At 41.4% G+C, this 57,671-nt stretch carries 51 protein-coding genes, 2 tRNA genes, 2 rRNA genes and 1 other RNA gene (2 of these 56 cut by a window edge); 38 read left to right on the top strand and 18 right to left on the bottom strand.

Features of this window, described 5'->3' with window-relative positions:
- The 10 genes from A5886_RS11550 to A5886_RS11505 all read left to right on the top strand — a co-directional run.
- Positions 1-154: the 3' portion of a VOC family protein gene (locus tag A5886_RS11550; protein ID WP_086275270.1), read on the top strand. Its footprint begins 251 nt before the window's first position; only the last 154 of its 405 coding nucleotides appear in the window; its start codon lies beyond the left edge, outside the window; its stop codon occupies positions 152-154.
- Positions 155-285: 131 nt separating this feature from the next.
- The gene (locus tag A5886_RS11545) at positions 286-720 is read left to right on the top strand and encodes an Rrf2 family transcriptional regulator (protein ID WP_086275269.1); all 435 of its coding nucleotides are present in this window, start codon (positions 286-288) and stop codon (positions 718-720) included.
- A gap of 143 nt (positions 721-863) precedes the next feature.
- The gene (locus A5886_RS11540) at positions 864-1,502 is read left to right on the top strand and encodes an NAD(P)-dependent oxidoreductase (RefSeq protein WP_373404591.1); all 639 of its coding nucleotides are present in this window, start codon (positions 864-866) and stop codon (positions 1,500-1,502) included.
- A 103-nt stretch (positions 1,503-1,605) separates the two neighbouring features.
- Positions 1,606-2,067: a free L-methionine (R)-S-oxide reductase MsrC gene (gene msrC, locus A5886_RS11535; protein ID WP_086275267.1), complete on the top strand. Its 462-nt coding sequence runs from the start codon at positions 1,606-1,608 to the stop codon at positions 2,065-2,067.
- A gap of 150 nt (positions 2,068-2,217) precedes the next feature.
- The gene (locus A5886_RS11530; RefSeq protein ID WP_086275266.1) at positions 2,218-2,445 is read left to right on the top strand and encodes a hypothetical protein; all 228 of its coding nucleotides are present in this window, start codon (positions 2,218-2,220) and stop codon (positions 2,443-2,445) included.
- Positions 2,446-2,615: 170 nt separating this feature from the next.
- On the top strand, positions 2,616-3,380 hold the full coding sequence (locus A5886_RS11525; protein ID WP_086275265.1) for a hypothetical protein: 765 nt from the start codon (positions 2,616-2,618) through the stop codon (positions 3,378-3,380).
- Positions 3,381-4,083: 703 nt separating this feature from the next.
- Positions 4,084-5,742, top strand: a complete 1,659-nt coding sequence (locus tag A5886_RS11520; protein ID WP_086275264.1) for a peptide ABC transporter substrate-binding protein — start codon at positions 4,084-4,086, stop codon at positions 5,740-5,742.
- 103 nt (positions 5,743-5,845) lie between these two features.
- Positions 5,846-6,919, top strand: coding sequence for a dipeptide epimerase (locus tag A5886_RS11515; RefSeq protein ID WP_086275263.1), 1,074 nt, complete (start codon positions 5,846-5,848; stop codon positions 6,917-6,919).
- Between the two features lie 6 nt (positions 6,920-6,925).
- Complete coding sequence (locus tag A5886_RS11510) at positions 6,926-7,837, top strand: C40 family peptidase (protein ID WP_086275262.1); 912 nt, start codon at positions 6,926-6,928, stop codon at positions 7,835-7,837.
- Positions 7,838-7,877: 40 nt separating this feature from the next.
- The gene (locus tag A5886_RS11505; protein ID WP_086275261.1) at positions 7,878-8,666 is read left to right on the top strand and encodes a serine hydrolase; all 789 of its coding nucleotides are present in this window, start codon (positions 7,878-7,880) and stop codon (positions 8,664-8,666) included.
- Between the two features lie 79 nt (positions 8,667-8,745).
- On the opposite strand, the gene A5886_RS11500 is transcribed toward A5886_RS11505, so the two are convergent.
- Positions 8,746-9,447 carry a GntR family transcriptional regulator gene (locus A5886_RS11500; RefSeq protein ID WP_086276047.1) on the bottom strand — a complete coding sequence of 234 codons (702 nt, stop codon included), beginning with the start codon at positions 9,445-9,447 and terminating at the stop codon, positions 8,746-8,748.
- Positions 9,448-9,616: 169 nt separating this feature from the next.
- Between A5886_RS11500 and A5886_RS11495 the strand changes: the two genes are divergently transcribed.
- Positions 9,617-10,921, top strand: a complete 1,305-nt coding sequence (locus tag A5886_RS11495; protein ID WP_086275260.1) for a PTS sugar transporter subunit IIC — start codon at positions 9,617-9,619, stop codon at positions 10,919-10,921.
- Between the two features lie 18 nt (positions 10,922-10,939).
- Positions 10,940-12,352, top strand: coding sequence for a glycoside hydrolase family 1 protein (locus A5886_RS11490; RefSeq protein WP_086275259.1), 1,413 nt, complete (start codon positions 10,940-10,942; stop codon positions 12,350-12,352).
- Positions 12,353-12,399: 47 nt separating this feature from the next.
- Here A5886_RS11490 and A5886_RS11485 read toward each other — a convergent pair whose 3' ends face one another.
- From A5886_RS11485 to A5886_RS11465, 5 genes are all read right to left on the bottom strand, one after another.
- On the bottom strand, positions 12,400-13,500 hold the full coding sequence (locus A5886_RS11485) for a mandelate racemase/muconate lactonizing enzyme family protein (RefSeq protein WP_086275258.1): 1,101 nt from the start codon (positions 13,498-13,500) through the stop codon (positions 12,400-12,402).
- Between the two features lie 387 nt (positions 13,501-13,887).
- The gene (locus A5886_RS11480; protein ID WP_086275257.1) at positions 13,888-14,181 is read right to left on the bottom strand and encodes a hypothetical protein; all 294 of its coding nucleotides are present in this window, start codon (positions 14,179-14,181) and stop codon (positions 13,888-13,890) included.
- Entirely contained in the window at positions 14,174-14,428 is a 255-nt protein-coding gene (locus tag A5886_RS11475) for a prevent-host-death protein (protein ID WP_086275256.1), read from the bottom strand. The genes A5886_RS11480 and A5886_RS11475 overlap by 8 nt, the downstream gene beginning before the upstream one ends.
- A 1,124-nt stretch (positions 14,429-15,552) precedes the next feature.
- Positions 15,553-15,916, bottom strand: a transfer-messenger RNA (tmRNA) gene (gene ssrA, locus A5886_RS11470).
- 61 nt (positions 15,917-15,977) lie between these two features.
- Complete coding sequence (locus A5886_RS11465; protein WP_086275255.1) at positions 15,978-16,748, bottom strand: Cof-type HAD-IIB family hydrolase; 771 nt, start codon at positions 16,746-16,748, stop codon at positions 15,978-15,980.
- Between the two features lie 145 nt (positions 16,749-16,893).
- On the opposite strand from A5886_RS11465, the gene A5886_RS11460 reads away from it, so the two are divergent.
- Genes A5886_RS11460 through A5886_RS11450 form a run of 3 tightly spaced genes read left to right on the top strand, consistent with a single transcriptional unit; the run spans position 16,894 to position 19,398 of the window.
- A complete protein-coding gene (locus tag A5886_RS11460) occupies positions 16,894-17,244 on the top strand; it encodes an SdpI family protein (RefSeq protein WP_086275254.1) in 351 nt (116 codons plus the stop codon).
- Positions 17,225-17,938 (top strand): winged helix-turn-helix domain-containing protein, encoded by a 714-nt coding sequence (locus A5886_RS11455; protein ID WP_086275253.1) that lies wholly within the window; start codon positions 17,225-17,227, stop codon positions 17,936-17,938. The genes A5886_RS11460 and A5886_RS11455 overlap by 20 nt, the downstream gene beginning before the upstream one ends.
- The gene (locus A5886_RS11450) at positions 17,938-19,398 is read left to right on the top strand and encodes an ATP-binding protein (RefSeq protein ID WP_086275252.1); all 1,461 of its coding nucleotides are present in this window, start codon (positions 17,938-17,940) and stop codon (positions 19,396-19,398) included. Before A5886_RS11455 ends, A5886_RS11450 begins: the two co-directional genes overlap by 1 nt.
- Positions 19,399-19,500: 102 nt before the next feature.
- Here the strand turns inward: A5886_RS11450 and A5886_RS11445 are convergent, their stop codons facing one another.
- From A5886_RS11445 to A5886_RS11435, 3 genes are all read right to left on the bottom strand, one after another.
- Complete coding sequence (locus A5886_RS11445; protein WP_086275251.1) at positions 19,501-19,974, bottom strand: hypothetical protein; 474 nt, start codon at positions 19,972-19,974, stop codon at positions 19,501-19,503.
- Entirely contained in the window at positions 19,953-20,690 is a 738-nt protein-coding gene (locus A5886_RS11440; RefSeq protein WP_086275250.1) for a hypothetical protein, read from the bottom strand. Before A5886_RS11440 ends, A5886_RS11445 begins: the two co-directional genes overlap by 22 nt.
- A 146-nt stretch (positions 20,691-20,836) precedes the next feature.
- A complete protein-coding gene (locus A5886_RS11435; protein WP_506511089.1) occupies positions 20,837-22,966 on the bottom strand; it encodes an LTA synthase family protein in 2,130 nt (709 codons plus the stop codon).
- A 198-nt stretch (positions 22,967-23,164) separates the two neighbouring features.
- Here A5886_RS11435 and A5886_RS11430 point away from each other — a divergent pair, with 198 nt between their 5' ends.
- Genes A5886_RS11430 through ybaK form a run of 3 tightly spaced genes read left to right on the top strand, consistent with a single transcriptional unit; the run spans position 23,165 to position 25,602 of the window.
- Positions 23,165-24,334, top strand: a complete 1,170-nt coding sequence (locus A5886_RS11430; protein ID WP_306297900.1) for a class I SAM-dependent rRNA methyltransferase — start codon at positions 23,165-23,167, stop codon at positions 24,332-24,334.
- 5 nt (positions 24,335-24,339) lie between these two features.
- Complete coding sequence (gene aroD, locus A5886_RS11425; RefSeq protein ID WP_086275248.1) at positions 24,340-25,098, top strand: type I 3-dehydroquinate dehydratase; 759 nt, start codon at positions 24,340-24,342, stop codon at positions 25,096-25,098.
- A gap of 18 nt (positions 25,099-25,116) precedes the next feature.
- Entirely contained in the window at positions 25,117-25,602 is a 486-nt protein-coding gene (gene ybaK / locus A5886_RS11420; RefSeq protein ID WP_086275247.1) for a Cys-tRNA(Pro) deacylase, read from the top strand.
- 52 nt (positions 25,603-25,654) lie between these two features.
- Here the strand turns inward: ybaK and A5886_RS11415 are convergent, their stop codons facing one another.
- On the bottom strand, positions 25,655-26,692 hold the full coding sequence (locus A5886_RS11415; protein WP_086275246.1) for a tagatose 1,6-diphosphate aldolase: 1,038 nt from the start codon (positions 26,690-26,692) through the stop codon (positions 25,655-25,657).
- Between the two features lie 127 nt (positions 26,693-26,819).
- Complete coding sequence (locus tag A5886_RS11410) at positions 26,820-28,079, bottom strand: BaiN/RdsA family NAD(P)/FAD-dependent oxidoreductase (protein WP_086275245.1); 1,260 nt, start codon at positions 28,077-28,079, stop codon at positions 26,820-26,822.
- A 159-nt stretch (positions 28,080-28,238) separates the two neighbouring features.
- On the opposite strand from A5886_RS11410, the gene gdhA reads away from it, so the two are divergent.
- The 3 genes from gdhA to A5886_RS11395 all read left to right on the top strand — a co-directional run bounded on the left by gdhA (position 28,239) and on the right by A5886_RS11395 (position 31,604).
- Positions 28,239-29,588 (top strand): NADP-specific glutamate dehydrogenase, encoded by a 1,350-nt coding sequence (gene gdhA, locus A5886_RS11405; RefSeq protein WP_086275244.1) that lies wholly within the window; start codon positions 28,239-28,241, stop codon positions 29,586-29,588.
- Between the two features lie 102 nt (positions 29,589-29,690).
- Positions 29,691-31,037 (top strand): glucose-6-phosphate isomerase, encoded by a 1,347-nt coding sequence (locus A5886_RS11400; protein ID WP_086275243.1) that lies wholly within the window; start codon positions 29,691-29,693, stop codon positions 31,035-31,037.
- 357 nt (positions 31,038-31,394) lie between these two features.
- A complete protein-coding gene (locus A5886_RS11395) occupies positions 31,395-31,604 on the top strand; it encodes a hypothetical protein (RefSeq protein ID WP_086275242.1) in 210 nt (69 codons plus the stop codon).
- A gap of 41 nt (positions 31,605-31,645) precedes the next feature.
- Here A5886_RS11395 and A5886_RS11390 read toward each other — a convergent pair whose 3' ends face one another.
- From A5886_RS11390 to A5886_RS11375, 4 genes are all read right to left on the bottom strand, one after another.
- Complete coding sequence (locus A5886_RS11390; protein WP_086275241.1) at positions 31,646-33,448, bottom strand: glycerophosphoryl diester phosphodiesterase membrane domain-containing protein; 1,803 nt, start codon at positions 33,446-33,448, stop codon at positions 31,646-31,648.
- A gap of 149 nt (positions 33,449-33,597) precedes the next feature.
- Positions 33,598-34,197, bottom strand: coding sequence for a TVP38/TMEM64 family protein (locus tag A5886_RS11385; RefSeq protein WP_086275240.1), 600 nt, complete (start codon positions 34,195-34,197; stop codon positions 33,598-33,600).
- A gap of 213 nt (positions 34,198-34,410) precedes the next feature.
- Positions 34,411-34,860: a threonine/serine exporter family protein gene (locus tag A5886_RS11380; protein ID WP_086275239.1), complete on the bottom strand. Its 450-nt coding sequence runs from the start codon at positions 34,858-34,860 to the stop codon at positions 34,411-34,413.
- Positions 34,857-35,615, bottom strand: a complete 759-nt coding sequence (locus A5886_RS11375) for a threonine/serine exporter family protein (protein WP_086275238.1) — start codon at positions 35,613-35,615, stop codon at positions 34,857-34,859. Before A5886_RS11375 ends, A5886_RS11380 begins: the two co-directional genes overlap by 4 nt.
- A 270-nt stretch (positions 35,616-35,885) precedes the next feature.
- On the opposite strand from A5886_RS11375, the gene A5886_RS11370 reads away from it, so the two are divergent.
- The 3 genes from A5886_RS11370 (at position 35,886) to A5886_RS11360 (ending at position 37,145) form a co-directional block, all read left to right on the top strand.
- Positions 35,886-36,452 carry a TetR/AcrR family transcriptional regulator gene (locus A5886_RS11370; protein ID WP_086275237.1) on the top strand — a complete coding sequence of 189 codons (567 nt, stop codon included), beginning with the start codon at positions 35,886-35,888 and terminating at the stop codon, positions 36,450-36,452.
- 144 nt (positions 36,453-36,596) lie between these two features.
- A tRNA-Ser gene (locus tag A5886_RS11365) sits at positions 36,597-36,684 on the top strand.
- 269 nt (positions 36,685-36,953) lie between these two features.
- Entirely contained in the window at positions 36,954-37,145 is a 192-nt protein-coding gene (locus A5886_RS11360; RefSeq protein ID WP_086275236.1) for a hypothetical protein, read from the top strand.
- Between the two features lie 95 nt (positions 37,146-37,240).
- Here A5886_RS11360 and A5886_RS15890 read toward each other — a convergent pair whose 3' ends face one another.
- Positions 37,241-37,390: a hypothetical protein gene (locus tag A5886_RS15890; protein WP_162838221.1), complete on the bottom strand. Its 150-nt coding sequence runs from the start codon at positions 37,388-37,390 to the stop codon at positions 37,241-37,243.
- A 360-nt stretch (positions 37,391-37,750) separates the two neighbouring features.
- Between A5886_RS15890 and asnB the strand changes: the two genes are divergently transcribed.
- Complete coding sequence (asnB, locus tag A5886_RS11355) at positions 37,751-39,649, top strand: asparagine synthase (glutamine-hydrolyzing) (protein ID WP_086275235.1); 1,899 nt, start codon at positions 37,751-37,753, stop codon at positions 39,647-39,649.
- Between the two features lie 47 nt (positions 39,650-39,696).
- Here the strand turns inward: asnB and A5886_RS11350 are convergent, their stop codons facing one another.
- Positions 39,697-40,500: a Cof-type HAD-IIB family hydrolase gene (locus A5886_RS11350; protein WP_086275234.1), complete on the bottom strand. Its 804-nt coding sequence runs from the start codon at positions 40,498-40,500 to the stop codon at positions 39,697-39,699.
- A 265-nt stretch (positions 40,501-40,765) separates the two neighbouring features.
- Here A5886_RS11350 and A5886_RS11345 point away from each other — a divergent pair, with 265 nt between their 5' ends.
- Positions 40,766-42,205 (top strand): NCS2 family permease, encoded by a 1,440-nt coding sequence (locus A5886_RS11345; protein ID WP_086275233.1) that lies wholly within the window; start codon positions 40,766-40,768, stop codon positions 42,203-42,205.
- Between the two features lie 103 nt (positions 42,206-42,308).
- On the top strand, positions 42,309-43,514 hold the full coding sequence (locus A5886_RS11340; protein ID WP_086275232.1) for a multidrug efflux MFS transporter: 1,206 nt from the start codon (positions 42,309-42,311) through the stop codon (positions 43,512-43,514).
- A 98-nt stretch (positions 43,515-43,612) separates the two neighbouring features.
- Here A5886_RS11340 and A5886_RS11335 read toward each other — a convergent pair whose 3' ends face one another.
- The gene (locus tag A5886_RS11335; protein WP_086275231.1) at positions 43,613-43,798 is read right to left on the bottom strand and encodes a YjzD family protein; all 186 of its coding nucleotides are present in this window, start codon (positions 43,796-43,798) and stop codon (positions 43,613-43,615) included.
- A 147-nt stretch (positions 43,799-43,945) separates the two neighbouring features.
- Between A5886_RS11335 and dnaE the strand changes: the two genes are divergently transcribed.
- From dnaE to A5886_RS11280, 11 genes are all read left to right on the top strand, one after another.
- Positions 43,946-47,245, top strand: a complete 3,300-nt coding sequence (dnaE, locus tag A5886_RS11330; protein WP_086275230.1) for a DNA polymerase III subunit alpha — start codon at positions 43,946-43,948, stop codon at positions 47,243-47,245.
- Between the two features lie 160 nt (positions 47,246-47,405).
- On the top strand, positions 47,406-48,368 hold the full coding sequence (gene pfkA, locus A5886_RS11325; RefSeq protein ID WP_086275229.1) for a 6-phosphofructokinase: 963 nt from the start codon (positions 47,406-47,408) through the stop codon (positions 48,366-48,368).
- Positions 48,369-48,444: 76 nt separating this feature from the next.
- On the top strand, positions 48,445-50,229 hold the full coding sequence (gene pyk, locus A5886_RS11320; protein ID WP_086275228.1) for a pyruvate kinase: 1,785 nt from the start codon (positions 48,445-48,447) through the stop codon (positions 50,227-50,229).
- Between the two features lie 185 nt (positions 50,230-50,414).
- Positions 50,415-50,978: a YceD family protein gene (locus A5886_RS11315; protein ID WP_086275227.1), complete on the top strand. Its 564-nt coding sequence runs from the start codon at positions 50,415-50,417 to the stop codon at positions 50,976-50,978.
- A 56-nt stretch (positions 50,979-51,034) separates the two neighbouring features.
- On the top strand, positions 51,035-51,214 hold the full coding sequence (rpmF, locus tag A5886_RS11310) for a 50S ribosomal protein L32 (protein WP_054115330.1): 180 nt from the start codon (positions 51,035-51,037) through the stop codon (positions 51,212-51,214).
- Positions 51,215-51,395: 181 nt separating this feature from the next.
- On the top strand, positions 51,396-52,817 hold the full coding sequence (gene gnd, locus A5886_RS11305; RefSeq protein ID WP_086275226.1) for an NADP-dependent phosphogluconate dehydrogenase: 1,422 nt from the start codon (positions 51,396-51,398) through the stop codon (positions 52,815-52,817).
- 143 nt (positions 52,818-52,960) lie between these two features.
- Positions 52,961-53,647, top strand: coding sequence for a response regulator transcription factor (locus tag A5886_RS11300; RefSeq protein WP_086275225.1), 687 nt, complete (start codon positions 52,961-52,963; stop codon positions 53,645-53,647).
- Positions 53,648-53,661: 14 nt separating this feature from the next.
- Complete coding sequence (locus tag A5886_RS11295; RefSeq protein ID WP_086275224.1) at positions 53,662-55,167, top strand: HAMP domain-containing sensor histidine kinase; 1,506 nt, start codon at positions 53,662-53,664, stop codon at positions 55,165-55,167.
- Between the two features lie 616 nt (positions 55,168-55,783).
- Positions 55,784-57,343, top strand: a 16S ribosomal RNA gene (locus tag A5886_RS11290).
- Between the two features lie 76 nt (positions 57,344-57,419).
- Positions 57,420-57,492: transfer RNA gene (locus tag A5886_RS11285), tRNA-Ala, on the top strand.
- A gap of 178 nt (positions 57,493-57,670) precedes the next feature.
- A 23S ribosomal RNA gene (locus A5886_RS11280) occupies position 57,671 on the top strand (it continues 2,914 nt past the right edge of the window).
- Together the 16S and 23S rRNA genes with 1 tRNA gene alongside form the textbook arrangement of a ribosomal RNA operon.

The following is a 57,671-nucleotide window of genomic DNA, read 5'->3' as shown; positions in this document are numbered from 1 at the left end:
TGAAGCGGCGAAGCATTTTGCGGAAACCGCGAAAGCCAATGGCGGAGATTATTTTCAAGTAGATATGGGGATTCCAGAAGAGTTGATGGTTGGGTACGAAGTCATTGATTTGGATGGCAATCAACTGGAATCAGCGTGGACGAAAGGGTACTAAAAGCGCGTAGATGATACGCACGATTGATGACAATAGAGGAAGGGGAATGGCGTACAGACGATCAAACGCCATTCTCCTTTTGTCTAATTGATCAAAAAGAGGTATGATAACAGGATAGAAGGAGGGAGAGAATGAAATATTCAACCAAATATAGTGACGCCATTCATATCCTTGCTTATATCCATTTGTTTAAAGGATCCGATTTGTCCAGTGACCGAATTGCCCAAAGTGTTGAAACCAATCCAGCTTATGTGCGACGGATCATGAGTGACTTAAGAGTATCGGGGCTGCTCGCGAGTCAGCGTGGGAAACCGAATCCAACATTGACGAGAGAACCAAAGGATATTTCTTTGCTTGATATTTATGCCAGTGTCGAAAAAGAACATCAACTGTTGCATGTAGACAAGAAAACCAATCCAAATTGTATGATTGGCGGCAATATCCAAAACGTCCTGGAGACTACGTATGCGTCATTACAACAAAAAATAGAAGCTGAAATGGCAGCAATCTCGCTGCAATCGATCATCGAAGGGATCCAGCAATCAGCAAACAATGAAAGCGAATAGCCACGTGAATCATTATTTTTTGCCGGAAAACTTTGCCTTAATAGTCAAATCCTTGACAGTAGGCAAAGTTTCTTCTATACTTTTGTTGTAATTATTTAAGTAACAACTGATTGATCGGAAAAAGGCACGAGAGGATGAATGAAATGAGAATCGGTATTATTGGTGCAACAGGCAATGCAGGATCTGCTATTTTTAAAGAAGGACAACAACGAGGACACGACGTGGTGGCCATTGTCAGAAATGCAGCAAAAGCGAAAGAACAATTCGGTGAAAAGAGTTCAGTTATTGAAAAGGACGCTTTTTCATTGTCACACTCAGACTTGCAAGACTTTGATGTTATCGTTGACGCCTTTGCAACAAGTCCAGATCAAGCTTATTTGCATGTTGACTTGGCGGCGAAACTAGTGGCTTTTTTCCGTGAGCAAAGCACTAGACTCTTCTTCATATTAGGTGCGGGCAGCTTGTTGAACGAACAAGGAGAACGCAATATCAATGACTTGAAAAAAGCGCCTGATAGTGAAAGCTGGATTGCCATTCCAGAAAATCAATTAGATGAGTATGTATTCTTGCAAACAGTCAAAAATGTCGATTGGGTAGGTGTCTCACCAGGAAATCTCTTCCAAGAAGGTGCGGCCGTGCCAGCTATTTTGGGCAAAGATCATTTGTTGTTCAACGGACAAAACCAATCTGTCACGTCAAGCGGTACACTTGCCAAAGCCATTCTTGACGAGATCGAAACACCGCAACAGCACAATACACGTTTCACAGTGATTGATGCCTGAAAAACCACGTATCTTCTCAGTAGTCAATTTTGTTGAGAAAATTGTTTTTTTTTACAAGACAAATCACGTGGGAATGCTTATAATCAGAAGCAGAGGTGATGACATGGATAAAAAAAGCGAAATGTATGAATTAATGCTGCTTCAATTGAAGGGGCTTTTGGAAGCGGAAAGTAATTGGATCGCAAATTTAGCCAATTCTTCTGCTTTAATAAATGAAACGTTAGCAGATACTGTTTTTGCTGGCTATTATTTATATGAGGAAGGGGAACTGATTTTGGGTCCATTCCAAGGCCGGGTATCTTGTACACGCATCAAACTAGGCAAAGGGGTCTGTGGTGAATCTGCTGAAAAGAATCAAACACTGATCGTAGCGAATGTCAAAGAACATGAAAATTACATTTCTTGTGATTCTGCTGCCATGTCGGAAATCGTTGTACCGATGACAACGGATGGACAATTGATTGGGGTATTAGATTTGGACAGCAGCAAAGTTGGCAGTTATGATGCCATCGATCAAACATATCTTGAAGCCTTTGTTCAATTATTGTTGGAAAGTAAGAAGTAAAGATTATCATGTTTCTAGAAGCGCTATCCATTGTTGGAAGTGCTTTTTTTGTACTTATCTTTCATTTTCAAGGCATATCTCTTTGTTAAATTAGATTTCAATGATATTATGATAATGTAATTAGAAAAATGAAATTTTAAGGAGAGAATCATGAACGTAGAAACAGTTGTTTTAGGCAAAGCTTATGAATGTAAACCAGTCGGCATCCAACGCCGCATTATTGGAGAAGTAGTCAGTAAAATGGAAAAGTGTGTAGTACTGAACGTGATCCGTTATGACGGAGTAGATCATGAAGACATTGAAGAACGATGTGGACGTGTTGTAGCCAAATACGATGAAATCTACGGGCCTGCATTGGTTGATTGCTTCTTTAGTTGATTGAAGATAGGCATTGTGTAAACAGGAACCAATGTCTATGCAGATGAACAGAATCGGCAAGAACGAAAAGATGATCGGTGATCGATCATCTTTTTTTTTGAAACAATCTTTGCATAGCGTCTCTTTCAGAAATGGTATAATGCGCATGAATGATAAGGAGGGCACCAAAGATGAAGATAAAAGAAGCAGTGTATGACCAGCAACAATTATCGTTGGTATTACCAGATGAAGCGGGGCGATTGGCAATCATGGATGAGCCAACATCGATTCCAAAGAACAGCGTCATTCTTGTGATAGTGAGCAATCAAATCGTAGATGTCTTGGATGACCGTCAATTTGAAGCTGCAAAAGCAGCCACACGTGTGATTATCTTGACACCGAATTGGGATATGATGGCGGGTTATTTGGTTGAATATTACCGACAAAAATATCAACGCTCAGCAAATAAAGACCAAGTGATTCCTAGCGAACAGGTGAAGAATATTGCATCTTGTGCAGGTGCATTTGACCAATTGTTGGACTGGCTAGGTTACAGTCCCCGTAAGGAAGTGGAGGCTGTGAAAAAAGCGTCGAAACCAGGCAAGCCGCAACACAAATGGTCGAAAACGTTGGCGGAGCGTCCATTCTATGTGGACTATCAAGGAAGCAAAGCAACTGTCTATTGGCAAAAAAGGAATCAAGTACGGATCGAAAAAGGTGCAATATTGAGCCAAGAGCTTCCTTTGAACAAAGATGGATCCATTGGTTTTTCTGCTCGATTGGCCGAAAAAATTCGGCAAGACAACCAAACAGCAATCACCGGCAATCAAACAACGGAAGATGTTATCTTGAAAAGCGTCAATGAGATGGGGATGTTTCTCTATTATGGTAACACTAACGGCTGGTTGGTGCTGAAAGATGATGAGGACAAAACATTGAATGAATGGACTGTGTAGTCCTCATTTGGTTGATTCTATGATTAAGGAGAATTCTTGGCTAGTTTTAGATAACACGATGCGTGATTTTTCTCCTTCTTTTTGTGCGGGAAGGGTTTCGCGATGTTTTTGCAACTGTACCAGCCAATTTGATCATAGTAGGGAAATCTTTTTTCTTTGCCATTTAGATACTAGCTGGTAAGTCACGCTACGATAGCCTCATTTAAATGAGAGACGAATTGCTGCGAAACGGAAGTTTTTTCTTGAAGAATAAAAAAAAGTACGTATAATAGTTATACGTACCAACAATGCCGAAGAGTACTTGAGAAAATGGATACTTGGGGAAGTCTTTCGTTTTCTCGTGCATGGTACTCTTCGTTCGTTCAGTGTAACACTCTCATTTCGAAATAGATACGTTTTTCTTCATTTATTTGAAGATTTATTTTTTTGTCAGTATTTTCTTCATCTATTATTTTTTCGGCAGATTATTAAGCCTTTTTTTCGGTGTTTGCTATTGAAACAAATAATTTATCTCGTCAATCGTTAGCGATCTTTCATAGGAAAAGGTCGCTTTTTTTTGTGGGCTTCTTCTCTGTTCACATGCCCATGTAACCACTCTCTTTTTTGAGTCGATGGTATTGACAGTTCTTCAAATAAAGGGGTACACTTTTCCTAACATGCAGAATTGTTTGAATTATCTGAATGTTAGAAGGGGATGAAACAGATGGGGAAAAGAGCGAAAGGTACGATGTTGATAGTAACGAGCAGTCTTTTTTTAGCTGCTTGTCAGAGTAGTGCAAATGATCAAGACCAAGGAACATCAAGTGAAACAAGTGCCAAACAGGAGATCACGGTGCAATTCTCCGCAGAAATGGGTAGTGCAGATATTTCTTTGGCGACAGATTCTTATAGTTTTATTACTTTGAACAATGCATACGAAGGGCTTTATCGCTTAGATGAAAACAATGACCCTGTGATTGCTGGCGCCAGTGAAGATGCGACGGTCAGTGATGATGGGTTGACATATACAGTCAATTTGCGAGAAGATGCCAAATGGTCGAATGGTGATCCGGTGACAGCTGCAGACTATGTCTATAGTTGGCAGCGCACAGTCGATCCTGCTACGGGATCCAATTATGCCTATATGCTTGAACCAGTCAAAAATGCTGCTGCCATATCGGATGGTTCGGTAGATAAAAGTGAATTGGGTATAGCAACAGACGGTGATTACACAGTGACGATTACTTTAGAAAAACCGACACCTTATTTTCTTTCTTTGTTGGCTTTTCCGACCTTCTTCCCGCAAAATGAAGCAGCCGTTACGTCTTTTGGGGATCAATACGCGTTGACGAGTGAAGATGCTGTATACAATGGACCATTTGCTTTAACTGATTATGATGGACCTGGCACTGACATCGCATGGTCGCTAACCAAAAATGAAGACTATTGGGATGCGGATAATGTCCAGTTAACGAAAATCAATTTTGATGTGGTCAAAGATTCTTCAACAGCCTTTAATTTATATGAGAGTGGGCAAGCGGATGATATTACGTTGAGTGGTGAATTGGCGATGCAAAATGTCAATCATGATGATTACACCATACAGCCAAGTGCGACCACTCAATACTTAGAAATGAATCAAGCCAGCGAGGATTCTCCTTTTAGAAATGAAAACTTGCGGCAAGCCATTTCTTATAGTATCAATCGCCAGCAACTTGTAGAAAATATTTTGGGCAACGGATCAATTGCGGCTGTGGGCTTTGTGCCTTCTGATCTGGCCTACAATCCAGATACAAAAGCGGATTTCATTGAGGATGCCCAAACAACACTGGCATTTGATGAAGCGCAAGCCAAAGACTATTGGGAAAAGGCCAAGTCTGAATTAGGGATTGATCAACTGTCCTTTGAATTGCTGACGTCAGATACGGACCAATCCAAAAAGTTAGCAGAATATATTCAAGGTACGCTGCAGCAGACTTTGGAGGGCTTGACTGTTGAAGTCACCAATGTGCCGTTTTCGGTTCGCTTGGATCGTTCTAATAACGGCGATTTCGAGATGGTGATGAACAATTGGATTGGGGATTATGCAGACCCAATCAACTTCTTAGAGTTGTTCAAAAAAGACAGTTCATATAACCGTGGCAAATGGTTGAACGATGCATATGATACATTGATTGAGCAAGCATCAACTGAACATGCCAATGATCCAGCAGCCCGCTGGGAAGATATGGTGGATGCTGAGAAAATACTCAATGAAGATTTAGGTGTGATCCCATTGTTCCAAAGTGCCGAAGCACATTTACGTTCGCCAAATATACAAGGTTTGGTGATCCATAGTGTTGGTGCAGCGTATGACTATAAACAAGTGACCGTGACAGAATAAGAAGAACCAAACAGAGGGCTTTACTCATTCAGAGGGCATGGTTTCTTTGGCTGAGTAGTGTCCCTTTTATGCTATAGCAGTTGCGTTTAGTAAGGAGAAGAACATGATTATTGACAAGATTGAGATTCAAAAAATACCCATCAAATTAAATGCGCCTTTCAAGACGGCATTGAGGGAAGTGCAAGTATTAGATGTCATTCGTGTGGCAATCACCTTTACCAACGGAATCATTGGCATTGGAGAAGCCGCACCCACCAAGGTGATCACCGGTGATACAGAAGAAAGGATTATCTCAGATATAACGACGCGATTTGCCCCTTTTTTGATGGGACAAACAGTGGATACTTCGTGTACGCTTTTAGATGAAATGGACCAGTTGGTCGAGGGACACAGCAGTGCCAAAGCTGCGATCGATATTGCACTGCATGATGCCTTAGCCAAAGCCGCCAACTTGCCTTTGTACCGCTTCTTAGGCGGTACAAGTCAATCACTTGAAACAGATTTTACCATCAGCATTGGTACACCAGAAAAAATGTGCCATGATGCACAGGAAAAAGTACACAGCGGCTTCAAATCATTGAAAATCAAATTAGGCTTGGGAACGATTGACGAAGAAGTAGCCAAAATCAGACGAATCAATCAGCATCTGCAAGGACAGATTCCTTTTCGAATCGATGCCAATCAAGGATGGACCAAAGAGGAAGCTGTCCAAATATTGCATGAATGGCAAGATATTCCGATTGACTTTGTGGAACAGCCGGTAAATGCTGCTGATTTTGCCGGACTGAAATATGTGACTGAACATACCACTGTGCCGATCATGGCGGATGAAAGTGTTTTTTCCTATCAAGATGCCAAACGATTGATTGAAGAAAAATGCTGTGATGCGATCAATATCAAGTTGATGAAGTCCGGTGGTATTCGTGAAGGACGGAAAATATTTGCATTGGCACAGGCGCATCACATACCAGTTATGGTGGGATCAATGATTGAAGGGTATGGTGGAATGGCAGCAGCGGCTCACTTTGCTTTAGGAATGGCGAAGGTACGTTACATCGACTTGGATGTCCCTTTTATGTGGGATACAACGAACATTTCTGCAACACAACAAGGCGTGATTGTAAAACCTGGCGAATTGATTGTGACCGATGCACTTGGGATTGGGATAGGAGAGTAGAAATAGATGAAAAAAATTATTCAAGCAAGTTCAACTTTTTTGTGGAAGACTCCAGAGAACAATGCAGTATTAGAAAGAATCACTCGTTATCCAACCCATCAGCTGCACACATTCTTAACGAATGCCGATACGATGCGGTTGTATCAAGACAATCTCGTTGACTCAGAGGTCTTATATGGAACCGTCGTAGAAGTGATTGACCAGAGCAATGGCTGGTCACAGGTGATCGTTTTGGATCAAGCAAGCAATAAGCATCCATTAGGGTATCCCGGTTATGTACCTAGTGATACATTGGCGAATGAATCATTCGCTGCGTATGATGGGACACGACGAGTAGGCATCATTGCCAAAGAGGGTGTATTGCATCTGGATGAGGGACGGGTGCAACGGATATTGTCCTTTGGTACGATTTTGCCCGTCGTCGATGAAACATCTGATCGTTATTTAGTGGCTACACCCCATGGGGTAGGTACAATCAATAAACATTTCGCCGCACCCATCGCAGCGGAAGCAAGCGAGGAGAGACCGCAACGAATGATCGCGTTAGCCGAACAGTTTGTTAACCAACCATATGTGTGGGCGGGAATCAGCGGCAGCGGGTTTGATTGTTCAGGATTGATGTACACGTTGCATCGCTTGCAAGGAATCAATATTCCAAGAGATACCATTGAGCAGGCACAACAGGCCCCAGCGGTGTCTTATCAAGAAGCATTGCCGGGGGATTTGCTTTTGTTTGCCTATGAAGAAGGTCAAGGAGAAGTGCATCATGTGGGCATGTATCTAGGAAACGATCAAATGATCCATTCACGAACCCCAGGCTCTCGGGTGATGAAAACCACGATCAGCGGTTCGCCATATGAACCGGAGTTGGCTGTGGTCGCCCGTTATTGGAGAGAATCAGCAACCCATGATCGTTGAACATGGCGACATGTGGCTAGAGTCTAGAAGGAGGCGTTCAATGGCTGAAAATCAGCAGTTCAATCAGGCGATGGATCAGTTGATCGCAGAGTATCAGCCAGCTTTAGAAATGGGCCTTTGGATCGGCACACAAAGTGACTGTCTGTATCGTTATCAAAGCCATCAATACTTTCCCGCGGCGAGTATCATCAAATTGGCTGTCTATCGCTATTATTTGCAGCAGATTCAAGAGGCGCGACTTTTCCTTGATGAAAGCTGTGTAATCCCTCCAGCACAGCTTGTCGGCGGTGCGGGTATTTTGTCTAGTTTACCAGAAAGAGATCATTGGCAGATCAAGGAATTGCTGTTTTTGATGATCGCATTATCCGATAATACGGCGACTAATGTTTTGATTGATCGTGTTGGGTTGTCAGAGATACAAGCTTCTCTAACAGATCCGGCTATTCGTCTTGAACGCTATATGATGAAACCTGAAAAGAACAAGGAGAATCAGATTACTGCCGCTGCCAGTGCCAGCTTGCTGATGGCGTGCTTAGCCCTTGAGTCCCGCTTGCAGATCACGCCCTCTTTTTTTGCAAAACAACAGTATCAGGAAGGTTTGCCAGGGTTATTGGCGGAAGCTGATCTGCCCGAATTTCAAATGTATAATAAAACAGGTCGTTTGCATCTGATTGAGCACGATGTGGCTTGTTTCAAAAATAATCAACAGAGCATCTATTTAGCCGCGCTGTCCTATGATCAAGAAGAAACTGGACAAGGTATTATTTGGTTAAGAAGGATTGGCCAGCTTGTTTATCAGCATTTTTTTCAAGATAGCCGGTCTATTTGATAGGCATGGACGGCAAAACAAGACACTGACACAGCTGCTCTTTCCTAGTGAAGGAGCGCTGGGGTCAGTGTCTTGTTTTTTAGGTGTTGATCACAATAAAATCACCCATATCATAGCGATGGCGGGATTGCGAGTATTCAAAAGGGGTGCCATTGCCAAGAAAAACGGTCTGTTCTACTTCAAGAATCGGATCAGTCGGTGCACAAGCCAAATATTGTTGGTCATAAGTGTCTGAGTGATCGGCTTTGATTCTGCGAATGGAGGTACCAATCGTTTGATACAACTGATTGGTGATGTAGCCATAAACAGAAGAGGACAAAACTGATGTGGTGATACCAGGAATAATGTGTACGGGCATGATGGTATATTCCAGTACAACAGGGATATCATCGAAAAGCCTTAGGCGGACGATATCATATACTTGTTGCTTTGCAGTGATTTTTAACTTTTCTTGTTCAATCTCATCTGGATAAATCGTCGCAAAGGAGATGATTTTACTCGTGATTTTACCAGTTTCGCCAAGGCGCTTGGTTAATCCGCGGTTGATTTTTGCATTATAATCGAACGTCGAATAACTGTCGCTGATAAATGTACCGATGCCTTTTTTGGCGTAAATGATGCCTTCCATTTGCAACATTGTCAATGCTTTTTGGATGGTGACACGACTTGTTTGATAGTGATCAGCAAGTTCGCTTTGTTTTGGTAGTTTATGCGCTCTCTGGTAAAATCCATGATTGATTTTGCTACGCAGATCGGCAGCAATGTCTTGGTAGTTTGCCAATGTATTCACCTCAATCTCATCTTAGATGATAATGGCGCATATGTAAACGTTGAGATTTACATACCCCTTACAGATAGCCCAGAGGCTGTTTACATTCCTTGTTATATGGATTACATTTGTCATGTAATCGTTTACGAAAAAATCAGGATATTTTTTTAGGAGGGGTATTATGCAAGGCGGGTTAGATAAATTAGCGAATGTACTAGGGAAGTTTGCGACAAAAATCAATAGTTTACGATATATCATGGTCATCAAAAATGCATTTGCTGCGTTGATTCCAGTGATCATCACTGGGGCGTTCGGGACATTGTTCTCAGCAATGGTGTTTGATTCTGAAAATGGATTGGCCCAAATTGACGCATTGCGTTTTTTGGAAAATTTGAAACCGATTTCTTCTGCGGTCAGCTATGTCACACTGAGTTTCTTGACGATTTATGCGGTTTTTCTCATCGGGATCGAGTTGGCGAAACTGAATAAGATTTCTGGTGTCTTTCCAGGAATCATAGCGGTGATGTCTTATCTTTCTGTGAACCCAATGATTTACGAGTTTGTCCATGAAGATGCGACGGTCATTGCCGAAAACGTGCTTGCCAAACAGTATACAGATACGAAGGGCTTATTCTTGGGGATGTTCGTCGCGATTCTTTCGATTGAATTGTATGCGTGGTTAGGCCGTCAAAAAAGATTGCAGATCAAAATGCCGGACAGTGTACCAGGCAATGTTTCAGCAAGTTTCTCTGCATTATTTCCAACGATTTTCACTGTAACGATCATCGCAACTGCGGGATTTGCTATCAAATCGTTGACAGGCATGTATGCTTACGACATTATCTACAACGTGGTGCAACGGCCATTAGAAGGCGTTGTCCAAGGTTTACCGGGTATCTTGCTATTGATGTTCATTGCGCAAGTTTTCTGGGTGATCGGTATCCATGGCAATCAAATGGTCAAACCAATTAGAGAACCTTTGTTGCTTGCAGCAATCGCTGTCAATACTGAAGCCTTTGAAGCAGGCAAAGAAGTGCCTAATATCATTACGATGCCATTTTGGGATATGTATATGAGCATGGGGGGATCGGGTGTAACGATTGGGTTGCTGGTTGCGATTTTGATGGTCAGCAAACGAGAAGATATGCGGCAGATCACTAAGCTTTCATTGGCACCAGGGATCTTTAATATCAATGAACCGGTGATTTTTGGGATGCCAATCATGCTGAATCCTATTTTAGCGATTCCGTTTATCTTGACCCCGTTGGTTACAGGAACGATTGGTTATGTGGCAACATCTTTAGGTTTTGCTGCAAAAGCTGTCGTGATGGTACCATGGCCAATGCCGCCAATCGTCAATGCCTACTTGGCAACGGCTGGAGATATTGGCGCTGTTATCACACAAATCATTTGTATTGTTGTTGCGATTTTGATTTATTTACCATTTGTGATGGTCTCAAATCGAACAGTGAATGAAGTGGCATAGAAGGAGTTTTGAAAAAATATGAAGATACCAAACGATTTTATACTAGGTGCTGCATCATCTGCGTGGCAAACAGAGGGGTGGCAAGGCAAGAAAGATGGGCAAGATTCATTTTTGGACAGTTGGTACAAAGAAGAACGGTTTGTATGGCACAATGGCTATGGTCCTGCCGTTGCGACAAACTTTATGGAACAATTTCCTGAAGATATTGCTTTGATGAAAGAGATTCATTTAACCCATTACCGGACTTCAATCAATTGGGCACGATTTTTCACAGATTATGAGAATCTGGTGGTCGATGAAGAATACGCAGCACATATCGATCAAGTCATCGATCAGTTGATCGCGGCTGGAGTTGAACCAATGCTCTGTCTAGAACATTATGAAGTACCTACCTATTTAATGGAAAAATATGACGGCTGGAGTTCTCGAGAAGTCGTTGATTTGTATACCGGCTATGCATCGATTGCCTTTGAACGATATGGCGATCGTGTGAAACACTGGTTTACGTTCAACGAACCAATCGTGGTCCAAACCCGTTGCTATCTAGATGCCATTCGCTGGCCGCATGAACAAAATACGAAGAAATGGATGCAGTGGAATTACCACAAAGCCTTGGCAACAGCACAAGCGGTAGCTGTCTATCATAAACACAAGTATCCCGGTCGGATCGGTTGTGTATTGAATCCAGAAATGGTCTACGCCCGTTCTTCGTCAGAAGCCGATCAAAAAGCCAAAGAGATGTATGATTTGTTCTTTAACCGCGTCTTTTTTGATCCAATGGTCAAAGGTGTTTATTCAGAAGAATTGATTGAGATATGCAAAACCCACGACATTTATTTTGATCCGACGGAAGAAGACTTGCAAATGATCAAAAACAATCCGGTCGATTTTCTAGGCATCAACCAATATTATCCGAAACGGGTGAAAGCACCAAGATATCAATGGCATGAAGACACACCGTTTCACCCAGAGATGTTCTATGAAACCTTTGATTTACCGGGGAAACGCATGAATAATTCTCGCGGCTGGGAAATCTATCCGCAAGTGATGTTGGATATGGCAAACTATCTGACAGAAAATTATGGCGATATCCCATGGTTGATCACTGAGAATGGGATGGGACGTGAAGCAGAAGAGCACTATATGGACGCAAGCGGTCAAGTGCAAGATGATTATCGGATTGCCTTCATCAGCGAGCATCTCTATTGGTTGTTGAAAGCGGTCGAAGCAGGGGCAAATTGTGAAGGGTATATGCTATGGGCCTTTACGGATTGTGTCTCACCAATGAATGCTTTCAAAAATCGCTATGGACTCGTACGGATCGAGTTGAATCAAGCACGTACCCGTTCGCTGAAAAAATCAGCAAGTTGGTATCGTTCATTGATCGATGGCAGGGTCTTGGATTACGAGGAAGAACCATTCATCAAATAGAAAACACGCAGAGCATTCATTTTCGAGAATGTTCTGCGTGTTTATTGTTAGAAAGGTTGTTGATGAGGCGCTAGTTTATCCCAGTCAAATACAACCCCTGTTCCGGCAATCTCTGGTGCAACGGCCATTCCATCCGTTTGATCGATGACCAACGGACGCGTGGTGTATTGATCGATGGGGAAACTATGCATTTCAAGATATCCAGCATTGGGCATAGCGGCTAACAAACTTACATGCAGTTCCTGCATACCATGAGTAGAAACAGATACATTATTGACTTGCGCCAATGCTGCCACTTTCAGCCAGCCAGTAATACCGCCGCAGTTTGAGGCATCTGGTTGTGGAAAATCAACAGCACCATATTTAATCATATGGGCAAATTCAATCGGTGTTCTCAAATTTTCACCACCGGCAACAGCAATCTGACCTTCTCTAGCGATTCGACCGTAGCCTTCATAATCTTCAGGGATCGTCGGCTCTTCTAAGAAAAGAATGTCGTAAGGCGCCATCAGCTTCGCTGCTTTAATGGCTTTTTCGACCGACCAGCTCATATTGGCATCCACCATGAATGTAACATTTGGACCAATCAATTCTCGCACCGCTTTGATCCGGTTGATATCTTCTGCTAAGTTTTTTTGACCTAGTTTGATTTTGACGGCTCGTAAGCCCATATCTAAATATTTTTGGTTATTGGCTAAGAGTTTTTCTAGTGGGAAATTCAAATCGATGGCACCACCGTAACATTTCACTTTATTACTGGTACCACCCAACAATTTGTATAATGGTTCTTGGGCTTTTTGACCGCGGAGATCCCATAAAGCAATATCGCAGGCAGCAATGGCAAAACTTGCCAATCCACCCCGAGCCACGTAATGGATGCCCCAATTCATTTGGTCCCATAAAGATTCAACACAGGCCGGATCTTTGCCCAATAGAATATGTTTCAATTCTTTATCGATTAGTTTGGCAATCGATTCACCGCCAAAGCCTCCTGTGTACGTATAGCCAACCCCTTCACGGCCATCATCTGTCCTGATTTTTACGATAGGCACTTCAAAATGCGTATGCAGCCCATGTTTGGCATCTTCCATAATTTCAGGTAAAGGAATTCGATAGTACAATGTTTCCATCTCAGTAATTTTAGACATAATTATCCTCCTCGGTTTATGTTAACGTGTGCATTTTAATGTTAACGTTTGCATTTATATGATAGCATGTTGCTTTTGGTTTTACAAGAGAGTGTATGATGGAATTGAAATCCCTCTTGAATGTGAAACACAGTAGCAGAAATCATCATATGAATTTTCTGTTGCTGTGTTCTTAAATAATCGGGACTAGTACTTCACATACATGTTGATGGATCATGGATGAAAACAGTTCAAACGAACAAAACTATTTAACAAATGAAAAAAGTGTGCCCCCCTTTGATTTAGAAATGTTTCATCACTTACAAATACTAAGGGTAATATATGACTTTGCGCTAGGGGCATGGTGGGGCCGGATCCTTTTCGTCTCTATTGAAGGATGGTATTCATTCAGTTTGATTTTTCTGGCAACAATCTCAAAACATAGACTTCTAAATCCACGAGTTCATAAGATAAAATATAGCCATCAATCATTTGGTATTTTACATGGGCATCAATACTGATTCTTAAAGATAAATTTGAATAGATTTTTGTAAATGTTTCTAATCTCTTAATAAGAGTAGTAATTTCTTTAACAAAAGCCGGTTCAGTACTTGCATATGTTTCTAAACTCTCCTTAAAGAATATAGCTTCTTTTGTATCTCTATACACTTGCTCTGCAACAATCACAGTAAAGTCAGTCAAATTTAACGCCCAACCGCTCAGCAAATTCATCAGGAGTTGTGCTTTTTTCTGCTTTCAAACTATGAAATCCCTTTTGTAGTTCTTCTAAAAGTCTGACAGTCGCTTTCGTTCTTTCCCATTTGCCATAATCAACTACTGCATATTTTGCAATACCATTTTTGGTTAAAATGACTTGAGAACATTGGAAAACATCACTTAATGTCTGATTATAATATCTCATTTCTGATACAGGAACCATATTTACCATTCGTATACACCTCCGTTTTAAGTATAATTTTACTTAAAATTAGTCTAGCATATGATTTCGGTTCATTAAAACAATATATTTTGTATAGAATGTCAATAGCTGATAGGAAAAAAAGCTTGATAATCGTTGTGAGAACAACAATTACCAGACAGGATTAGAAACACGAGAGAATCTAAGTTGTATTTACACGTGCTTTCTTTAATGATGATTTGGATATTTTCAATAGTCTCGAAAGATTACAAAGAAGTTTTTTACTACGAGAAAACATGATGTATGGTGGTCGTATACTAGTTGGATGCAAGCATAGATAATTATTATACAATCCACCAAATAAAAAATATCCATCCTATATATTATAGAGGGAACCTTACTAATTTTCTTTTTTGATTTTATCAAATATGGTTTTGCCTAGTTCATAAAGTGCTGTTAAAATAGCTATACAAAATAAAACTGCCATATATTGAACGCACAGGCTAATCAAAGATGATATAACTCAAATTCCCAGTCAGCTATTCGACGAAATAAAAAAACTACTCTAAGGGAAGAGTAGTAAAAAATTAGAATTTAATTTTTTGAATCTTTAATACCGTGTTTTACAGCAAGTCTAATGACCCAATATAAACAAAAACCAATGAAAATGTACCAAACTAAACTGAAAAGCCACATTTCAATCACTCCTTTTTTTAAGTATATCATTCAATGTTAAAAGTAGACCATTAAAATTTTAACTATGGTAAAGAGAGGATGTGACAACACAATTATTTCCGCAATCGTCAGCGATAGCAAACAATTGAATGTTCTGCATACGATCAAATCAAATTAAAATAATCTAAAAATAGCACTTAATAGAATACCAGCAAGAAATCCTAGTATAAAAATAATTACCTTTTTTAATTTTGGGTTTTTCATGGAATCGCCTCCTGTGGTGATAATGGTATAAGTAACTAGCTTATTCTCTCTTTCTATCGCTGATAATGAAAGAGACAAGACGCCGATCTGCTAAGTGCAGAGATGTAGATTTGATGTAGATGTTGCTTCAATTCTGTAAAAACAAGTAAAAAGAAAAAGACAGAAACATTGATAAATCAACGTTTCTTGTCTTCGCTTAAAGCCTGTAAAACATATAATGGAGATGGCGGGAGTCGAACCCGCGTCCAAACACATTGCTACCTAAAAATCTACGCTCATAGTCCACTCATTTGAAGGTTCGCGTTACAGCTTGCCGAGTGACAGGCAGTCTGTATTGCTAGTCTGATGATCTCTGTTTGACCTTCCAGACGGAAAGATCAACCGTATCCCACTTAGAATAGGACCCTTACTCGAGCACATGGGCGATGCCGAGAGGATCTACGCTAACTGTTTTTAGGCAGCTAAAGCGTAAGAGTTTTCGTTTTTAGCAGTTATATTTAACTGTAACGTTTTAACGTAGACGTAACCTACGAAGCGCAATTCAGGCTCAACTATGCCTGTCGAATCCGTAACATCCCCCTAATATAGGGGTATCGCTACCAATCATTAGTATACCATAAATTGGCAGCGATGCAAAGGATCAGATCAAGTCAAAGTGTTTCAAGGCATGCACGATGCCGCCTTCAGTATTTTTCAATGTGACAAAGTCAGCCAATTCTTTCAGTTCTTGGATGCCGTTGCCCATGGCAATCTTATGGTCACAAGCTTCTAATAAGGCAAAGTCATTGCTGCCGTCACCGAAGCCGTAAGTTGGAATGTTTTCTAGGCCAAGTAGTTGGACCAATGTTTTGATGCCTGTTCCTTTAGACGTTCCTTTTTTGACAACGTCGATCGAAAATGGGGTATTTCGATAAAAGGTCAGTTCAGGAAAGCGTTCATGGTAGTAGTCATCATTGCCGACACCTAGGACCAAAAGCATATTGACCCGATCATTTTCAAAGTAAAGGGGATCGATTTCAGGTAATGGACTACGTACATAATTATAGGCACCGATCATTTCTTCGGTATAGCCGGTTGCCCGATACCCGCGTTCATTGTAATAACAAAGCTCATCACCATTTTCTTTTGCTGCATCAAGCATTTTACGGCAAAGCGTACTGGAGATTGTATCAGAATAGACTTCTTTTCCATCTATGCGAATGAAGGCACCATTCATGACAATATTCGATGTGATGCCAGCTGCTTCTCTTATGGCATGCACCTCTGTTTCCGTTCTGCCAGTTGCAATGATAGGCAAGACATCATTTGCCCGCAATGCAGCCATCGCTTCAGCGATTTCGGTGGTGATTTGAGAATGTTCATCTAAAAGGGTGCCGTCTAAGTCAAAAAAAGTAAGTGCTTTATAAGTCATATTTACTACTCCTAATCCTCAATTTCATGGTCTACTCACAATCTTACCAAAGATTGAAAAAAAGGCAAACCTTTGTGAATAAATCGTGAAGTTGTTGGTAGATACGCCATTTTCGAGTATACTAAAGTAAGAATGGAGTGGAAGAATGATTTTTTTAGTAATTGGTATCATCTTTTTATTGATCGGGTTGGTTTTTTTCATCTTTCCATCAAAAGAAATCAATTTCATTTACGGGTATCGCTCGTATCTTGCGAAACAAAATGATACGTATTGGCGCTACGCACAGAAAATCAGTAGTCGCTATTTTATCTTATTTGGCACTTTGATGACCATTATTGGCGGTGTATTGAAATGGCAAGCATGGACCAATTTCTTTCTATTAGAAATGATTGCGATCCCTTGGTTTATCGTACCGATTTTTGGCTTGATCGAAGAAGGACTACAACGTTTTGATAAAGAACATAGAGGTGAAGACAATGAATATATTAATGATTGAAGACAATGAATCTGTTTCGGAAATGATGCAAATGTTTTTCTTGAATGAAGGCTGGGAAGCGACCTTCAAGTACGACGGAAAAGAAGGACTTGATGCGTTTGTGGCAGAACCGGACAAGTGGGATATGATCACACTTGATTTGAACTTACCGTCAATGGACGGGATGATGGTGGCAAGAGAAGTACGAAAAATATCGAGTACTGTGCCGATCATTATGCTGACAGCCCGAGATTCAGAAAGTGACCAAGTCATCGGTCTTGAAATGGGCGCGGACGATTATGTAACCAAACCGTTTAGTCCATTGACATTGATTGCACGGATCAAAGCGCTGCACCGAAGAAGTGAAATGGTGGAGAAAACGACCTCTGAACCGTCAGATCATACATTTGATGTTGTGACGGATCACTTCAAGATGAACACAAAAACACGAGAAGCATACTTGAATGACGTAGCAATCGATGGATTAACACCGAAGGAATTTGACTTATTATATACACTGGCTAAAAAACCGCGGCAAGTCTTTTCCCGAGAGCAATTACTGGAACTTGTCTGGGATTACCAATATTTTGGTGATGAGCGGACGGTTGATGCTCATATCAAAAAACTACGACAAAAAATTGAAAAAGTAGGGCCGCAAATTATTCAAACTGTGTGGGGTGTTGGGTACAAATTCGATGATGCAGGTGTTGCCTAATGCGTTATCTGTACCAGCAATTAATCGCTTTTTTTGTAGTGATCTTGGTCATTTTAATGACGATCGGGGTCGCCTTCACACAAATGACCAGACAAACATTGCAGGAAAGAAACTATGAACAACTGATGGGCTATGCGTCATCGGTGGCCAAAATTTCCCAGATCAGCGATACTGATTATTTGCAGCAGAATATGACACGGGATGGTTATTTGCAGTATTCGCTGCAACTCGCAGAAAATATTTTGAGTAATCAGGATATTTCATTTGCTTTTTTTAAGAGTCCTGACGAAGTATTGTATCCAGTCAATGCAACGGATAATGTTGATTTTACGATTTCTGACAGTGACTGGACATCCTTGCAAAGTGGTGCACGCTTGCAAATGACGGCTAGCACAGATTTGTCTGGCGAAAAAGAGTTGACTTCTTATGTGTTGATCCCCTTTTCTGTCAATCGGACAGAGTTTTACGGTGTCATGGTGGTTTCACAATCGGCCAGCAGTATTTTGAATTTGGTCAGCGCCTTTAATCAAAACTTATTCAAAGTCTTCGTGATTTCGATTATCGTATCTTTATTGATCAGTTATCTGTTCGCAACGTTCCAAGTAAGACGTATCAATCGCTTGAAACGTGCCACCAAGGAAATCACCAATGGCAACTTTGATATTGAGTTGCCTGTACACAATCGAGATGAATTCGATGAATTGGCGGAAGACTTCAACACGATGTCCCATTCCTTAAAAGAGTCGCAAGAGGAGATAGAACGACAAGAAGAACGTCGACGTCAGTTTATGGCTGATGCTTCTCACGAGATGCGCACACCCTTAACGACGATCAACGGGTTATTGGAAGGTTTGGAATACAATGCGATTCCAGAAAATCAGAAAGACAATGCGATTCGCTTGATGAAAAATGAAACCAATCGCTTGATTCGTTTGGTCAATGAAAATCTGGATTACGAAAAGATCAGAACCAATCAAATCTCGATGGTTATCAAAAAATTCAATGCCACGGCTACGATTGAGAATCTGTTGACGCAATTAGAAAGCAAAGCGGAGCTTGCGCGAGATGTCCTGATCTTGGATACCAAGGAACCAATCGATGTCTACGCGGACTATGATCGCTTCGTGCAAGTGTTAGTCAATATCTTGCAAAATGCCATTCAATTTACTGAAGATGGTGAAGTCCATGTACGCATCGAAAAGGGCTATTTGGAAACAATCATCGAAATCAGAGACACCGGTATCGGGATGTCAGAAGAACAAGTCAAAAACATTTGGGATCGTTACTATAAAGTCGATCCATCTCGCAAGAACAAACAATTTGGCGAGTCTGGCTTGGGTCTATCCATCGTGGAACAATTGGTTCGTTTGCATAAAGGGAAGATTGCTGTTGAAAGCGAACTAGGACAAGGCACAACGTTCCGTATCTCATTTCCGGATGTTGAATTGGAAGAAGCATAAACAAAAAGATGTGCACATATGGTGGCACATCTTTTTTGTGCTGCTGTTTGATTCGGCAAAAAACGCCACCTTTAGGAAAGAAAGGCGGCGTTGGCAGATTGTTTATAATGTTTTCATATACGGTGTATGGGCAAATCGCTTGTCTTCATGAATCAAAAAGATTTGCAGGCCAAAATGTTTGGCCAACCCTTGGCATAGTGGCAAAAGCAGTTGGATATCGCTGGTCGACAAATTGCTTAACACATGTTCCAGTACAAGCGTCTCTTTTTCTAACAACAATGCTTGCAGCAACTGTATTTGCAGCTCTTCTAGCTGCGTCAATGCGGTGCGTTCTTTCTTGCTGATAGACGGCTCTAAATTCAAAAAAGGGAGGATGTCTTCTATGACAGTCTCTTTTTTTGCGGCCAAAGCCAAATTGTCCTTTAAGGATAGAAAGGGAACTGCTGACCAATGGTTTTTGATTAGAGCAGCATGCTGCTGCGTGACCAGATGTTCCAAATCAGTTAATACAGTCTGATTGTCCTCCAGCACAAAATATAGTCCAGAAGGATACATCAATTGAGTTGATTTTTCCATTGTTTTTTCCTCCAATACAAACAATGACCGCTGACCATTACACAAGTGATACTGGTCACTGCAGCGATTAAAATAAGGATTGCTTGACGGGTACTCTGAAACATGATCGACAACCAGGCTGTGCTGTTCAATTCAACATTTTGGACAAAAATCTGATTGTTTTGGGGAATCGTAATGCCAAACGCATCATTTTGAGAGCTTTGGACACTCTGCCAAATATGACTCGAAGTGTTTTCTCGGTCTAAGACAAAGATATGCCCACTTAACAACTCTTTTTGAAAATAAGGTTGAAAAAGCATCAGCAATGTAAAAGCAGCAATTGCCGCCATCAACAGAGGTACCCACATTTCAATCAGTTGCATCCCCAGCCATTGACGAGAAGATGAACCAGTTGTCAACCACGCGGAATATTCATTGCGCTTATGTAGTTGATAATAAAATTGGAAACCTAAGAGTACCAATATATAGGCCCCAAATAGTAAGTAAAATAAGTGATGATACAGGGTGGTTATCGGCTGTATTTCATTGGTCACTTTAGATTGCAGATCGTCTGTGACCAATACATCTTTGATTTGGTCAAGAACTTGATCCAATGAATCAATCAAGGCAAAGGTTACGATCAAACCGATCATCGCAAAAAAAGAAACGAGTGTATAAAGGACCATTGCTTTTTTATGATAAAACAGACTAGCTATTGCAAATTTTGCGGTTCTCATGTCATTCACCTCATCTTATCTATAGTATAAAAGGGGAGTTTGAATAAAGTATGAAGTTCTTATAGTAAAAAATAGAAAACAACAAATTGGTTGATTTTGTACAAAAAAACACCCACCAATCGCAACTTGGTGGGTGAAAAGAATGATTAATCTTTTGATTCTTTATTGTTTTCAATCATTTCTTCATATTCTTTGTAAGTTTTCGTTTGGTAAAGATCTACGGTTGATTGTCCGCCGTTTTGAGAGAATAGGCTGGTTGACGCATCGCCTAAACTGGATTCTGTATCCAGCAGCTGTTGCAACCCATCTTTGTAGTTGTAACTGTCTGGATCAACTTCTGTCAGACCACTCTTCGCATAGAAGCGCAGCAGATCACCATTGTTGATTTGGTCTGATACGGACAGTTGTTTGTCGACTTTTGCTTTCCAATCGTCTACTTGCTGTTGCAGTTCATCAGAAGGATTGGTGATTGGCATGCCTGTGCTATTGCTGTATAAAGTGCCGCCATAATACGTATATTCAGGCGTTACAAAGTCGCCATCTCTAAAGGCTACCAGTTGTTCATTCTCATCGGAGAACAAGTCTTGTCCCAATTGAATGTAATTCGATGTATCGACACCCAGTAAATGAAGCAACGTTGGCAGTGCATCTACTTGACCACCATAGGTATGATTGATCCCGCCGTTTGTTTGGCCAGGGATATGGATCATATAAGGTACCCGTTGTAAGGAAGCATTGTCATAATTTGTCCAACTACTGCTTGATTTACCCAGCAATTCTGCTAGGTTTTTATTCCGTGAATTTGAGATACCATAGTGGTCACCGTAAAGGACGATCACAGAATTATCATACAAGCCGCTTTCTTTTAGGTAATCAAAGAACTCTTCAACTGCTGTATCTAAGTAGTTGGCAGTTGCAAAGTACCCATTGATTGTTTCATCAGATGTCGTGGCTAATGGGAAACCACCTTCATCATTGGTAAATTCTGAGTAAGGGTAGTGATTGGATACAGCCAAGAATTTGGCATAAAATGGTTGTTGCAAATGCTCTAAATACTGAGCAGATTGTTCAAAGAACGGTTTGTCATGCAACCCGTATTGGAATGAGTTCTCATCTGTGACATCATAATAGGAAGCATCAAAGAAATAATCATAACCAAAACGTTTGTAAGTTTCATTCCGATTCCAGAATGTACCAGTATTACCGTGGAAAACAGCACTCGTGTAGCCTTCTGTTTGCCCTAGAATGTCAGGGGCTGCCTCAAAGGTATTTTTGCCGCCAAGTTGTGTGAACAAGGCACCTTGATTCAAACCGAACAATGAATTTTCGAAAAGTGTTTCGGCATCACTTGTTTTACCGGCTTTGACTTGGTGGAAGAAATTATCGAAACTAAATGTACTGTCACTGTGATATAGACTGTTGATGAATGGCATCACTTCATGCTCGACACCATTTTCATCTTTTAATTTATAATCGATCAGAAATTGCTGGGTACTTTCTAAATGGATATAGATAACATTTTTGCCTTTGGCGATGCCAAACAAGTCATCATTTGGTTCCGCGTAATGCTCTTTGACATAGCTTTCTACTTCGTCCATATCATTGGGACTTGCTTCAGCGCGAACTTGAGAAGCTTGGTAGGTTTGTACGCCGTCATAAACAGTAAAGGCATTGATACCAAGATATTTGACCAGATAATCACGAGAAAATGTCCGTGTGAGTAATTCTGGACGATCGGCTTCAGCCATAAATAAATTGGCCGAGAAGACCATCACTGCCAATGTTGACATGGCAAATGCCATCCGAGCGCGTACGGGACGATCATCCATTTTGATTTTTTTCATAACGAAAGCGGCAATCAAAATGATAAAGTCAATAAAATACAATACATCATAAGGTCTAAAGAGCCGAATCGCACTTTCACCTAAACCGCTGGCTACTTTTCCCGCACCTAACATCGTGTTGATGGTGATGAAATCAGTAAATTCACGATAGTAAGACACGTTAGAAAATAGCAGCAGTGTCATCAAAAAGTAAATCAAGATCATCGTGATATAAGCGGCTTTTGTCCTCCTGACATACAATGCGATGGATAGTAAGAGCAAAGTAGTCGCGATTGGGTTGATAAACAGAATGAAGTACTGAACCGCACTTTCAATCCCAAGGTGGAAATCCACCAGATAAGCAAAGATATTTTTTAACCAAAATAATAGGGCCAATAAAAAGAAAAAGCCCATTCGTGTATTCACCAATGTGGATACTTTATTTTTTTTCAAAGGAATCGTCCTCTCTTTTCCTATATAGACGTCAATGTTGCGATTTTTCATCACTCTACATTCTACTAGCCAGTGTTTCAGGTGTCAAATCTATTCATTTCCCATGAGTGGAATTAAGCATTTCTTTACTTTCAAGAATACAGACAAAGAATCGGCTTTTTGTTATACTTGAGAGAAGAATGAATGGAGCCGATCAATATGAATATATATGTAAACAAAAAAGGGATGGCGAAGTTTCGCAAGCGTCATCCGCTGATCCAAAAAGAAGATCTGCAGCAAGTCAAAGCCACGAACCAGTGGGTCAAGTTTTTAGATCCGCAGCAACATGTGTTGGGTGTTGGCTACATTGGCGAACAAAATAAAGGTATCGGCTGGGTATTGGCATTTGAGGACGCCACGATCGATCAGCCTTTCTTTGAACAGCGTTTCGCCAAAGCTAAAGGGAAACGCAGTCATTTTTATCAAGATGAAACGACCACCGCTTTTCGCGTTTTTAATGGAGAAGGCGATCAAGTTGGTGGATTGACCATTGATCTCTATGCAACGTATGCGGTGTTCTCTTGGTACAACGACACCCTTTACCAACATAAAGACGAAATCGTAGCGGCCTTTCAGACGATTTTCCCGGAAATCATAGGTGCTGCTGAAAAGATCCGTTTTACAGCAGACTTGCCTGAATCACAATGGCTGTTTGGACAAGCCGCACCCGAACCGTTGCTTGTGCTGGAAAATGGCATCACCTATGCGACCTATCTGAATGAAGGTTTGATGACAGGCATCTTCTTAGATCAAAAAGAAGTTCGAGGGCAACTTGTGGCTGGGTTGGTCACTGGCAAAACGTTGTTGAATATGTTCAGTTATACAGGGGCCTTTTCAGTTGCTGCAGCGATGGGCGGTGCAAGTCAGACAACGAGTGTTGATTTAGCCAAACGCAGTTTAGACAAAACGCGGGAACAATTTGCGGTCAATGGGATTGATCCTGAAACCCAAAAGATCCATGTGATGGATGTCTTTGGTTATTTCCAATATGCCAAGAAAAAGCAATTGCGCTTTGATGCCATCGTATTAGATCCACCAAGTTTCGCTCGAAACAAAAAGAAAGTTTTCTCAGTGGCCAAAAACTATGGCGAGCTGGTGACAGATAGTTTGGCGATATTAGAAGATGAGGGCTTATTGATTGCCTCAACAAATGCCGCCAACTTGCCGATCAACAAGTTTCAAGAGTTGATCGAAGAGGCGTTGGAGGCAGCTCAAGTATCCTTTGACTGTGTGGACACGTATCGTTTGCCAGCTGATTTTGCTGTTGATCGCCATTTCAATGAAGGCAATTATCTCAAAGTATTCTTTTATCAAATCCATAAGGAGTGACATTGATGACAATAGAAATTCCGACAATCGAACATAACAAGCGACCGTTGATTTGCGTACCATTGATTGGCAAAACCAACGAAGAGATCATCAAGCAAGCACTAGTTGCGCAAGCGTCCGATGCAGATGTCATCGAATGGCGGGTAGACCACTATAAGCATGTCGCAGACGTGCAAGCAGTCTTAGATGTCCTGTCTCATATTCGCACGACACTGAAATCAAAAGTCTTGCTGTTCACCTTCCGTACCATTGAAGAAGGTGGCCAGCAACCATTGACATTGACTGAATACAAAGCGTTGTGCAAGACTGCGGCGGAGTCAGGATTGATCGATTGGATCGATATTGAATTAGAAAAAGCGGAATTTTTAGGTCGAGGTTTCATTCAAGACATCAAAGCCGCCAAGGTCAAATTGATTTTGAGCAACCACGACTTTGAACGAACACCAGAAGATGCGGTCTTGATTTTGCGTATTGGGATCATGAATCAATTTGGCGCAGATATCGGCAAATTGGCAATGATGCCAAATCACATGCAAGATGTGTTGCGTTTGATGGGAATCATTACCAAAGCCCGCGGCTTTAATCAATTGCCGTTAGCCATCATGTCGATGGGAGACTTAGGAAAAATCAGTCGTGTCAGCGGGTCGTTAACAGGATCCGTGTTTACCTTTGCTTCTTTAGGTGAGGCATCGGCACCCGGTCAAATCCCGGTGGAACACATGCGAAGCTACTTAGATGAGTTTGAGATCAAAAGGGAATCATAGAGACAAAAGAGGGATAATATGGCAAAGAAAATACAAAAAACCAATGCGATCCGCATGGTAGAACAACGCAAAATACAGTATCACGAATACACCTATGCGTGGTCTGAAGATCATTTGGATGCAGCAACAGTCGCACAACAATTGGATGCGCCACAAGCAATCTACAAAACGTTGGTAGCAGTCGGCAACAAGACAGGACCATTGGTAGCAGTCATTCCTGGACAGGGCGCCTTGGATCTAAAGAAAATAGCGAAAGTCAGTCACAATAAAAAAGTCGAGATGCTCCATGTCAAAGAGTTGGAAGAAACAACTGGTTATATTCGAGGCGGTTGTTCACCAATCGGTATGAAGAAATTATTTCCGACATTTGTTGATGCAAGTGCACAAGACCTAAAAGAAATCATTGTTTCGGCAGGCAAACGCGGGTTGCAGATCGGTCTTGCACCAGCAGATTTGATTCAATTGACAAGAGGACAATTTGTCGATATTTTGGCAGCAGAATAAACAAGAGACGCAAAACAAGCTGGCTTGTTTTGCGTCTCTTGTTGTCTGTCTGTTAAACCATTACGTCAAGATCAAAGACCTCGATATTGTCTAACCCGCCATAACATTCATACCAAGGTGTGGCATATTGTTTCAAAATGGCGTTTAATTCCTCAACATTTTCTTTGCCTTGGGTATCTAACCATTCAATCAAAGCCGTGGCCCCTTGTTTCCCGTAGATGTCGACACTATCTCGCCAAGTCGCCCGTCCACCCAGAATACCAGAGAATTTGGCACCGTGGGCTCCGGCAAACGCCAACTCATCTCGGAAGACATTTGCTGGGACGCCAGCACTTAAATAGATAAAGGGACGAGTCGCCGCTTCACTGGCTTCTTTGAAATAATTTGCCGCTTCTTCTTGTGTATAGACCGCTTCTAAGCCTTCTTTTTGAAATCCTTCAACAAGATTGAATTGGACTGGTACTTCCACTTTGAGAATATCGATATGGTATTGATCCTTGGTCAATTCTTGAATCGTACGAATGACCTTGCTTGGTTTGATCTTGGCAAATGCAGGAGAGACCTCATCGGTGATCTCGTCATCATAAACGATAGGTTCCACAAATAGTGGAATATCAGCTGCTTGTGCTTCAGTCCCCAAGCGCTCTAAAAAGGCATGTTTTGTATCCAGAATCTCTTGCGGTTCATCAGGATTATAATAGACCAATACTTTGGCAGCATCGGCCCCTTTTTTGACAAGACGCTGCAATGACTCATTTGGCAAAATCTCAGGTAATCTGCCAGGCGTATTGACGTCATAGCCCGTTTTTTCATAGGATAAAATCAAGCCTGCTTGCGGATTTTTGGCTTCGATTCCCTGAAATCCATATTCTTCATCTAATAAAATACTGCTGACATATTTCGTCAATTCTTGAGAAACCAACTTTTTATATTCGTAGATATGATCCATTGTAAAATTATCTGGACCGGTGGCGGCTTTCATCATCTTCTTCATTGAGCCTCTTTGGTCAATGGCCAATGCGGCAATCACACCATCTTCATTGGCTAATTTTTGCATTTTTTCAAATTTTCCTCTGGATATTCGTTTCATGGCAGATTCACTCCCTACTCTTAGATAGCTTAAGTGTACGCTTTCTTGTATGAATCGCCAACTAATAAGCAAAAGGGCCCAACACATGTGTCAGGTCCTTTTGTGGGGATATATTTTATTGGTGCCGTTAATAGGCAAAGTAACTGGCTGTTTCAGCAGCGTTCTTGCCGGAAACATGGCCGGTACAAAAAGCAGCGGTTATATTAAAACCACCTGTGTAGCCATTGATATCAATCAATTCACCGGCAAAATATAGGCCGTTGATTTTTTTGCTCTCCATTGTTTTGGGATTGATTTCTTTCAAATGGATCCCGCCACCAGTCACAAAAGATTTTTCAATCGGAAAGGTACGTACGATATTGATCTCAAACCCCTTCATCAATGTCGCCAGCGCGATCAATCCGTCTAAAGGAACCTTTTCGGCAATCATCTCACTTAAGCCGAGTCTGTCGATAAAGAACGTCATGAGTCGCTCAGGTAAGAATCCGCTTAGGGCATTGTTCAATTGCTTTTTCGATTGTGCGGCTTCTTGAAGTGATGCGGTCAAAGCAGCAATGGTTTGTTGCGGATAGCTGTCAATGACGACTGATACCGGACCATCTTTTAACGCAATGTTGACAAAGGAAGAACAGCGTAATGCTGCCGGACCAGATACACCGAAATGGGTGAACAACAGGTCCATCGTATGGGTGACCACTGGTTTTCTTTGGGCATTCAAGACCGTCAAATCAATGTCTTGTAAGGAGATGCCTTGCAGTGTGCGTGCTTGAATAAATTCATCCTCTGAGATCAAAGGAGACTCCGTTGGATATAACGGCGTGATCGTGTGGCCGACTTTTTTTGCCATTTTGTACCCATCCCCAGTTGAACCGGTAGAAGGGTATGTGCGGCCACCAGTCGTAAGAATGACACTTGGGGCTGAAAATTCTTCCAACTCCGTCCTGACACCGCGAATTTGCTGACCATCATGGATAAGTTTGGTCACAACGGTATTCGTCAATAATGTGACTTCTTGCTCATTGATTGTGTTTAGTAAGGCTTCCACGATCGTTTTTGATTTATCCGTGACTGGAAACATTCTGCCATGGTCTTCTTCTTTTAAAGCGACCCCTAGATCATTGAAGAAGGTCATAACATCAAAGTTATTAAATTGAGAAAAAGTGCTGTAAAGGAACTTGCCATTTCCCGGTATGTGGGCGACCAAGTCATCCACAGGCCGGTTATTGGTGACGTTACAACGTCCTCCACCAGTCAATAACAGTTTTTTGCCGATTTTTTTATTTTTTTCTATCAATAATACGCGGGCACCTTGTTGCGCCGCCGTGATGGCAGCCATCATGCCGCTCGTACCAGCGCCAACAACGATGACATCGTAGTTTTTGTTCATTTCATTCACCTCTGTTGCATTGTAACATATCCCTTCTGGCAGCAGTAGAGGTAGCCATTAAGCTGGAATTGATAAAAAATTCTGACAATTATAAAAAAAAGCGTGCAATTTCTGAAAATTTCTATAAAATAGAGAATATCTTAAAGGAGGTAATGCACTATGACAACAGCTTCAACGTATGTTCAAGACATTCAAGCGAAAATCCACGAGAAAGACCAACACCAAACGGAATTTCTACAAGCAGTGGATGAATTCTTACCAACAATTGTTCCCTTTTTAGAGGAACATCCAGAATATATTGATTCAAATGTGCTAGGTCTACTGACAGAACCAGAACGCTTCATCCAATTTCGTGTGCCTTGGCAAGACGATCAAGGAAACTGGCAAGTCAACCGTGGCTATCGGATCCAATTCAACTCTGCCATGGGACCTTACAAAGGCGGACTTCGCTTCCATCCAAGTGTCAACTTGAGTATTTTGAAGTTTTTGGCGTTTGAGCAAATCTTCAAAAACAGTTTGACTGGCTTACCCATTGGTGGCGGCAAAGGCGGCAGCGACTTTGATCCTAAAGGCAAATCAGATGGCGAAGTCATGCGTTTCTGTCAAAGTTTCATGACGGAATTATCAAAACACATCGGCCCTGATCTAGATGTGCCAGCAGGCGATATCGGTGTTGGTGGTCGGGAGATCGGCTACTTATTTGGTGCCTACAAACGATTAAAACAATACGATGCAGGTGTATTAACTGGTAAACCCCTTGACTTCTGGGGCAGCAAAAACCGGACGGAAGCAACCGGGTATGGTGCCGTGTATTTTGTGAAGCATCTGTTGAATGACTTAGGAGAAGCATTCACAGGTAAAAAAGCGATTGTTTCCGGCAGTGGCAATGTCGCTATCTATGCCATCGAAAAATTGCAAGAATTAGGTGCAATTCCTGTGACTTGTTCTGACTCCTCAGGTTTTATTTATGACAAAGACGGCATTGATCTGGCTCTATTGAAAGAACTAAAAGAAGTCAAACGGGAACGGTTGACAGCCTATGCTGATGCACGGCCTTCTGCAGAATACCATGATGGGGCTTCTGTATGGGATTTCGAAACCCAAGCAGAACTTGCTTTTCCTTGTGCGACCCAAAATGAAATCAGTTTGGAACAAGCCAAAAAAGCCAAAGCAAATGGCATTCGCGTTGTGTCTGAAGGGGCAAATATGCCAAGCGTGTTAGCAGCGGCTGAGTATTTCATCGAAGAAGGCATCTACTATTGTCCAGGAAAAGCAGCCAATGCTGGTGGTGTAGCTGTATCAGCTTTAGAAATGAGCCAAAATTCACAACGATTGCAATGGGAAAAAGCAGAAGTAGACGAAAAACTAGATGAGATCATGAAAAATATCTATGAATCTTGCCGAGATACTGCTGAAAAATTTGATCAAAAAAATAATTTCATGCTGGGTGCCAATGTGGCAGGCTTCGAAAAAGTTGCTAAAGCAATGTTTGCCCAAGGACTTGTCTAAAAAGACCTAACAGGCGAAAGATAAGGAATGACTTGAAAAATATTGAAAAAAAACGTAAAGTAGGTAATGTATGAAAAACTATTTTTTCAAGGAGGACAAATCATGTCACACATCAAGTTTGACTATTCGAAAGTTGCCCCTTTCGTCAATGAATACGAATTGGGTTACATGCAAAGTCAAGTCACAGCAGCAGACAAACAATTACGAGAAGGAACAGGCGCTGGCAGCGACTTTTTAGGGTGGATCGACCTACCTAAAAATTACGATAAAGATGAATTTGCTCGAATCAAACAAGCAGCAGAAAAAATCCAATCTGACTCTGAAGTATTAGTTGTTATCGGTATTGGTGGTTCATATTTAGGTGCCAAAGCGGCCATCGATTTCTTGAATCATTCTTTCTACAACTTAGTCGGTAAAGAAGAACGTAAAGCACCGCAAATCTTTTTCGCAGGGAATTCAATCTCTTCTACTTATTTAGCAGATTTGATCGATATCATCGGCGAACGTGATTTCTCAGTAAATGTTATCTCTAAATCAGGTACAACGACTGAACCTGCAATTGCATTCCGTGTCTTCAAAGAACGCTTGATCGAAAAATACGGCAAAGAAGAAGCCAACAAACGGATCTACGCAACAACTGATAAAGCCAAAGGGGCTGTGAAAGTTGAAGCAGATGCCGAAAACTGGGAAACATTCGTGATCCCTGATGATATTGGCGGCCGTTTCTCTGTACTGACAGCTGTTGGTTTATTGCCAATTGCCGCTACAGGTGCAGATATCGATGCCTTGATGCAAGGGGCTGCTGATGCAAGTGATGCGTATGCGACAGATGACCTTGAAAAAAATGAAGCTTACCAATATGCAGCAATGCGTAACATCCTTTACCGTAAAGGCAAAGTGACTGAATTGTTGATCAACTACGAACCAGGCATGCAATACTTCTCTGAATGGTGGAAACAATTATTCGGAGAATCTGAAGGGAAAGACCAAAAAGGCATTTATCCTTCAAGTGCCAACTTCTCAACTGATTTGCACTCACTTGGACAATATATTCAAGAAGGTCGCCGAAATATTTTTGAAACAGTCGTGAAAGTGGAAAAACCACGTAAATCGATCACGATTCCTACCCAAGAAGCTGACCTAGATGGTTTAGGCTACTTGCAAGGAAAAGAAGTCGACTTCGTTAATACAAAAGCGTTTGAAGGTACATTATTGGCCCATACAGATGGCGATGTACCAAACCTATTGGTGAAAATCCCAACGATGGATGCTTATACATTAGGCTATACAATGTATTTCTTTGAAATCGCAGTTGCAATCTCTGGCTACTTGAATGGCGTTAATCCATTTGACCAACCAGGGGTAGAAGCGTACAAGAAAAACATGTTCGCCTTACTTGGCAAACCAGGTTTTGAAGATCTTGCCAAAGAATTGAACGAACGTCTATAAGCGTAAAGCTGAAAAAGTCCTGTTATCACACATCAACGTGTGTGATAACAGGACTTTTTTTTATAAATATCAGTGATTTTCTTTTAGCCCGAATAGCAATGCAGCGGACAACAATAAAATGACGACTGTTTGTACGATTGGCATGATGACCACTCCTCGATTGATTTCCTTCAGTATAATACATGGGCTAAACAATTTCACGAACAGCAGCGAGAGACATAGCGAACGAATTTGTCACCCAATTGTCATGGAAAATAGCCAAAATAAAAAAATACTTTTTTTGTTTAAAAAGCGTTTTCATTTGTGCGTTTATTTGTTATTATATCCATATGAAAAAAGATTTTTTGAGGTGAGCATATGGAACAAATCGAAATTGGCCAAACTTACTATTGTCATCCCGTAGGTACGAAGAAACAAGTCATCGGCGTCGTGGAAAAGTTATATTTGAACACTGCGTTGGTTGTTGTCACAGCTTGTGAAGAAGAAGACAAAACCTTGGTTTTTGAGAGCAATCACCGCATGATCGTGACCTTTACTAACATCCATGCTGCGGTTCATGCGGCATAAAAAACAGCTGATGCAAATGCGCATCAGCTGTTTTTTATGCTTTATCCAACACCGATCACGAAGTTCAGCAGTTTATCGGAATAGGTCATCTCATCTATATTGATATTGACTTCCTGATTCAAAATCTCCATCTGGTCAGTAATGATCCCATCTGCACCATAGAAACGCATGCGACTGATCGCGTCAGCGTCATTAGGTGTCCAAACAAAGACATCTTTGTCATCTGCTTTGGCGGAGGCGATGAAGTTACGATTGATGGTACTAAACTCCATGGTCAAAAAGTCAGCGCTGGTAATCGGCGGGCCAATGATATTGAATGGCATGATATAGCCAGTCACCAATGTTGGTGCTTGTGTTTTCAATTCTTCGACAACATTATACGTGAGACTTTGCATGATATGCCCATTGGCAATCAAGTCTTCTTGATATTGATTCAAGAAATTTTGAACCAAAGTGTCAACGCCTTTTTTTTGTGTTTTGATTTCTACCAACAGTTTTTGATCAAGTTGATTGGCCAAATCTAAATAGGCATCAAATGTTGGAATCTCAGCTGTTTCTCCGTTCTCAGAGACAGTCAATGACTGGGCATAGGCCAAGGTGGATTGTTCTGGTTTTCCTTTGGCACCAGTCAATGGTGGAAACGTAAAGTCATGATATACGATAAACGCACCATCGCTGGTTTGTTGCACATCCATTTCGACATAATCAGGATGATAGGTTTCACTCGTCAAACGCAATGCTTCAAGCGAGTTTTGCACCCCTTTTCCATTACTTACGCCGCGATGAGAAATCGTAAGCGGCTGGGCACGAACGGCAGAGGTCAGGTAGTTCATGTTGTATAGGCTAACGCCAACACCAAACAGCACCGTGATAAAGGTGAATAAGAATCCTTCGAATCCCAAAAACTTTTTTGAGGCAATTGATTCTTGACGAAAACTTGCAGGAATCGCAGGCAGAAATCCTTCATCATCCATGAAATCAACGATAATATAAAAAATAGCCACTGTCGATAATATAATGTTCAGCAACAAAATAAATTGCAGAAAAGTCATAATGAACACAGCACTATACAATGAAGCACTCTGGAAAAAGCGTTCAATCAATGCTTGCAAAGAAATCAGCAGTGTGAAGCCAATAGACGAAAGCAAGAGAATGCTGCCACCAATAAAGACAAATTGACCGACGATTGCAAAGAATCGGCGTTTGGTGACTTGTAAGCTTTCGCGAATCGCCTGACGAAAGGGCAGATCCCGCAAAATCATTTCCGGCAAAGCGAAAATAACGCGAATACCCAGATAAATCAGCAATACATAAACTAGCAATACCGCACCGATGATGACGACTCGATTGGCAAAGATAAAGTCCATGATAAACGCTGGAATCTTGATTTTAGCAAGGAGATCAGAGTTGAAACTCAAACCACCGATCGGCAAAACCAAGAGAAAATAAAACAAGAAGAACAAGAAGGTCATTGGTCTCAATTTCTTGATCTGCAAGAGTGTCATTCGCAACAATTGTTTCAAACTGATCGGCTGTTGTTTCTTAATAAAATAAACACTCAGCAAAAGAAAGGTAAACTCGAAGAAGACTGCGACCAAGATCAATAGCAAGATTACTGTCAAAGAAAAGAGCACCATCGGATGATCGGTGAAAATACTGCCGATATTGTCAAAGGATAAGTAAGGGAATCCACCACGCTTTAGGACAAACTTTGTTGAAGCAGAAAGAATAGGAATCACCAAAAATAAGAGAGCCCCGTGCATCAACAGCACATCGCGAAAATAAGCATCGCTGGACCGGAGAAAATCCCATGTATTGATCAAACTGTTTTTTAGATAGTTCATGCGCCACATCCTAACAAAAGTTGTTGTCATTTAGTATATAACATTTGGACATAAAAAAGAACCAACGGTGAGGAAAGAACAAGACAAGCCCAAAAGAAGTTGAGTACTTGCGATCGTTCCTCACAGTTGATTCCTAAAAAAGGGTGGGATCAACCCCCCAATAAACCGGTCAAGAAAGTACCACCATAAATCAATGCCATGCTGTATAAGAAAATGGAAATTGGTTTTGCCAGTAAAATGATCAAGGTAAATTTTTTCACAGAAATGTTGGTCAAACCAGCCATTAAACAAAGCGCGTCATCTGGTGCCACAGGCAAGAAGATTGCTACGGCGAACAGCTTTTCAAATCGGCTTTGGTTGTCTAACCAGCCGATATATTTATCATATGTTTTGTCACTGATCATACTGAGAATAAATGGTTTGCCATATCGGCGGCCAAGTAAAAAGATGATGACAGAACCGATACAAATGCCCACATAGTTATACACAAACCCCATATATGGACCAAAGATCAAGACACCGGCAGCACTTGAAATACCTCCGGGAATGATTGGAACAACGACTTGCAATATTTGCAAACATATAAAAATGATTGGTCCTAGTATGACTGAGTGGCCAACCAATCCTCTTAACGCATTGATATCTTTAAAGACACCAAGATTGATAAAATATATCGTCAATGCAATCGATAAACCTAAACCAATGATTGAGATCATGTTAATGATTCGACGAGAAGTTGCGACACTCACAGGACTTCATCTCCTTTATGTTTCATTAATTTCACTATAATGGGTGAGAACAAAAAAAGCTAGTAAAACAAATGACATTTATCAAACAGTTTTGTAAGTTCTGTCATGATTATAAAAGAAAGCCTGTTTGAATGCATTGTACTAAAGGCTGAAATAATAAAAAATTATTATTTGAAGTCATTTCTTAGTCAAATCATAAACTTCTTCCATCCTTCAAGATGAGTGTGTTTGTTTGGTTTGCCAATGTATCACGAGTTTTTCAACAACATTCGTCATCATAAACCCGCCTGCAATAGCACCTGCCGTGATCACAACGACCATTAAATTTTCTAGGCCGACAAAATTATCTCCCAGCGCAAATTCTCTCACCGCTTTATAGGCTGGTCCCCCCGGTACCAAAGGCACTAAGCTTGGGATGTTGAAGATGATCATGGGCATCTTTTTCCTTCTCGAAAAAAAAATGCTGACACAGCCGACAGCGAAGGCTGCCAAAAAATTCGCGCTGCCGATACCGTAACCATTTTGTTGCAATCCCCAAAAAATCATCCAGCCAATCGTTCCAGCGACACCTGTAGCCAATAATGCCCGTTTAGGAATATTGGTCAATACACCAAAGGCAAGGGTACTAATGAAACTAAAGGCTATTTGGATCAAAAGTGTCATGAGATCCCTCCTACCAATGTAAAGATGGTGGCAATACCCACACCGATTGCTGCCGCCGTAAAGATTGCTTCAGTGCCTCTAGCCATCCCACTGATCAAATGGCCCGCAAGAATATCACGAAATGAGTTGGTGATCGCCACCCCGGGAACCAAAGGCATGACAGCCCCAATGATCAAATTATCGACATTGTTTGCCAGCTGCAGTTGTACGGCAAGAATCGCCAAACTGCCAATCACCAATGAAGCACAGAACATGTCCAAAAAACGGATATCAATCTTCTTTTTGACCCATATGGCTATCAAGAAACCGATACTACCAATCAAAAAAGTCGGAACAAAGTCAAACCAGCGACCACCGAAAATGATCATCAAGGTACTGCTGACGATTCCGGCACTCAAGACTTGAAGGGGGAAGGAGAAGCTTGGTGTTGTCTGGTTGACCTCTTTCAGTGCATCATGCAATGCAGAAAGCGACAACTCCTTGGCTGCATATTCTCGCGACAAGCGGTTGACTGCGACGATTTTTTCTAAGTTGATCACACGATCATGGACATTTTCAACTTGCGCATAGTGGCTGCTGCGCAATCCCATAAAAATACCAGTGGCAGTGACATAGCTAATACTGCCTGCTTCACCCGTATTGGCAGCGATACGATTCATCGTGTCTTCCACCCGGTAAACTTCTGAACCATTTTCCATCATGATTTTTCCCGCTAAGAGGCAGGTTTCCAGCAATAATTCTTTTGATTCCACCATCACTAAGCTCCTTTATGACTCGTTTGCTATGAGTATCTTTTGTCTAAGTGTACAGCTTCTTTTCTATTTGAACAAGAATCAAAAATAACTTTCAGCCAATCAAAAAAACGTCAATACAGGGATGGTCGTATACGTTTTGTCTTTTTTTTCATTGATTGACGCAAAAAAAATGCTTCCTGCTGATAAATAAGATAACTAATGGTGTGTTTCATTTTAAATATTTCTCTTTCTCATGTACAATTAAATAAAGAGAAAAAGGGGGATTTTTTGATGCGAAGGAAGGTCTATACAAGAGAACACATTTTGAAGGCCGCGTACGAATTGATCAATAAAGAAGGATTCGGCAATTTTACGGCTCGAAACATCGCGAAACACATGGGAATTTCTACACAACCAATCTATTTGGAGTTCAACAATATGCAGGACTTGAAGAACACATTGGTTGAAGCTGTTTTCAAAGATTTATCGGAAAATGTTTTTCCAGTTGTCAGAACTGGGGACAAGCTTGTTGATTTAGGTCTGAATTATATCCGTTTCGCTCAAGAAAAACACAATTTATACATCGCCCTTTTTATCGACGATTATGGCGGCGGAGAAATGATGCATGAATTCTCATCAGAATATTTCAAAACATTGGTCCAATCGGAAGATAAGTATCATGATTTATCTGGAGATACGGTAGAAGCGTTACACAATGGTGCGTGGATCGTAGTGACAGGTTTGGCTTCTTTGATGTCAGCAGGTATCATTGCACCCTCAGATGAACAGATCATTAAAGTAATCAATGAAACGATTCAAGGTGTCCTAGCTAAAAAGGATACATATATTTTTAATTAACCAATGACGAGTGATTGCCGTTATCTGTTTTGCTGTGGTGGGAGATGGGTGACGGTTTCTTGCTGTTCTGAAGACCAAGACGATATATATTTTTTAGAAAATACCCTTGACTTTTTTTGTGAAAATAGCGAAAATAACTGTTATGGAGAGTTGGCAGAGTGGTAATGCAGCGGACTCGAAATCCGCCGACCCGGTTCATCCCGGCGCGCAGGTTCAAATCCTGTACTCTCCTTATATGTGATGATATGAGTGTTAAAAATCCTTTTCTGACAATGATTATAGGGTTTTAACACTCTTTCTTTTTTTGAAAGTTGTTACTATTTTTCAAGTAGGTCGGACATAGTGTTTATTACGCTTAAAACGCTGAATACTATGGTCACAATATGGTAAGCGCTTTAAAACAATCGAAGGGTCATTCTGCATTTGGTAAAATCTATCAATAAATAAGAAACACTATATTTCATCATTCGTTAGAGCGGTTCAATAAAAGGAGAAAGAGCGATGCCTGAATATGAAAAAGATCACATCATGCGTGTCACCAAAACAGCGGTTAAAGGGTTGAATGTATTTCTGAAAGCTGAGTCTGTAGATGCAATCATGCATATTGATGAAGCTGAGACAGGGAAGAAAAAAGATCGTCATGTAGTTGAAGACGGGGCAGCAAAAGACCAAAGTGAGGATTTAGATAACTAGAAAAACGTAAGCCAATAAAACACAAGAAAGCACCTGCTAATCAGTTTAGCGGGTGCTTTCAGTACGAATCGTTTTCCTTCATTTGGATGAACTCCTTATGCAGTTTTATTCAATTCTTGTACAGCTTGTTCGATTGTAATACCTGTAGCAAAGTGATTCGCATTTTTCTTGTCAAAGACAATAAATAGATTCAACTTTGTATCAAGTGTTACCCGATATTGCATATCTGTGTTATAGAATGTCATTTGTCATTCTCCTTTCTTAATCGTTGAAACGAAAGGCAACGGTTAGTTGATAACGAAATTCCATTATCAGAATAGCACCTTTTTTTGGTTTCGTCCAATCAAAACTTGATAAGACCATCATTGATAAATTAATTCTTAAGAATTTGTTCACATTTGTCCTTAGACAAGATAACAATTTTGTAAGAAAGAAAAAACAGTGTGAAGCAAAAGGCTTCTCTGACAGCTTTTTATTGATTTTTATTTTTAGTGTAAATTTAAATTATTGCTATATTATAAAAAAATCAATGTCACTCCGCATAACTTGTGATATGATTTAACACAAGTGTAATGAAAATGTAATATGAAAATGGAAGTGAATTTATGTGCGGAATTGTTGGTTTTGTTAATACAAAAGAAGGAAAAGAGCAAATCATTGAGGACATGATGGCACGCATCGTTCATCGTGGGCCCAGCAGTGCGGGTCAATTTGTTGATGATCAAGTAGCATTCGGCTTTCGTCGATTGTCCATTATTGATTTGGCGGGTGGTTCCCAGCCAATTTTCAATGAAGATGGTAATAAAGTCATTATTTTCAATGGGGAGATCTATAATTTCCAATCTCTTAGAGAAAAATTGATCGCCGCAGGGCACACCTTTACGACCCATGCTGATACGGAAGTGGTCCTTCACGGCTATGAAGAATGGGGCACAGAAATTCTGCAAAAACTCCGAGGAATGTTTGCTTTCGCAATCTGGGATCGAGAGAAAAAAGAATTGTTTGGTGCACGAGATCATTTTGGTATCAAACCTTATTATTTTGCCCACATGAATGATACGTTTATGTTTGGCTCAGAGATCAAGAGCTTTTTGCCGCATCCAGATTTTGATAAAGTATTAAATAAAGCGGCTTTGAAGCCTTATTTGACCTTTCAATATTCTCCGTTAAACGGCGAAACATTCTTTAAAGGGGTGCATCGGTTACAAGAAGGGCATTACTTTATCTATAATGACCAAGGCTTAACGATCCGAGAATATTGGGATGTTGATTATAGCAAGAAACAACAGTTGTCGAGAGAAGAATGGGTAGAAAAAATTGATCAAGCGGTGCAAGAATCAATCGCCGTACATACGATCAGTGATGTAGAAGTGGGCTCATTTTTGTCAAGCGGTGTTGACTCAAGTTATGTTGCATCTGTCTTGCGTCCATCCAGAACATTCTCGATAGGTTTTGATGACAAAACTTACAATGAAGCGATTGAAGCACGGAAATTAACGGAACAATTAAACTTGAACAATACTGCTGCCGTGATTGATGGAGAGATGTCCTTTGCAGCATTTCCGCTGATCCAATATCATTTGGATGAACCAGATGCGAATCCTAGCTGTGTGCCACTATATTTCTTGGCGAACTTGGCATCCCAGCAAGTACGGGTCGTTCAATCAGGAGAAGGTGCGGATGAACTATTTGCTGGCTACGCGGCCTATGGGTTCCACACAAATTCCAAAGCAGTCCGTGTATTTGCCCAAGGGTTGAAAAAATTGCCGAAATCCTTGCGCGTTCATGTGGGGCGACAAATCGGCAAAATGAAAAATTTCCATGGGCGGATCCATTTATATGAATCAACTGCGCCAGCTAGGGATTTCTTTATCGGACAGGCGCAAATTTTTGAAGAAGCAGAAGCGTCAGCCCTTTTAACAAACGCATATCAAGAGGCACCTTCAGTCGCGGAAATCGTGGCACCTTTTTATGATAAAGCAGAGGGATTCAAGGATGAAGTCAATAAAATGCAGTATCTGGATGTTCATCAATGGATGCCTAAAGATATTTTACTGAAGGCGGACAAGATGTCTATGGCTAGTTCGTTAGAATTGCGGGTACCGTTGCTGGATATCGAATTGATGAATTTGGCTCAAACGATCCCTACCAAATATCTGATCAATCAAAACAACACCAAAGATGTTTTCCGGCAAGCTGCCAACCGCCATTTGCCAAATGAATGGGCCAATCGGGAAAAGCTGGGCTTTCCTGTACCAATCAAAGCATGGTTAAAAGAGGGCACAGGCTATCTGGCTGTCAAAACAATATTCGAAGCTGACTTTGCAGCGGAGTTTTTTGATCAAGCAGCTATTTTGCAATTGCTTGAAGGTCATCGCAACGGACAAGTGAATCTGCAACGCAAGATTTGGACGATTTTTACTTTCTTGACTTGGTACAAAGTATTCTTTGTTGATCAAGAGATTCCTCAAGCCAGATCAATTCATTACGAAACAATCGCATAAAAAAAGGAGGCTGTTCATCAGTCTCCTTTTTTGTGCCCAATCAGTTTTTATAATGCCAAATATTTTTCCAGATAATCCGCCATACCGTCTTCACCATTTGTTTTGTCGGTGACATCGTTGGCAATCGATTTCAATTGTTGGGTACCGTTGGCCATGGCAACACCCCATCCAGCATATTCTAACATTTCCAGGTCATTGTGTTCATCACCAAAGGCAATGATATCCTCAGGGCCTAATGACATGGACTTGGCGATCACAGAAAGGCCCAGCGCTTTATGCACGCCCTTAGGAACGATTTCAAGGATAGCTTGCGGCCCGCCCCAAGTCCGTACATCGACGGCGTCATCAAACTGGTCTTTGATCCGCAGCGAGACGGACTCTGCTAACTCATTTTGCGTTTTGACCAATAAAGAAGTAGGGTCTGTCTTCAAATTCGCCAACAAGTTCTTCTCAGACACGGTTTCATAAGAAAAGAAATGCTGATCAAAATGATCCAAACGATCAATAAAGAAGGTTTCACGATTTTCAGCAGCAACAAAAGATAGGCCTAATTGTTCCCGTTGCGCCATTAATTCAAAGGCAATCTCTCTGGATAATGCATGTTCGGTTTCAGCTGCCCAAATCTGACGTGGCTTGTGTACCAACCCGCCGTTAAAGTTGATCATAGGTGTATTCAACGCAAGTTCTCGATAAAATTGATCACTCATACGGAAGGGACGACCAGTGGCAATCGTTACATAATGGCCGGCGCGAACCGCGCGGCCTAGGACGTCACGTGTTTTGGCTGAAATGAGAGATTCAGTATTTAAAGTGGTGCCATCTAAGTCAATAGCAATGATTTTTGGTTTCAAATGTTTCGCTCCAATCTATTATTCTAGTGGCTTAAGTGTAACATATTTCTGTCATTTCACAACGCGGGAAAGTTTTCAAAGACTTTTCATGCATGCTTTTGTTGCAAAACACGAACATTAAAATGTTTTTGAAACTATATTCTTTGCATTTGATTGAAAAACGAATGTTTATTCTATATAATTTGTAATTGTTCGATGAGAAGTGCAATTATTCCTTATTTCTTTTCAAAGACTAAAATGATGAACACGGGAGTGGAAAATGTACATGGAAAAGTTTTTCAAGCTAAAGGAAAATAATACAACAGTTTCAACAGAAGTGATGGCTGGGGTGACCACCTTCTTCGCAATGAGTTATATTTTATTCGTGAATCCGTCTATCTTATCGGCGGCTGGTATGCCTTTCCAAGCTGTATTTTTAGCAACGATCATTGCGTCGGTTATTGGTACGTTAGTGATGGGGTTATTCGCAAATGTCCCTTATGCACAGGCACCGGGTATGGGATTGAATGCATTTTTTACCTTTACAGTTGTTTTTGGGTTAGGTTATACATGGCAGCAAGCATTGGCGATGGTCTTTATTTGTGGTTTAATCAATATTTTGATCACGATCACTAAAATCAGAAAATTGATCATTCATGCGATTCCTGAAAGTTTGCAGCACGCAATCGGTGGAGGAATCGGGATCTTTGTTGCATATGTTGGGATCAAAAATGCGAATCTATTGAGCTTTTCAGCTGATACGGCTGCGGTGACTGGATCAACGATCGATGGGGATACCATTATCAGTGCGAACTTTAACGGGGGCATCGTTCCAGCATTGGCAAACTTCAATAATGCACCAGTTCTTTTGGCTGTGATTGGCTTGGTATTGACAACCTTGCTGGTTGTTAAAAATGTGCGAGGCGCAATCATTATCGGTATTTTGGCAACGACGATCATCGGTATTTTGATGGGTGTGGTCGATCTAAGTGCGATCGATTTCCAAGGAAACTCTTTAAGCAGTTCAATCAATGAATTGGGTACGACTTTTGGCGCTGCCTTTGGTCCAGAAGGAATGGGATCATTGTTCAGTGATTCTGCCAAAATTCCTCAAGTGATCATGACGATCATTGCCTTTAGTTTATCAGATACGTTTGATACGATCGGCACCTTTATCGGTACAGGCCGTCGTACAGGAATCTTCTCTAAACAGGACGAAGAAGCTTTGGAAGACAGCAATGGCTTCAACACAAAAATGGACAAAGCACTTTTTGCGGATGCAATTGCTACATCTGTAGGTGCAATCTTTGGTACATCTAATACGACAACGTATGTTGAATCAGCAGCTGGTATTGGTGCTGGCGGACGTACTGGATTGACTTCTGTTGTTGTTGCTGCGTTGTTTGCTATCAGCAGTTTCTTCTCACCACTGATTTCAGTTGTGCCGGCGCAAGCAACTGCGCCCGCGTTGATCTTGGTTGGGGTGATGATGTTGGCATCTTTTGCAGATATCAATTGGACAGATCTTGAAGAAGCAGTGCCCGCATTCTTTGCGTCGATCTTTATGGGGCTGTGTTACAGTATTTCATATGGTATTGCTGCTGGATTCATTTTTTATGCGTTGGTGAAAGTGGTCAAAGGCAAATTCAATGAAGTCTCACCGATCATTTGGGTAGTGAATATCTTGTTTATTCTAAACTTTGTCATTTTAGCATTGATTAGTTGAATTTAATGAGAAAAATCTTTCTGTAATTTTCATGCAGAAAGATTTTTTTTATTTGATTTTTAAGCACAATACGGTATAGTTATGTGTGAAAGAAGGTTTATACATGAAGATCGATTGGAAGCGAAACCTCCTGATTTCTTGGGTAGGTTGTTTTTTTACAGGTGCTAGTTTCAGTCTTGTCATGCCATTTATTCCCTTATATATAGAAGAGTTAGGCGCGCCAACGAGTCAAATCGAGTTGTTCTCTGGCCTGGCGATCTCAGTAACGGCGTTTGCGGCAGCTATTGTGGCACCCATTTGGGGGAATCTAGCTGACCAAAAAGGGCGGCGTTTAATGATGATCCGAGCCGCAGCAGGTATGACGGTGACCATGGGTTCTTTGGCGTTTGTACCGAATGTCTATTGGTTGCTTATCATGCGCTTTTTCACTGGGATATTGTCCGGTTATATTCCCAATGCGACGGCATTGATTGCCTCACAAGCCCCCCGAGAAAAAAGCGGATGGGCGTTGGGAACTTTGGCAACAGGTGCGATTGCGGGAAATTTGATTGGTCCTTCAATGGGTGGGGCCTTGGCTGAGTGGTTTGGGATGAAAAATGTCTTTATCATCACCGGGGTCGTATTATTGATCACATTACTGTTGACGATTTTCTTGGTACAAGAAAACTTTACGCCAGTTGAAAAAGGCGATATGCTTTCGATCAAAGAAATTTTTAGTCAAATCAAAAATCTGCAAATGTTGATTGGTTTATTCATTACTTCATTGATTTTACAATTGGGTGTGACGAGTATTAGTCCGATTTTGACCTTATATATTCGTGACTTGAGCGGTGATACCAATAATGTCCTATTTGTCAGCGGATTGATTGTTTCGATTGCTGGTGTATCCGCGATTATCTCCTCGCCATTTCTGGGGAAAATCGGCGATCGTTACGGCAACCACAAAGTTCTGTTAGGAGGATTGGTGTTATCTTTCATCTGTTTTATCCCGATGGGCTTTGTATCGACGCCATTTCAATTAGGCGCGTTACGGTTTATGCTTGGATTTTCGACAGGCGCTTTGATGCCGTCCATCAATACGTTGATCAGCAAGATCACACCGATGGAAGGTGTGAGCCGTGTGTACAGTTATAATCAAATGTTTTCTAACTTTGGACAAGTCTTAGGTCCTATGGTGGGATCGACGGTCGCTTCAGGCTTTGGTTATCCAGCTGTTTTTTGGGTCACCAGCGGATTTGTCTTGATCAATATCGTCATTTCAACGTTTAATTTCCGCAAAAGTTTTCGCAAAACGGATATCAGCCAATAAGTAAATAGTTGAATAGTTGAAAAGAAAAAAAAACCAGTTACAATAGTAGTAACTGGTTTTTTGGTGTGAATCACTAAAAGTGATATAGAGTGATATGCTTAAGAATGACTTGTCTTTTCAGGTGCAGGTGCAATCGTAGCAATCAGTAAGATCACCACACCAGTGATCAAGGAAATGATGGTTGTCAATTGAAAATCGTAAGTAGCTCCTGACAAAGAGCTGCCTAGATAACCAACAACTTGACCCAATACGAAAGTCCAAAATAGAGTGACTAAGTAGCGCATGACGACACCTCTTTTCCGTGTAGCTTGCTTTTCGCCTCTAGTGTATCACAAAAAAAATTATTGTAAAGATTTTCACTTTTTCACGAGCTTTTTCAAATTTATTTGCCAACAGTTCATCACAGAACTTTCATTTAAGGAGGAATGTCAATGTATGCGCCGCTTACAACGTTCAGTTCATATTCATTGCTACAAAGTACGGTCAAAATTCCTCAATATGTCGCCCAAGCGAAAGAAATGGGTTATCAGACAATCGGACTGACGGATCGGAATGTCATGTATGGGGCAATTGAGTTTTTCCGGCAATGTCAGCAGCAACAGTTGCAACCAATTTTTGGTGTGCTGTTTGATTGTAGTTTTTCGGAAGGATCAATCACGTTTCCATTGTATCTATTTGCCAAGAATCAACAAGGCTATCAACGATTAATGCGCTTGTCGAGTAAAAAAATGACCACAGATGAATTGATCATTATCAATGAGTCAACGTTAGCAGATCTGTTTGGTGTGTTGCCAAATGGACAAGTCTTTTTGGCGAATCAACCACATGAGGATGAATTGTCGCGATTGGTCGCCTTATTTGATGCCAACAGCTTTTTTTATGGTGTTGAAGATGGACAGGCCGCGCAAGAGCAATCCTTGGCTCCCTTTAAACAGCTAGGGATTGAAGCCTGCGGGTACCAATTGGTCACGGCATTGTTTCAAGAAGAGGCCTTTGCTGTTGATGTGATGGGACACATCAAAGCAGGAACTCAGATCGAAGATTTTCGCCAAGTCAAAGAACAAGGAACCACAGTCAACCATTTACACACACCGGAGGAGATGCAAACGATATTTGAGCTTGATGCACAAGCATTGCGAAACAATCAGCGTATTGCTGACGAATGCCGTGTGGATATTCCATTGCATCAAAGATTGTTACCGCATTTTCCGTTATCAGAAACGCAAGACGCTGCCACTTATTTAAGGGAACTCTGTTTTGAACGTTTGCCCAAAAGAGTGGCCCATGTGACGAAGGCCTATGAGGAAAGACTGGACTACGAGTTGTCGATCATCCATAAAATGGGCTTCGACGATTATTTCTTGATTGTCTGGGATGTGATGGACTTTGCGCACCAACAAAAAATTGTTACAGGCGCGGGACGTGGATCGGCTGCCGGGGCTTTGACAGCCTATGTATTGTCGATAACGGATGTCGATCCTATCAAATATGATCTGCTTTTTGAGCGGTTTTTAAATCCAGAACGCTACACGATGCCGGATATCGATTTGGATATACCGGATAATCGCAGAGATGAGATTTTGCAGTATGTCCGACAAAAATATGGTCAGGAATACATGGCGCAAATTGCGACGTTTGGCACGATGGCGGCGAAAATGGTCTTGCGAGATGTGTCAAGGGTGTTTGGTCTGTCACAAAGCGAAGCCAACCGATGGTCTAAAGCAATCCCTAATGCGTTGAAGATGACCTTGACGCTTGCCTATGAGCAATCCAATCAATTGCGTGAGTTGGTTGCTTTCAACGAACGCAACCAACTGCTGTTTCAAGTTGCCAAAACATTAGAAGGATTGCCCCGACACGTGTCTACGCATGCTGCTGGCGTGGTGATCAGTGACCAAAATCTGTTGGATTTGGTTCCACTACAAACTGGTAGCGATGATATTTGGTTGACCCAGTTTACAATGAATGATGTAGAAGCAGTTGGCTTGCTAAAAATGGACTTTCTAGGTTTGCGCAATCTATCGATCATCGATCATACGCTGCAAGGGATCAAGCGGATCAACCATCAAGAGTTGACCCAAGGAGAGATTCCGTTAGACGATCCAGATACATTGTCCCTTTTTCAAAAAGGGGAAACAGCGGGTATTTTCCAATTTGAATCAGCAGGTATCCGCAATGTGTTGCGGAAACTGGGACCAGAAAGTATTGAAGACATTGCAGCAGTCAATGCGTTGTATCGACCAGGGCCAATGCAAAACATCGATACATTTATCAAACGCAAAAAAGGGCAAGAACCAGTTGCTTATCCAGACGATAGTTTGATTCCTATATTGAAAAACACATACGGAATCATCGTCTACCAAGAACAAATCATGCAAGTCGCATCGAAAATGGCCGGTTTTAGTTTGGGACAAGCAGATATTTTGCGCAGAGCCATCAGCAAAAAGAAAAAAGATATTCTAGATGAAGAACGCCGACATTTCGTTGATGGTGCAGTCAAGAATCAGTATAATGCCGATAAGGCGGCACTTGTCTATGATTATATCGAACGATTTGCAGATTATGGCTTTAACCGTTCCCATGCATTTGCTTATTCAGTGATTGGTTTTCAAATGGCCTATTTGAAAGTCCACTATCCAGCACCATTTTTTGCGGCAATTCTGCATTCTGTGCGTAATACCACAAGCAAGATGAAAGAATATCTAAATGAGGCTGCGAAATACAAAGTGTCTGTCCTTCCGCCGACAATCAATAAAAGCGGGTATAGCTTTCAATTGCAAGGAGAAGCAACCATTCGCTTTGGCTTCAGCAGTATCAAAGGCATCAGAAGAGATATGATCCAAGATATCATTGATGAACGCAAAGCCAATGGACCCTATAAATCAATGGACCAATTTTTGCTGCGTCTGAATCAACGCAACAATAAATGGGTCAAACTTGATTATCTGATTCCTTTAGTCAGTATTGGTGTGTTTGATGAATTGACCAAGAACCGGAAACAAACATTGATTCAATTGGAAGGCAAGATTCAAAACATCGCTTATAGCGGAGGCAGTCTGGACTTGTTAGAAACCATGGCGCTGAAAGAAGCCGAGATCAACGATTATCAATTAGAAGAAAAATTGGCGCTGGAAGAAGAATATTTGGGTGTCTATCTGTCAGGGCATCCAGTAGAACAATTTCACAAACTGCGACAATTCAAACAAATTACAGATATAGCCAACTTGGTTCCTAATGAACGCACCAGGATTCTGCTCTATGTGCGAAAAATAAGAGAGATCAGAACCAAAAAAGGTGAACAAATGGCTTTTGTGGAAGGCACCGATGCCAGTCGAGAATTATCAGTCACGATTTTTCCCTTGGTTTACCGCCAAGTTCGTCCGTTGATCGAAGACAATGCCGTGTTGTACGTTGAAGGCAAAGTTGAAGTAAGTCGTTACAATGGTGAAATTCAGTTGATTGCTGATAAAATAGACTTAGCAGAAAATGAACAAAATAAACTGGCAGAGCAAACCTGTTATCTGAAAATTTCTGTTGAAGCCCAAGCCCAGCATATGCAGACACTTGCCAACGTGATGAAGCAGTACCGAGGAACGATTCCTGTCGTGATATTTTATGCGGAAAGTGGAAAAAAAGTATTACTCAAGGAAACGAATTGGGTCAGTCACGATCCACAGTTTGTTGCACAGTTAGAAGAATTATTAGGAAAAGGAAATGTAATTTTCAAGTAATTTTCGGAAAACAGCAATCGAACTTACACTTTTTTCAACTTTTTCCTAGTATTCAAAGACATTTGACTGGAATGATGGTAGAATATGACTCGTGGTTATTACTTGAAAAGTATCAAACAGGGTCTGCCCTAACAAAATCTTTTGATGAGGTGAAAGAATAATGAAACGCATTGGAATCCTTACCAGTGGCGGCGATGCACCAGGTATGAATGCAGCGATCCGCGCAGTTGTCAGAAAGGCGATTTTCGACGGACTTGAAGTATATGGTATCAATTATGGATATGCTGGTTTAGTAGCTGGTGATATCCGTCGTTTGGATGTTGCTGATGTCGGCGATAAAATCCAACGAGGCGGTACATTCTTGTATTCAGCAAGATATCCTGAATTTGCAACACAAGAAGGACAATTAAAAGGGATTGAACAATTGAAAAAATTTGGTATCGAAGGCTTAGTCGTTATCGGTGGAGATGGTTCATATCATGGTGCTATGGCATTGACACGTCATGGTTTCCCAGCAATCGGTATTCCAGGAACGATCGACAATGATATTCCAGGTACAGACTTTACCATTGGTTTCGATACAGCAATCAATACAGTGTTAGAATCAATCGACCGTATTCGCGATACAGCGACATCGCATGTCCGGACATTTGTTATTGAAGTGATGGGTCGTGGCGCTGGGGATATCGCACTTTGGTCTGGTGTTGCCGGCGGTGCGGATGAAATCATCATTCCAGAGCATGATTTTGATATGCAAGTAGTGGCTGACCGCATTCGTGAAGGCCGAGACCGCGGCAAGAAACATTGCTTGATCGTTCTTGCTGAAGGTGTGATGGGCGGAAACGAATTTGCTGATAAATTATCACAATATGGCGACTTCCATACTCGGGTATCTATTTTGGGACACGTTGTCCGTGGTGGTTCACCAAGTGCCCGCGACCGTGTTTTAGCAAGTAAATTCGGCGCATACGCTGTTGAATTATTGCAAGAAGGCAAAGGCGGATTGTGTATCGGTATCGAAGACAACAAAATGATCGCGTCAGATATCATTGATACTTTAGAAAACAATCGTCATAAACCAGATGTTTCATTGTATGAATTAAACAAAGAAATTTCTTTCTAAGCATCAGTAGCAACGCACAAAACTTTTAAAAAGAGCTTTTTAGCTATTTTAAATAAATGAATAGGAGCGTTTAGTAATGAAAAAAACAAAAATCGTTAGTACATTAGGACCAGCAAGTAACAGTGTGGAAATTATTTCTCAACTGATTGAAGCCGGTGCGAATGTTTTCCGTTTCAACTTCTCTCATGGGGACCATGAAGAACAATTGGCGCGGATGACAATGGTTCGCGAAGCAGTCAAAAAAACTGGTCAAGATGTAGGTATCCTTTTAGATACAAAAGGTGCTGAAATTCGGACTACTGTACAAGATACGACTGAAGCAGATTTTGGCCGTGCTGGATATATCCAATTCAACGTTGGCGATGAAACACGTATCTCAATGAATCCAGAACACAAAGGCTCAAAAGAAAAAATTGCTGTAACATATCCTGGTTTATTTGAAGACGTACACGTTGGTGGCCACATCTTATTCGATGATGGTTTGATCGACATGGAAATCACAGAAAAAGATGAAGCAACCCGTGAGTTGATCGTTACTGTGAAAAATGCCGGCATGCTAGGCTCTCGTAAAGGTGTCAATGCACCAGGCGTATCAATCAGCTTGCCAGGTATCACAGAAAAAGATGCAGACGATATTCGCTTTGGTCTTGACAACGATATCGACTTTATCGCTGCTTCATTTGTACGTAAAGCACAAGACGTTCTTGAAATTCGTGAAATCTTAGAAGAAAAAGACATGACACATGTGCAAATCTTCTCTAAAATCGAATCTCAAGAAGGGATCGACAATATCGACGAAATCATCAAAGTTTCTGACGGTATTATGGTAGCCCGTGGTGATATGGGTGTTGAGATTCCTGCAGAAGAAGTACCAATGGTTCAAAAGAGCATTATCAAAAAATGTAATGCTGCTGGAAAATCAGTTATCACTGCAACACAAATGTTAGAATCTATGCAACAAAACCCACGTCCAACACGTGCGGAAGCATCAGACGTTGCCAATGCTGTCTTTGATGGTACAGATGCAACAATGTTATCAGGGGAATCAGCGAATGGTGACTATCCAGTTGAATCTGTTGCAACTATGGCGCGTATCGATATCGAAGCTGAAAAATCATTGTCTGAAAACAGCACATTCCAAATCAATCAATTTGATAAAACAGATGTGACTGAAACAATCGGTTTATCTGTTGCCCGTGCAGCGAAAAACTTAGGCGTTAAAACAATCGTTGCAGCAACAGAATCTGGTTACACAGCTAAAATGATTTCTAAATACCGTCCAGATGCTGATATCTTAGCAGTGACATTTGACGAACGTACAAAACGTGGGTTGATGTTAAACTGGGGTGTGTACCCAACTGTTGCAAAAAAACCAACAACAACGGATGAAATGTTCGAATTGGCTTCTAAACAAGCCGTTGATCTAGGTTTCGCTAAAGAAGGCGACTTGATCTTGATCACTGCTGGTGTGCCAGTTGGTGAACGCGGTACAACGAATGTCATGAAGATCCAATTGATTGGTTCTAAATTATTAGAAGCACAAGGAATTGGTGAAAAATCTGTTGTTGCGAATGCAGTCATTGCACATTCTGCTGAAGAAGCAATTGCAAATGCAAAAGACGGCATGATCTTGGTTGTCCCAACAACTGACAAAGAATATATGCCAGCAATCGAAAAAGCTGCAGCGTTGATCGTTGAAGACGGCGGACTAACTTCTCATGCGGCTGTAGTAGGGATTGCCAAAGACCTTCCAGTCATCGTTGGCGCTAAGGGTGCTACAACAACAATCAAAGACGGTGAATTGATTACAGCTGATTCACGTCGTGGTATCGTATATCGTGGCGAAACAACTGCCATCTAAGGATACATGAAACAACATTGGAACAGGCAGTGTATCACGTGCTGCTTGTTCCTTTTTTTATGATTTCAATTGCTATAATCAGGGTAAAACGGTACCAAAAAATCTGAGGAAGGTGTCAAGAAAATTTCATTGACAAAGCCTCAGAAGCCCTGTATAATTGCTTTTGTTGCTTAGGGGTGATAAGAATGAAATGGTCTTTATTGGAATTAAGAAAATACCAAGAAGAACCACTCGTGTTCGATGAGACATTGGACTTAAAACATCAATTGATCCAACGGGATGGGCAAATCTTAGATTTGTCGCCAGTCAAAGTGAAGGGATTTATGAGTGCCGGCAAGCATGAATACTTGTTGCATTATCAAGTCGAAACAACGATGACGTTACCGTCTACTCGTTCGTTAGCGCCAGTCGCTTTTGCTTTTGATTTCTCTGTCGATGAATGTTTCATGACACCAGAGCAATTTCAGCGCCGCGATGAAACGATCGTCGAAGAAGAAGTATTATTGATTGACGGACAAACCATCAGTCTAGACGATTCCGTAGCGGATAATTTATTACTTGCGATTCCTTTGCAGGTCTTGACCGATGAAGAAAAAGAAAGCACAGATATGCCTTCTGGCAATGACTGGGCTGTTCTCTCAGAGGAAGATTATGCAAAACAGAAAGAAACGCAAGCTCAACAAGTTGATCCTCGTCTTGCAAAACTATCAGAGCTATTCAATAATGAATCAGATGATGATAACGCGTAGGATTGGAATAAATTGCAGCCTCAAGGTTGCGTTCATTAACAAGGAGGTGTAGCAAAATGGCAGTACCAGCAAGAAGAACTTCGAAAGCGAAGAAAGCTAAACGTCGTACACATTACAAATTGACGATCAATGGTTTGAACGAATGTGCAAACTGTGGTGAAATGAAAAAAAGCCACCATGTCTGCGCAAACTGTGGTCATTACGATGGCAAAGACGTTGCAACAAAAGAAGCATAACCCTTTTTTTGAAAAAGGATTTTAAAACCACAGGCTAACCATGGAGCCTGTGGTTTTTTCTTATTTTTTTTAAATGTGTAATTTTTCTGAAAAATTTTTTGTTGTTCGATAGAGAATGGTTCAAAAGCCAGCCTATTTGCGCTATAATGATGGAGATAATTCAATCTTAGGAGGATGAAAGATGACAAAACAACAAATCGGCGTTGTCGGTATGGCTGTCATGGGCAAAAACTTAGCCTTGAATATTGAAAGCCGCGGTTATTCTGTAGCCTTGTTTAACCGGACTGGTTCAAAAACCGAAGAAGTAGTAAATGAACATCCTGATAAAAATTTCAAAGCAACTTATACGATAGAAGAATTTGTACAATCAATCGAAACACCACGACGTATCTTGTTGATGGTCAAAGCTGGCTTTGCAACAGATGCAACGATCCAAGAATTATTGCCTCATTTAGACAAAGGTGATATTTTGATCGATGGCGGAAATACATTCTTTAAAGACACCGTGCGCCGTAACGAAGAACTAGCGAACTCAGGAATCAACTTTATCGGTACTGGAGTATCTGGTGGTGAAGAAGGCGCATTAAAAGGTCCTTCAATCATGCCTGGCGGCCAAAAAGAAGCGTATGAGCTTGTGGCGCCAATTTTGGAACAAATCTCAGCTAAAGCTGAAGATGGCTCACCTTGTGTCACGTATATTGGACCAAACGGCGCAGGCCACTATGTAAAAATGGTTCACAACGGAATTGAATACGGAGATATGCAGCTGATTGCTGAGTCTTATGATTTGATGCAAAATATTTTGGGCCTATCTGTGGACGAAATGGCTGACATCTTTGCAGAATGGAATAAAGGCGAATTGGATAGCTACCTTATCGAGATCACTGCTGATATTTTGACCCGTAAAGATGATGAAGGCACTGGCAAACCACTTGTTGATGTGATTCTTGATGCTGCCGGCAACAAAGGTACAGGCAAATGGACAAGCCAAAGTGCCCTTGATTTAGGTGTCCCATTGCCATTGATCACAGAATCCGTGTTTGCCCGTTATATCTCAGCTTACAAAGAAGAACGTGTCAATGCCAGCAAAGTATTGCCTAAACCAGATGCAGTTGCGTTTGAAGGGGATAAAGAAGCCTTTATCAACAAAATTCGCGAAGCATTGTACTTTAGCAAAATTATGAGCTACGCGCAAGGTTTTGCCCAATTGCGTACAGCTTCAAAAGAATACGATTGGGATCTGCCTTTCGGTGAAATCGCCAAAATTTGGCGTGCTGGTTGTATCATCCGTGCGCAATTTTTACAAAAAATCACAGATGCTTATGACAAAGATTCAGATATTGAAAACCTATTATTAGATGAATACTTTATCGATATCACGAAAAGATACCAACAATCAGTACGCGAAGTGGTGGCCTATGCCGTTCAAGCGGGTGTACCAGTTCCTACGTTCTCTTCAGCGATTGCTTACTTTGACTCTTACCGGTCTGATCGCTTGCCAGCCAATTTGATCCAAGCGCAACGGGATTACTTTGGTGCACATACTTATGAACGTACGGACAAAGAAGGTATTTTCCATTATTCTTGGTATGACGAAGCATAAGCATTTGCTCGTTTGATTGAAGAGAATGGCCAAAAGTGAGAACTTTTGGTCAATCTCTTTTTTATTTTTTAGATACATGCTAAAATAAGACAGATAACGTCTGATAGTTTAAGCAGAAATAACCAATAAAGGAGCTAGCAATCATGAGTAATATTCTAATCATTGAAGATGAAAAGAACTTAGCTCGATTTGTGGAATTAGAATTAAAACACGAAGGGTACAATACAGAGGTTCATTACAATGGACGAACAGGACTGGATGCTGCCTTAAATAGTGAATGGGATGCAATCTTGCTAGATTTGATGTTGCCAGAATTGAACGGACTAGAAGTCTGTCGTCGTGTTCGCCAAAGCAAAAATACGCCGATCATTATGATGACTGCCAGAGACTCTGTCATTGATCGAGTGTCAGGTCTGGATCATGGTGCGGATGACTATATCGTCAAACCATTTGCGATTGAAGAATTATTGGCACGCTTGCGGGCTTTATTGCGTCGAATCGATATTGAAGGCGACAAAAATGTAGCGAAACAAACCACGATCACCTACCGTGATTTAACGATTGAAAAAGAAAATCGGGTGGTACGCCGCGGCACAGATGTCATTGAATTGACCAAACGTGAATATGAGCTCTTATTGACATTGATGGAGAACGTCAATGTTGTATTGGCCCGCGATGTATTATTGAATAAAGTCTGGGGTTACGAAACAGAAGTCGAAACCAATGTCGTCGATGTGTATATCCGTTACCTAAGAAATAAAATCGATGTACCTGGTGAAGAAAGCTATATCCAAACCGTGCGCGGTACAGGATATGTGATGCGCTCGTGAACCTGAATAATAGAATGAAAAAATTAAGAGAACTGAAGGGGCCTTCTTTGACAGTAAAGTGGGCCTTCGCAAGTTCTTTCTTTATATTCGTGGTTTTTACCATTTTTGCGGTGATCACGTATAAAACTTCCGTGAATTTGATCGTAGCCAAAGAAGAGAATAATGTGGAACGCACCATGTCTGAGGTCGCCTCACGTTTGGCAAATTCCGACCAAGAATTGACCTTGGTGCGGACCTATCGCAATTTGACAAAGAATGATACGGGCGAAACAAGTATCTATGACAGAACATCTACGATTGATGGCAACCTGATGAAGATCGATTCATTTATCTCTGAGCTCGGGCAATCATCATTGAGTTTGTTTGTCTATAATCTCAGCCAGGATTTGGTTTTTAAAACCCACGAAAACGATTTGGCTTTGATTGATATTGAACGCAAAGCGCCCACGATCGTGACATTGGATGGTGTAACAGGTTTCTTATCGATCCAGCCTATTTATTCGAAAGAAACAAGAGAGAAAATAGGCTATGCGCAAACTTTTTATGAATTGACTTCGTTTTATGAGATTCGCAGCAAGCTATTGTTGACGTTGATCATATTAGAGATTGTTTCATTGATACTCAGTAGTGTCTTAGGGTTCTTTTTATCAGCATACTTCTTGCAGCCGTTAAAAGTGCTTCGAGACACAATGGAAACAGTACGCAAGAACCCGCAGTCAACGGTCCATATGCCAGAATTGAATTCTAATGATGAGCTGTCAGATTTAGCGGATATCTTCAATGAAATGCTCGATCGGATGCGTTCATATATTGAACAACAAGAACGATTTGTGGAAGATGTTTCTCACGAGCTACGGACACCTGTTGCAATCATTGAAGGACATATGAATTTACTGCAACGCTGGGGAAAAGACGACCCGGAGATCCTCGATGAATCCTTGTCAGCTAGTTTGCAAGAAATTAGTCGTATGAAGACACTGGTGCAAGAAATGTTGGATCTTTCGCGGGCAGAGCAGGTGGATGTCCATTACGGCAATGAGACCACGAAAGCCAAAGAAGTCGTCTATCAAGTTTTTAATAATTTCAAGATACTATATCCTGATTTTGTGTTTACGCTAGATGATGATTTATATCATGAATTGATATTGAAGATTTATCGAAACCACTTTGAGCAAATCATCATTATTGTATTGGACAATGCGGTCAAGTATTCAACTGAACGTAAAGAAGTCCATTTATCGATAGCCAAAGACCGGGATCAGTTTATCGTTGCGATCCAAGACTTTGGAGAAGGGATCACAGCTGAAGACTTAGACAAGATATTCAATCGGTTTTATCGTGTCGATAAAGCCCGTGCGCGAACAAAAGGCGGCAATGGCTTGGGTTTGTCGATTGCAAAACAATTATTGGCAAGTTATAAAGGCAAAATCACTGCTGAAAGCGTCATTGGACAAGGCACGATCTTTAGAATCAAAATACCTATTTCAAAATCACAAGATAGAGAAGTAAGAGAACGCTGATTGCTCAATGGCGTTCTCTTATTTTTTTGTAGAATTTGAACGCTTAAACGACTGAAATGTAGGATTAAGCGAACAATAGAAGTGAAAAGGAACAAATGATTCGCTTATAAAAATTATTCGGAAAAAGCATATGATTTTAGTTGATTTTTCTTCTCAGAATTGCTATATTATTACTTGTCTTTGTTAGAGCAATCGGTAAAAAATTTATTCAATCTTTTTTCAAAAAAGAGGTTGACGAATGATTTTACAAGTGTTATTATAACAAAGTCGTAAAAAACAAATCACTTCTAAACGCTGTTACATCAAAAACTTATTTAAAAAAAGTGTTTGACAAATAACGTTTCAGATGATATGATAATCAAGTCGTTGCGAACGGCGTTGAAATTAAATAACGCCTAACGAAAAAACTTTTATAAAAAGTGTTGACAATCACTTGTCACTCTGATATGATATAAAAGTTGCTAACGCAACAACGTAGACCTTTGAAAACTGAACAAAGCAAGCAAACGAACCAATGTGTAGGACGCTTCATTTTATGAAGCAAATACATGCAAGCAATAGCTAGCAAAAGTTTTAATTTATGAGCTTAACGATCCTTTGGATCGTTCAAACAAATCATTATGAGAGTTTGATCCTGGCTCAGGACGAACGCTGGCGGCGTGCCTAATACATGCAAGTCGAACGCTTTTTCTTTCACCGGATCTTGCTCCACCGAAAGAAAAAGAGTGGCGAACGGGTGAGTAACACGTGGGTAACCTGCCCATCAGAAGGGGATAACACTTGGAAACAGGTGCTAATACCGTATAACACTATTTTCCGCATGGAAGAAAGTTGAAAGGCGCTTTTGCGTCACTGATGGATGGACCCGCGGTGCATTAGCTAGTTGGTGAGGTAACGGCTCACCAAGGCAACGATGCATAGCCGACCTGAGAGGGTGATCGGCCACACTGGGACTGAGACACGGCCCAGACTCCTACGGGAGGCAGCAGTAGGGAATCTTCGGCAATGGACGAAAGTCTGACCGAGCAACGCCGCGTGAGTGAAGAAGGTTTTCGGATCGTAAAACTCTGTTGTTAGAGAAGAACAAGGATGAGAGTAGAACGTTCATCCCTTGACGGTATCTAACCAGAAAGCCACGGCTAACTACGTGCCAGCAGCCGCGGTAATACGTAGGTGGCAAGCGTTGTCCGGATTTATTGGGCGTAAAGCGAGCGCAGGCGGTTTCTTAAGTCTGATGTGAAAGCCCCCGGCTCAACCGGGGAGGGTCATTGGAAACTGGGAGACTTGAGTGCAGAAGAGGAGAGTGGAATTCCATGTGTAGCGGTGAAATGCGTAGATATATGGAGGAACACCAGTGGCGAAGGCGGCTCTCTGGTCTGTAACTGACGCTGAGGCTCGAAAGCGTGGGGAGCGAACAGGATTAGATACCCTGGTAGTCCACGCCGTAAACGATGAGTGCTAAGTGTTGGAGGGTTTCCGCCCTTCAGTGCTGCAGCAAACGCATTAAGCACTCCGCCTGGGGAGTACGACCGCAAGGTTGAAACTCAAAGGAATTGACGGGGGCCCGCACAAGCGGTGGAGCATGTGGTTTAATTCGAAGCAACGCGAAGAACCTTACCAGGTCTTGACATCCTTTGACCACTCTAGAGATAGAGCTTCCCCTTCGGGGGCAAAGTGACAGGTGGTGCATGGTTGTCGTCAGCTCGTGTCGTGAGATGTTGGGTTAAGTCCCGCAACGAGCGCAACCCTTATTGTTAGTTGCCATCATTCAGTTGGGCACTCTAGCGAGACTGCCGGTGACAAACCGGAGGAAGGTGGGGATGACGTCAAATCATCATGCCCCTTATGACCTGGGCTACACACGTGCTACAATGGGAAGTACAACGAGTCGCGAAGTCGCGAGGCTAAGCTAATCTCTTAAAGCTTCTCTCAGTTCGGATTGTAGGCTGCAACTCGCCTACATGAAGCCGGAATCGCTAGTAATCGCGGATCAGCACGCCGCGGTGAATACGTTCCCGGGCCTTGTACACACCGCCCGTCACACCACGAGAGTTTGTAACACCCGAAGTCGGTGAGGTAACCTTTTTGGAGCCAGCCGCCTAAGGTGGGATAGATGATTGGGGTGAAGTCGTAACAAGGTAGCCGTATCGGAAGGTGCGGCTGGATCACCTCCTTTCTAAGGAATATTTCGGAAGACTACACATCGTTTGCCTTTGTTCAGTTTTGAGAGGTCTACTCTCAAGTAAATACTCGGGGCCTTAGCTCAGCTGGGAGAGCGCCTGCTTTGCACGCAGGAGGTCAGCGGTTCGATCCCGCTAGGCTCCATTAACGACATTGGTCGTTATGTATTGTTCATTGAAAACTGGATATTGAAGAAATCAAAACAAGTAACACACACCGAGTTGAACAAAAAAAGAGTTTTTTAATAAGTTCAACGCTTATTTTAGTCAAGTAACCTTCTATCGCTAGAAGAAGTGCTTGAAAAACCGACCGTAAGGTCAAAG

The organism is Candidatus Enterococcus testudinis, from assembly GCF_002140915.1.
Taxonomy (GTDB): domain Bacteria; phylum Bacillota; class Bacilli; order Lactobacillales; family Enterococcaceae; genus Enterococcus_D; species Enterococcus_D testudinis.
This window is presented reverse-complemented; position numbering and strand designations above follow the sequence as displayed.

Coding starts and splice junctions, on each gene's coding strand:
- A5886_RS11315 (WP_086275227.1), top strand. CDS start 50,415: ATGAAATGGTCTTTATTGGAATTAAGAAAATACCAAGAAGAACCACTC.
- A5886_RS11515 (WP_086275263.1), top strand. CDS start 5,846: ATGATTATTGACAAGATTGAGATTCAAAAAATACCCATCAAATTAAAT.
- rpmF (WP_054115330.1), top strand. CDS start 51,035: ATGGCAGTACCAGCAAGAAGAACTTCGAAAGCGAAGAAAGCTAAACGT.
- A5886_RS11395 (WP_086275242.1), top strand. CDS start 31,395: ATGGAACAAATCGAAATTGGCCAAACTTACTATTGTCATCCCGTAGGT.
- A5886_RS11300 (WP_086275225.1), top strand. CDS start 52,961: ATGAGTAATATTCTAATCATTGAAGATGAAAAGAACTTAGCTCGATTT.
- A5886_RS11440 (WP_086275250.1), bottom strand. CDS start 20,690: ATGAGAACCGCAAAATTTGCAATAGCTAGTCTGTTTTATCATAAAAAA.
- A5886_RS11360 (WP_086275236.1), top strand. CDS start 36,954: ATGCCTGAATATGAAAAAGATCACATCATGCGTGTCACCAAAACAGCG.
- A5886_RS11345 (WP_086275233.1), top strand. CDS start 40,766: ATGGAAAAGTTTTTCAAGCTAAAGGAAAATAATACAACAGTTTCAACA.
- gnd (WP_086275226.1), top strand. CDS start 51,396: ATGACAAAACAACAAATCGGCGTTGTCGGTATGGCTGTCATGGGCAAA.
- A5886_RS11530 (WP_086275266.1), top strand. CDS start 2,218: ATGAACGTAGAAACAGTTGTTTTAGGCAAAGCTTATGAATGTAAACCA.
- A5886_RS11475 (WP_086275256.1), bottom strand. CDS start 14,428: ATGGTAAATATGGTTCCTGTATCAGAAATGAGATATTATAATCAGACA.
- A5886_RS11525 (WP_086275265.1), top strand. CDS start 2,616: ATGAAGATAAAAGAAGCAGTGTATGACCAGCAACAATTATCGTTGGTA.
- pyk (WP_086275228.1), top strand. CDS start 48,445: ATGAAAAAAACAAAAATCGTTAGTACATTAGGACCAGCAAGTAACAGT.
- asnB (WP_086275235.1), top strand. CDS start 37,751: ATGTGCGGAATTGTTGGTTTTGTTAATACAAAAGAAGGAAAAGAGCAA.
- A5886_RS11495 (WP_086275260.1), top strand. CDS start 9,617: ATGCAAGGCGGGTTAGATAAATTAGCGAATGTACTAGGGAAGTTTGCG.
- A5886_RS11540 (WP_373404591.1), top strand. CDS start 864: ATGAGAATCGGTATTATTGGTGCAACAGGCAATGCAGGATCTGCTATT.
- A5886_RS15890 (WP_162838221.1), bottom strand. CDS start 37,390: ATGACATTCTATAACACAGATATGCAATATCGGGTAACACTTGATACA.
- A5886_RS11430 (WP_306297900.1), top strand. CDS start 23,165: ATGAATATATATGTAAACAAAAAAGGGATGGCGAAGTTTCGCAAGCGT.
- ybaK (WP_086275247.1), top strand. CDS start 25,117: ATGGCAAAGAAAATACAAAAAACCAATGCGATCCGCATGGTAGAACAA.
- A5886_RS11545 (WP_086275269.1), top strand. CDS start 286: ATGAAATATTCAACCAAATATAGTGACGCCATTCATATCCTTGCTTAT.
- A5886_RS11505 (WP_086275261.1), top strand. CDS start 7,878: ATGGCTGAAAATCAGCAGTTCAATCAGGCGATGGATCAGTTGATCGCA.
- A5886_RS11390 (WP_086275241.1), bottom strand. CDS start 33,448: ATGAACTATCTAAAAAACAGTTTGATCAATACATGGGATTTTCTCCGG.
- A5886_RS11375 (WP_086275238.1), bottom strand. CDS start 35,615: ATGGTGGAATCAAAAGAATTATTGCTGGAAACCTGCCTCTTAGCGGGA.
- A5886_RS11400 (WP_086275243.1), top strand. CDS start 29,691: ATGTCACACATCAAGTTTGACTATTCGAAAGTTGCCCCTTTCGTCAAT.
- A5886_RS11510 (WP_086275262.1), top strand. CDS start 6,926: ATGAAAAAAATTATTCAAGCAAGTTCAACTTTTTTGTGGAAGACTCCA.
- A5886_RS11465 (WP_086275255.1), bottom strand. CDS start 16,748: ATGACTTATAAAGCACTTACTTTTTTTGACTTAGACGGCACCCTTTTA.
- gdhA (WP_086275244.1), top strand. CDS start 28,239: ATGACAACAGCTTCAACGTATGTTCAAGACATTCAAGCGAAAATCCAC.
- A5886_RS11340 (WP_086275232.1), top strand. CDS start 42,309: ATGAAGATCGATTGGAAGCGAAACCTCCTGATTTCTTGGGTAGGTTGT.
- A5886_RS11370 (WP_086275237.1), top strand. CDS start 35,886: ATGCGAAGGAAGGTCTATACAAGAGAACACATTTTGAAGGCCGCGTAC.
- A5886_RS11460 (WP_086275254.1), top strand. CDS start 16,894: ATGATTTTTTTAGTAATTGGTATCATCTTTTTATTGATCGGGTTGGTT.
- dnaE (WP_086275230.1), top strand. CDS start 43,946: ATGTATGCGCCGCTTACAACGTTCAGTTCATATTCATTGCTACAAAGT.
- A5886_RS11380 (WP_086275239.1), bottom strand. CDS start 34,860: ATGACACTTTTGATCCAAATAGCCTTTAGTTTCATTAGTACCCTTGCC.
- A5886_RS11415 (WP_086275246.1), bottom strand. CDS start 26,692: ATGAAACGAATATCCAGAGGAAAATTTGAAAAAATGCAAAAATTAGCC.
- A5886_RS11520 (WP_086275264.1), top strand. CDS start 4,084: ATGGGGAAAAGAGCGAAAGGTACGATGTTGATAGTAACGAGCAGTCTT.
- A5886_RS11490 (WP_086275259.1), top strand. CDS start 10,940: ATGAAGATACCAAACGATTTTATACTAGGTGCTGCATCATCTGCGTGG.
- A5886_RS11335 (WP_086275231.1), bottom strand. CDS start 43,798: ATGCGCTACTTAGTCACTCTATTTTGGACTTTCGTATTGGGTCAAGTT.
- A5886_RS11450 (WP_086275252.1), top strand. CDS start 17,938: ATGCGTTATCTGTACCAGCAATTAATCGCTTTTTTTGTAGTGATCTTG.
- msrC (WP_086275267.1), top strand. CDS start 1,606: ATGGATAAAAAAAGCGAAATGTATGAATTAATGCTGCTTCAATTGAAG.
- A5886_RS11445 (WP_086275251.1), bottom strand. CDS start 19,974: ATGGAAAAATCAACTCAATTGATGTATCCTTCTGGACTATATTTTGTG.
- A5886_RS11455 (WP_086275253.1), top strand. CDS start 17,225: ATGAATATATTAATGATTGAAGACAATGAATCTGTTTCGGAAATGATG.
- pfkA (WP_086275229.1), top strand. CDS start 47,406: ATGAAACGCATTGGAATCCTTACCAGTGGCGGCGATGCACCAGGTATG.
- A5886_RS11295 (WP_086275224.1), top strand. CDS start 53,662: ATGAAAAAATTAAGAGAACTGAAGGGGCCTTCTTTGACAGTAAAGTGG.
- A5886_RS11410 (WP_086275245.1), bottom strand. CDS start 28,079: ATGAACAAAAACTACGATGTCATCGTTGTTGGCGCTGGTACGAGCGGC.
- A5886_RS11485 (WP_086275258.1), bottom strand. CDS start 13,500: ATGTCTAAAATTACTGAGATGGAAACATTGTACTATCGAATTCCTTTA.
- aroD (WP_086275248.1), top strand. CDS start 24,340: ATGACAATAGAAATTCCGACAATCGAACATAACAAGCGACCGTTGATT.